The following is a 56,121-nucleotide window of genomic DNA, read 5'->3' as shown; positions in this document are numbered from 1 at the left end:
AGCCTGGGGGTGCCGTTCACCGTGCTGCACCCGCCCGAGCTGCGCGCCCACCTGCGCGACCTCGCCGCCCGCTACGCCGCGGCGGCCGCCGAGGAGGGACCCCGCTGATGGTGTGGTTCATGCCCTGGTGCGAAGATTGAAGGGTCATGCCGACCAACCTCACCGTGATTCTCAGCGATCGGCCGGGGGAGCTGGCCCGCCTGGGGGAGCTCACCGGCGAGGCCGGCGTGAACATCGAGGGCCTGGCCGCGTTCACGGGCGAGGGCAAGGGCGTGGTGCACGTGCTGGTCGCCGACCCTGACGCGGCGCGCTGCCGGCGGACGCTGGAGGGCGCGGGCATGGGGATCGCCGACGAGCGGTCCGTGCTGGTGGTCAACATCGAGGACCGGCCCGGCACGCTGGGCGAGCTGACCCGGCAGCTCGCGAGCGCGAACGTCAACATCGACCTGGCCTACACGGCCTTCGGCGGCGTGAAGGTGGTCATCGCGACCGAGGACCTGGACAGCGCGCTGGCGGCACTGGAGGGGCCGGTGACCTCGCGCCTGGACGAGGTGCCGGGGGCGCCGAGCATCTGGGACCAGCCCGCCTGACCCAGCGACATATCAAACGTCGTGTGATAAATAACAGCCACGACACACGGCTCCTGCCACGTGTTCTCTCGTCGTAGGCCCCCGTTCGCGATGATGGCTACGCACTTTTTAACACTAGACACCGTGATCTATCACATGTCAGGGTTGATGCCGCGTCCATCACGCGATCTCCCCTCCGATTGTCGGGACATCCCCCGGAGCCGTCCATGACCCCTTCCACCCCGCCTGCCGAACGTGACCGCCCCGGCCCTGGCGTGCTCGTGCGCGACACCCGGCCGCTCAGCCCGCACCCGTCGCTGATCGCGTTCCACACCGCGGGCGGGCTCGCGGGATGACGGACGACACCGGCGGCGCGCGGCGGGGACCGGCCTGGCGGCAGGAGGCGATCGCCGAGCAGATCCTCGCCCGCGGCGACATCACGGCCGTCGAGCTGGCCGAGCTGTTCCAGGTCAGCGTGATGACGATCCACCGGGACCTGAACGAGCTGGAACGCCAGGGCCTGGTCCGCAAGCTGCGCGGCGGCGTGACCGCGCAGCCGTCCAGCGTGTTCGAGAGCAACGTCGGCTTCCGCGAGCGCTCGATGCGCGTCGAGAAGGACGCCGTCGCCGCGCGGGCGGCGGAGCTGGTCGAGCCGGGCATGGCCGTCATGCTGGACGACTCCACCACCAGCCTCGCCCTCGCCCGGCGGCTGGAGCCGCTCGCGCCGCTGACCGTCGTCACCAACTTCCTCACCACGATCGAGCTGGTCGCCGGCATGCCCGGGATCCGGCTCATCGCGCTCGGCGGTGACTACGACGTGCTGCACAACTCCTTCCTCGGCGTCTCCTGCACCGAGGCCATCGCCTCCCTGCAGGCCGACCTGTGCTTCGTGTCGACCTCGGCGGTGACCGGCGGCTACGCCTACCACCAGGAGCAGCACATAGTGCCGGTCAAGCGCGCCATGCTGGCCTCGGCCACCCGCAGCGTGCTGCTGATCGACCACACCAAGCTGGCCAGGACCGCGCTGTACCGTGTGGCCGGACTCCAGACGTTCGACCACGTCATCGTGGACGCCGGCGCCGGGCCCGAGGCGCTGCAGGACCTCGGCCAGCTCACCCGCTCCCTCGATGTGGCCACCACACCCGCTCCGGAGGCGTCATGACCCCGCCGTCCCCCCTCCCGTCCCCTCCGCAGGCGCTCGCGTCGTCGCTCCCGCCGGAGCTGGCGCGGGTCCTGGCCGAGCCGCCGCGGGCCTACTCCCCCGCGGCGATCTGGTGGTGGAGCGGCGAGCCGCTGCGCCGCGACCGGCTGCGCCGGCAGCTCGAACGCTTCGCCGAGGGCGGCGTGTGGAACCTGGTCATCATCAACCTGGCGCCGTCCGGGCCGATGTTCGGCTCCGACGCCGACGACCCGCCGTTCTTCTCCGAGCCGTGGTGGGAGCTGCTGGAGCAGGTGTGCGACGACGCCGAGGAGCTGGGCGTCTCCCTGTGGTTCTACGACCAGCTCGGCTTCTCCGGCGCGGACCTCCAGGCGCGGCTGGTGGACGAGGAGCCGCGCTTCGCCGGGCGGTGGCTCGCCGCGGACGGCTCGGTGACGACCCGCGGCTTCGACTACCTGTCGCGGGAGGCGTGCGCGACGCTGATCGACCGGGTGCACGGCGAGTTCGAGCGGCGGCTCGGGCACCGGCTGGGGGGCGTGATCGCAGGCTCCTTCCAGGACGAGCTGCCGGCCATCCCGACCTGGTCGGACGGCTTCGCCGAGGAGTTCGCCCGGCGGCGCGGCTACGACGTCACGCCGTACCTGCCGCTGCTGTGGCAGGACGGCGCGGGGGACGCGGGGGACGCGGAGGGCGCCGGCGGCGTCGATCCAGGTCTCGTGCGGCGCGACTACCACCTGACCCGGGCCGAGCTGGCCGAGGAGGCGTTCTTCCGGCCGCTCGCCGCCTGGCACGAGCGGCACGGCCTGATCAGCGGCTGCGACCAGCAGGACCCGGCCCGCGCCGGTCACCCCGTGGAGGGGGTGAGCATGTACGCGGACTACGCGCGCACGCACCGCTGGTTCGGCGCGCCCGGCTCCGACCACCACGGGGACGCGCGAATCCACTCCTCGCTCGCCCACCTGTACGGGCGGCCCCGCACGTGGATCGAGGCGTTCCACTCCAGCGGGTGGGGCGGCACGCTGGAGGAGACCTTCGACTGGCTGCTGCCGTGGCTGCGCGCCGGCGCCACCCTGTACAACCCGCACGCCGTCTACTACACGACCAAGGGCGGCTGGTGGGAGTGGGCGCCGCCGGCCACGGACTGGCGGCAGCCGTACTGGCGGCACCACCGCGTCTTCGCCGACGCCGTCACGCGGCTGTGCGCGGCGCTGTCGCTGGGGCGGCACGCGTGCGAGGTGGCGGTGCTGCTGCCGACGGCCACGGCCCAGGCCGGCACCCGCCTCGACGGGGCCGGTCCCGAGGCGGAGCGGGCGCAGGAGGTGTACCGGCGGCTCGTGGGCGACATGGCGTGGTTCCGGATGGTGCCGGGCGTGCTGGACGGGCTGGGCCTGGACGCGGACGTCATCGACGACGACTCGCTCCAGCGCGCCACCGCCCGGCCCGCCTCCGCCCCCGCCCCCGGCCAGGGCCAGGGCCAGGGCCAGGGGTGGGGCGGGGCGCGGCTGGAGGTGGCCGGGGAGTCGTACGCGGCCGTCGTCCTTCCCGCCTGCGCCGTCCTGGAGCCGGACACCGAGCGGGCGCTCGTCGCGTTCGCGGAGCGGGGCGGCCTGGTCGTGGCCGTGGAGACGCTCCCCGAGGGGCCGCTGCGCGAGCTCGTCCGCTTCGCGCCGACGGTGGACGAGCTGGGGCCGCTGCTGTCGCCGCTGCGCCGGGTGGAGGCTCCCGCGCCGCCGCTGGTGCGGGAGGTGGACGGCGCGACGCTCGTCTTCCTCCAGGCGGCCTTCCCCATGGCCAGCCGCGTGGCGGTGGAACGCCCCGACGCGCGGGGCGCGGACCAGGGCTGGGACACGGCCACGATCGACTTCGACCCCGCCCGGTACGCGACGGAGACACCGGTCCGGGTGCGGGGCGTCGCGGGGACGCCGCTGCTGGTCGACCCGTTCACGGGCGGGGTGCGCGCACTGCCGTACGAGGTGGACGGGGAGCACGTGGAGGTGGTGGTGCCGTTCGACGCGGGACCCGCGGCGCTGCTGGTGTTCACCGGCGAGGACGTGACTCCCACCGCCCCCAGCGCCCCGGCCGGGACGCTGGAGGTGGACCTGGGCTCCGGCTGGGAGATGGAGCCGGTGCCCACGCTCGACGACACCTGGGGCGACCTCGGTCACGACGGGCCGGTGCTGCGGCGGTGGGAGGTGGAGCACCGCCTCGACGGTGAGGACGCGTGGTTGCCCGCGTACGCCACGTTCGGCCCGCACGGCGCCTGGCGCGTCACCCCCGCCGGCTCCCCGTCGGCCGGCTCCCCGTCGGCCGGGCCGGTGGGCGCGGACGGCTGGCGGCCCGCGGTGTTCTCGGTGTCGCGCGGGATCCGCAAGGACCCGATCCACCGGGTCACGCTCGGCCCCAAGGGGCACGTGCCGGAGGAGTTCCTGGACTTCGGCCCGGTGGACGCCGGTCAGGCCGCCTGGTTCCGGTGCGAGCTGACCGTACCTGGCCTGCGGGAGGCGTACCTGGCCGTGGGGGCGCCCGCCGCCAAGGCGGCGTGGATCGACGGCGCCCCGGTGGCCCTGGACGACCGCGGTTACCTGGCCCTGGCCCGCGACCCGCTCTCCCCCGGCACGTACGTCCTCGACCTGCGGCTGGACCCGGAGGAGGACGGCGCGCCGCTGCGCGCCCACCTCGCCGTGGTGACGGACCCGGAGGCGTACCTGCGGCCGGAGTGGATCGCCGGGCCGGAGGGGCCCGCGGAGCTGACCGCGACGTTCACCCCGCGCGGGACGGTGCTCCAGGTGGCGTCGTCGGCGGCCTGCCGGGTCCTCGTCAACGGCGTCGAGCTGGGCCGGCAGGGCGGCTTCGACCCGTACGCGGACATGCGCAAGCCCCGGGTGCGCCGCTACGACGCCGCGGGGGTGCTGCGGCCGGGCGTGAACGAGGTGACGGTCCGGGTCGGCGACGGCTCCGAGCCGGTCCTGGTGGACGGCTGCGCCACGTCGGGCCCCGGCTGGGAGGCGGTCCGGGACGGCGTCCGGGTTCCGGCGCGCGTCCGCCGGGCCCAGTACCTGGACCCGGCCGCGCTGCACCTCCCCCGCCGCCCCCACCCGCTGCCGGACACCTCCTGGCTCTCGGCGGCTCCCAGCACTTCCGTGGTGGTCCCCGCCGTGCTGGCCGAGGAGGGGACGGAGGGCCGGGTGGAGTGGCTGCGGTTCGGGGTGCCGCCGGGCGCCACCGCCCTCCGGGTGCCGCTGCGCGGCAAGGCCGTCCTCCACGTCGACGGCGACGCCGTGGCGGACGGCACAGGATGCCTGTCCGTGCCCCTCGACGGCCGGGCCGGGCCGCGCGTGGCGACGCTGCGGGTGGAGACCGAGGCCGGGTACGCCGGCGGGGCGATCCTGACCGGGCCGATCGAGTTCGACGCCGGGCCGGGGCCGATCGAGCTGGGCGACTGGGAGCGGACGGGCCTGCCGGAGTACAGCGGCGGCGTCCGTTACCTCCGGACCGTGCCCGTCGCGGGGTCGCCGGACTCGGCGGTCCTCGATCTGGGCCGGGTGCGCGGCACGGCCGAGGTCCGGGTCAACGGCCGCCCCTGCGGGGTCAGGGTCTGCTCGCCGTACCGGTTCGACGTCGGCGCGGCGCTGCGGCCCGGTGACAACACGGTGGAGGTCGAGGTGTACGGCACGCTCGCCCCGCACCTCGACGCGGTGAGCCCCACCCATTTCGTCTTCCCCGGCCAGCGCGTCACGGGTCTCTTCGGCCCGGTCCGTCTCGTGCTGCCCCGGCCCTGAGGCGGGTGAGCCGGGTCCCGGCCGGGGCGGCCGTCAGCCGGGGCCCATGCCCAGCAGGGCGGCCAGCGACCGCTCCAGCCAGCCGATGTCGAGGGGCTCGTCGTCGATGAGGCAGTGCAGGAGGGCCCCGTCGACGAACATCGCGGCGGCCCGCGCCGCCCGCGCGTCCGCGCGCCCGGCCAGGACGGCGGTCAGACCGTCGATCCACAGCCGGGCCAGCGGCCGCAGCTCGGGCCGGTGCGCGGCCGCGGCGTAAAGCTCGTTCCAGATCACCATCCGGTCGCGCTCACGCAGGTAGGCGGCCGTCAGCGCGGCGAGGGTGGCGGGCACGTCCGCGCTGCTCCGCAACTCCTCGCCCCAGACACGCAGCCACTCCTCGGTGGCCTCGGCGGCGTGCGCGAGCGCGGCGGCGACCAGGTCGCCGAGGGAGGCGAAGTAGTACGTGGTCGCCCCCAGCGGGACGCCGGCCCGCGCGGCGACGAGCCGGTGCGTCAGGCCGTTCACGCCCACCTCGGGGATCAGCTCGCAGGCGGCCTGGACCATGCGGCGCCGGCGCTCCACCGGGTCGCGCCGCGCGGTCAATGCGCGCCCGCGAGGTTGAGCGTGACGACTCCCGCCACGACGAGGGCCACGCCCGCGACCTTCGCCGCGGTGAGCGGCTCGCCCAGGAACAGCATCCCGATGACGACGATCAGCGTCGTGCCCAGCCCGGCCCAGACGGCGTAGGCGACGCCCACCTGCATGCCCCGCTCCAGGGCCCGGGCGAGCAGCAGGAACGCCGCGCCGTAACAGGCCAGGCAGGCCAGCGTCGGCCACAGCCGGGTGAACCCCTCGGTGCTCTTGAGCAGGGTCGTCCCCAGCACCTCGGCCCCGATCGCCAGGGCGAGGAACAGGTACATCATCGGCGCTCTCCCGGAGTAGTACACCAGTACATGGACAAATGTACTATTCGTCCGGGTGTCGCTCCCCCGGCGCCACGGTCCGGCCGCGTACGGTCGGCTCATGCGGAGAGAGCGGAGCGCCCCGTGAGGCGCGGCGGCATCCTGAACGGCGCCCTGGCGGGGGCCCTCGCGCGGCTCGGGCACACCGACCGGGTGCTGGTCTGCGACAGCGGCATGCCGCTGCGGCGCGGCGCCGAGATCGTGGACCTGGCCTTCCTGCCCGGCGTCCCGGCGTTCGGCACCGTGCTGGACGGCCTGCTCGCCGAGATCGTCGTGGAGGGCGCCACGGCCGCCCAGGAGGTGCGCGAGGCCAACCGCGCGTGCGACGCCCTCCTGCGCGAACGGCTCCCCACCCTGGCGTACGTGCCCCACGATTGGCTCAAGGAGCTGGGCCGGGCCTGTGAGCTGGTCGTCCGCACGGGCGAGGCCCACCCGTACGCCAACGTGATCCTGAGCTGCGGCGTCCCCTTCTGACCCGCGCCACCGGCCCGGCTACAGTGCTCCTTCCCGGGGGGCATCCGGCCCGGCGGGTCGACGAAGGCGAGTGACCGTATGACCGATCCTCCTGTCGCTCCGATGCGGTTCCGGCTCGACGTGCGATTGCCGCAGGCCGTGCCGGCTCACGACTTCCGGCATCCGGGAGAGGCCGACATACCCGCCTTGGGGCGGCTGATGTGGGAGGCGTACCGGGGGACGCCCGACGAGGAGGACGCCGGGGGCAGTGTCGGGGCGGCGACCGAGGAGATCCGTCTGACTCTCACCGGCGAGCACGGGATCTTCCTGCCCATGGCGTCCTTCGTCGCGGACGACGGGGCCCGGCCCGTGGCCGCCGCGCTGGTGACGGAGTGGCAACAGGTGCCGCTGCTGGCGTACGTCTTCACCGCGCCGTCACATGCCGGCGAGGGGCTGGGCCGGCGGCTGATCGAAGCGGCGATGCACGCGCTCGGGGAGCAGGGCTATCCGCTGTTGTCACTGGCGGTGACGGAGGCCAACGTCAGGGCCCGGCGCCTCTACGCCTCCATGGGTTTCACCCCGCACTCGTAAGACACGCCGCCCGGGTCAGGATCCTTGGCGGGCCGGCTCCCCCGAGGTCGTGCGGGCGGACGCCACGCGGACGTTGTCGAAGTCGACGGCCGCGCGGCCCGTCACGAGCTGGACGGAGCCGGCCCCGGTGATCGGGTCCGGATCGGTGACGGCGACCCGCGGCGTGGGCTCGGCGCCGACGAAGACGCGGATCTCCGCGCCGCGCAGCTCGACGCGGAGCCGCGCCGTCCCGGTGACCGCGGCGCCCGAGCCGCTCGCGATGACGCCCGTGCCGGCGCGGAAGACGTCGACCGAGCCGTCGGGCCGCAGGTAGACCATGTACCCGGACCGGGTGTAGGCGTCGCCCGGCTCGGCCGTCCGCACCTGGAGGCCGGCGAAGGCCGTGGACGTGGCCGACGTCCGGAAGGTGAGGTCGGCCTCGGCGAAGCCGTCGGCGATCCGCAGGTCGTCGACGACCGACTTCCAGCCGGTCCGCGTCGTGTCCCGCTGGCGGTACACGCCGTCGGCGACCGTCCAGGAGCCGTCCACGGCGGTCCACGCCTCGGACGTGGCCTGCGCCGAGGAGAAGCTGTCGCGGAAGACGACGCCCTCGGCGTCCGGCACGATCCGCAGGTCGAGGGCGTCGGTCTCGGTCGTCCCGCCGGTACGCACGGACTCGGCCGTCAGCGGGCACGGCCCGGGCAACGCCGTCTCCCGTACGGTCACCTTCAGCTCTCCGGGGCCCTCGGCGGTGGCGGCGCCGGTGAGGCACGGCCCCGAGACGGTGACCCTGGCGATGTCGCGTCCGGTGATCCGCACCGTCAGCTCCCGCCCGGCCACGCCGGTCGCCGCGTCGAGCGTGGCGCTGACGAGGTCCTGGCCGACGTGGGAGCGCGCCGCCTCGGCGACCAGGCGCGCGGCGTCGCGTGCGCCGAGCACGCGCTCGCGGACCAGCCGGGCGGTCGTCTTCGTGACGTGGGCGACGAAGGCGCCGTGGCTCTCCCACCGCTCGCCGGCCCGCAGGAGGTCGGCGACCGTGCAGCCGGAGCCGTCGCCGGCGTTGGCGACGCCGGTGTCGCGGTCGCCGATGAACACGTGCGACCGCTCGTCGGAGCCGGGGCAGGCGTCGTCCACGACCCGGACGTCGTAGCCGAGCCGGCCCGTGGCCTTGACGTCGAGGACCTGGAGGGCGCGCCCGCCGCCCGCCACCGGGAAGGACGACGGCCACAGGGTCGCCGAGCCGGCGCCGGTCCAGCGGATCTCCAGGCTGCGCCCGCCACGGTTGACGACCACTCCTGAGACGCCCTCCGCTCCGGCCCGGGCGCCCACCTTCACGTCGCGGGAGCCGGCGGGGCCGCCGATCCACTGCAGCGTGTCGTCCTCGCCGAGGACGAGCGGGATGCGCTCGAAGAAGTCGCCCGTGCCCTCGACCCGCACCTTGAGGGTGTCGCCGAGGGTGACGGACTTGGTCACCGGGGCGCCCGCCGCCCGGTAGCGGATCTCCAGGGCGTCGAGGTCGGCCACGGTCGCCGGGTCGACGGGCGAGCCGTCGCGGAAGAACTCGGGGACCGGCTGGTCGTAGGCGTCGACGTGGAAGCCGTCGGCCGCCGCCCAGCCGGTGCCCCAGGACAGCTCCGCCTCGGCCGGGTGGGTTCGCGGAGCGCCGACCTGCGGGGCGTTCTGGCCCTGGATGACGACGCCGAGCTTCGGGTCGTACAGGTAGCTGAGCCCGAAGCGCTGGTTGTCCCAGAAGCCGTACTGGGTGTTGACGTGCTTGCCGAAGCCCATGCCGGCGACGTAGGCGGGACGCTTGGCGAAGACGAAGCGCTGGCCGGTCGCCGAGTCCGCGCGGACCTCGGTGTACGGGGCTCCGGCGTAGGGCCGCAGCGTGCCGATGGCCGCCTCGCGCTCGGCCTCGGCCGGGTAGTACTCGTCCCGCAGCGCCACGTCGCGGATGACGGCGGGGTCCAGGTAGGCCCAGGCCGGCGCGACCAGCGGCGCGACCGAGGTCTGCCAGCCGCCCTTGACGAAGGCGGCGCGGCGCTCGGCGACCTCCTCCCGGGTGGCCGCGTAGGCGCGGGCCTGCGGGATGGTCCGGCCCCAGAGGTCGTTGGAGCCGATGGGCAACTCGGCCGCGTAGTTCCAGCCGCGGTGGCGGGAGTCGACGGCGGTGTTGACGAAGTAGCCGTCGAGCTGCTTGTCGTAGAGCAGGTTGTACTGCGCCCAGTCCAGGTAGCGGCTCTGCATCCGGTCGATCACCGGCCGGGTCGCGGGGTCGGCCCAGCCCGCGAGGTCCTCGGTCTCCACCTCCAGGCTGTAGCGGTGGGCGACCGTGCCGTCCCGGAAGAAGCCGGCCTCGCTCTGCGAGATCTTCTCGTGGTCGGCCAGGCGCTGCTCGAAGCGGGCGCGCAACGCCGGGTCGTCGAGGCGGCGCAGCAGCCGCGAGATGCCGACCAGGCCACCCGCGACCTGGTTGGCGAACTGCGAGCCGCGCGGCCCCCACACCTCCTGGTCCTCCAGGAACCAGGTGGCCGCCCGCTTCATGGCCGCGGTCAGGGACGAGACCAGCGCCGGGTCGACCGTGCCGTCGGCGTCGAGCAGCTCCAGCATGATCGCGTAGAGTTCCAGCGCGAAGCCCGTCGCGGCGCGCGAGTGGACGTCGCCGCCGCCCTGGGGGAACGACCCGTCGGCGTTCTGGGTGCCGAGCGTGAACCGCAGCGCCGCCTCCAGCCGCCGGCGCAGGGCCTCGTCGCGACGGTACGGGTTCCACGGGCGGTCGGCGGTGTAGAAGTAGGCGAGCGTGAGGACGTTCTCCATGACGCGCGCGTCGTCCGGTCCCTGACCGGCGCGCCAGCAGCCGCAGGTGATGAAGCCGTAGTTGGTGGCGCTGTCGTCGTTGACGCTGTTGGCCAGCCGGGCCAGGTTGGCGAGGTAGGGCGCGATCTGCTGCTCCAGGCCGGTGAAGTCGGCCAGGTCGATCGTGCCCGGGTCGAGGGGGGCGACCTCGGGCAGCGGGCCGCTCGGGGCCTGTGCGGCCGCCGTGGCCGTCACGCCGGTTCCCGGCGTCGTCGCCGCGGCCGCCTGGGCCGCCGGTGTGAGCGCCAGCGCGGCGGTGACGGCCACGGCGGTGACGCGCCGCGCGCCACGGGCCCCCGGGCCGTCGCCATGTCGTGTCGATCTCATGATCGTGCCTCCAGGAAGGGCCGTCTCGCCCGGTGACCGGTTCTCGTGAATCGATTCACGGCGAGGTGTGCGGGCGAGCGTAGTGGCGAGATCTCAGCGATGTCAACGCTCCCGCACGCGCGCCCGGCGGGCAGGGTGAGGCGCGGGCTACGCGAGGGGCAGGCGGGCTACGCGGGGGCGGAGCCGGCGATGGGCAGGGAGGTCGAGCGGATCACGAGCTCCGGCTCGAAACGTCCCTGCATGTCCTGCTCATCCTCGATGCCGAGCAGGATGCGGACGGCGCTGGCCCCGAGCGCCGCCGATGGGTGCCGGACGCTGGTGAGCGGCACGATCGCGAAATCGGCGAACTCTATGTCGTCGTACCCCACGAGCGACACGTCCTGCGGCACCCGGACCCCGGCCACGATCAGCCCGTGCAGGAGCCCGAGGGCGAGCAGGTCGTTGCCCGCGACGATCCCGTCGGGGAAGTCGGCCTCCGGGCGTTCGAGCAGCGTGCGCGCGACCTCCTCCCCGACCTGCGCGGTCTGCACCCGCACGCGGACGATCTCCAGCGAGGCCGGCTCCGCGGACTCGGCGATCGCCCGCCTCACCCCGGCCAGCCGCAGGTCGATGTGGGGATGGGCGCCCCCCGCGAACAGCAGCCGCCTCCTGCCCTGGGCGAGCAGGTGGCAGGCGGCGAGGTAGCCGCCCCGCTCGTTGTCGCCGGAGATCGCCGGGTAGCTGTGCGGGCCCGGCGCGACACCGACGAGGACGAACGGCGTCCCCCGCCTGCTCAGCCCGAGCAGCTCGGCGGGCACGTCCGCGACCGGCGCGGCGACGATGCCGCTCACCTGCTGGGACTCGAAGAAGTTGATGTAGGCGCGCTCGCGTTCGAGGTTCTCGTCGCTGTTGGCGACGAGGATGAAACGGCCGTGCGCGGCGGCCTCGGCCTCGGCGCCCGCCGCGATCTCCGCGTAGACGGGGTTGCCCGCGCTGGAGACCAGCAGCCCGAGCGCGAGGCTGTGGCCGACGCGCAGCCGCCGCGCCGCGTCGTTGCCGACGTAACCGAGCTCGTCGGCGGCGGCGAGCACGCGGCGCCGCAGGTCCGGCGAGACCCGGTCAGGCTGGGTGAAGGTGTAGGAGACCGTCGCCCGGGAGACGCCCGCGCGGGCCGCCACGTCACCCACGGTGGGGGCGGAGCTCACGACCTTCGATCGCCGTGGCGCCGGTGGGGAGGTCATCGGGCTCCTCACTGTCGTGCGGGGTCGGATCGCCGTCAGCCTAGCGCACCCGTGAATGGATTCACGAAGCCGGCGGCCGGACCGTTGACATGGTTCGAGGACGGCGCGTAATCTGCCCGAAACGCTCGTGAATCGATTCACGACTCGTTCACGTGAGCCGGTTCCCCCGGACCCGGCCGCCCAGGCGTCGCGAGGGGCGCCCGCCATGATCCATCCCCCGTGGCTCATCGAGCCCCGGCACCCATCTGCGAGAGGAGTCACACGTGGCCGTGCCGCATGCGACGACGTCACCGCCCGGAGCGCGGGAGCCCGGAGCACGCGAACCCGCCGCGCAGGCGCCTCCCGGAAGGGCCCGTCGCAGGGTGGGCGTGCGCGCCCCGTGGTGGTTCGTGGTCCCGGCCATCTCGGTCTACCTTTTCATCGTCGTCGTTCCCAGCGCCAACGGGGCCCTGTTCTCCTTCACCGACTGGAACGGGCTGCGCCCCGACTGGTCGTTCGTCGGCCTGGGCAACTACGCCGAGGTCTTCGCCGACCGGACCGCCCGCGACGCCCTGGTCAACACCCTCCTGCTGGCCGCCGCGGCCACCGTGGCGCAGAACGTCGCCGGGCTGCTGCTGGCGCTCGGCGTGAACAGCATGGTCAAGAGCCGTTACGTGCTGCGCGTCGTCTTCTTCGCGCCCGTGGTGCTCACGCCGCTGGTCGCGGGCTACGTGTGGAGCTTCTTGCTCTCGCCCAACGGCGCGGTCAACGACGCGCTGGAGGCCGTCGGCCTGGGCTCACTGAGGCATGACTGGCTGGGCGATCCGGACACGGCGCTGTACGCGGTCGTCGCCGAGATCGTCTGGCAGTTCGCCGGGTACTCGATGGTCATCTACCTGGCGGGCTTGCAGGCGATCCCGGCGGAGGTGCTGGAGGCCGCCACGATCGACGGGGCGGGCGCGTGGAGCAAGTTCCGCCGCGTGGTGCTGCCCCTGCTCAACGGCGCCGTCGTCATCAACGTGATGCTCTGCCTGATCGGCGGGCTCAAGCAGTTCGACCAGGTGATGGCCATGACCGGCGGCGGCCCCGGCACCGCCACCGAGACGATCTCCACGGCGATCTACAAGAGCGCCTTCTCCCTGGGCGACTTCCCGTTCTCGATCGCGCTGGCCGTCGTCATGACCGTGGTCATCGCGGTGCTGGCCGGCGTCCAGTTCCGCCTGACGCAGAGGAAGAGCTCCTGATGCACGCCCGCTACACCTGGCGGACCCTCACCCGCGAGGCGACGCTGATCCTGCTCGCGCTGCTGTTCCTCGTCCCGCTGGCCGGGCTGCTCAACGTCTCGCTGAAGCCGCAGGACAGCCAGACCAGCGCGCTGGCCTTCGCCTGGCCGCCCACCCTCGACAACTACGCGCGGGCGTGGAACGAGGCGAGCCTGGGCGCGGCGCTGGGCAACAGCTTCGTCATCACGATCGTCAGCGTGGTGCTGATCATCGCCTTCGCGGCGGCGGCCGCCTACCCGCTGGCCCGCGTGACCCGCGGCTGGTCGCGCTACACCTTCTCCTTCGTCATCGGCGGCCTGCTCGTCCCCGGCCAGCTCGCCCTGCTCCCGCTGTACGCGACCATGCGCGACATGGGCCTGCTCGGCACGCTGTGGGCGGTCATCCTGATCAACGTCGGGCAGCAGATGCCGTTCTCGGTCTTCCTCTACACGATGTTCCTGCGCGAGCTGCCGCTCGACTACGAGGAGGCGGCGCTGCTCGACGGCTGCGGCCCGGTGCGCTCGTTCGTCACCGTCGTCTTCCCGCTGCTGCGGCCGGTGACCGGCACCGTGGTGATCCTCAACGCCGTGGGCATCTGGAACGAGTTCTTCACGCCGCTGCTCTACCTGGGCGGCAGCGACAACACCACGGCCCCCGTGGCGATCTACGGCTTCGTCAGCCAGTACGTCTCCCAGTGGCCCCTCATCTTCGCCGGCCTGGTGATCAGTGTCGTCCCGATCCTGGTCGTCTACTTCGCGCTGCAGAAGCACATCATCAAGGGCTTCGCCGGCGGCCTCAAAGGCTAGCGCTCCACACCCCCGTCATCGATCCCGGAGTCTGTCATGAAGTCGTTCACCACCATCACGGCCGCCTGCTGCCTCGCCCTCGCGGCCGCCGCCTGCTCCACCTCGGGCGGCGGCTCCACCACCGCCGCCTCGCCCGGCCAGGTGCTGACGCTCGCCGCCGCCGGCCAGGGCCCGGCCAAGGCCGCGATCGCGGCGTTCGAGAAGGCCAACCCCGGCGTCACCGTGAAGGCCACCTTCACCGAGGACGACGCCTCCTACCAGCAGCAGGTCCGCACCCAGCTCGCCTCGGGGACCGCGCCCGACGTCTTCCGCATGTGGCCCGGCGGCGGCAACACCATGGCCGTGCGCGACCTCGGCAAGGACGGCATGCTGATGGACCTGTCCGGCGAGGGGTGGGCGGGCGGCATGAGCACCGACCTCAAGGCCGCCACCACCGACCCGGCCGGCAAGGTGGTCGCCGTCCCCGTCACGATCGGCGCCATCGGCGCGGTCTGGAACGACCAGGCGCTCCAGGCCAGTGGCCTGGCCAAGCCGACCACGTGGCCGGAGGTCCTGACCTTCTGCAAGGAGGCCAAGGCCAAGGGCGTCGTGCCGTTCGCGCTGGGCCTGAAGTCCGCCTGGGTGACCCAGCTCGTGCCGTACGCGCTGACCGCCTCGCTCGTCTACGGCCCGAACCCCTCCTTCACCCAGCAGCAGAAGGAGGGCAAGGCCACCTTCGCCGCCTCGGAGTGGAAGCAGGCGCTGGAGAAGTACCTGAAGATGCGCGACGAGGGCTGCTTCAACGACAGCCCCAACGGCGTCGGCTACGACGAGCAGATGCAGATGTTCGGCCAGGGCAAGGCCCTCGGCGTGGTCCACGTGCTGTCGGCCGTGCAGTCGGCGCTGGAGTACGCGCCCAAGGGGACGACGTTCTCGATGACGCCGTTCCCCGCCACCGACAGCGCCGAGGGCACGTACGTGCCGGTGTCGGTCGGCATCGTGTACGGCGTCAACGCCAAGGCCGCGAACCCGGAGCTGGCCCGCAAGTTCGTGCAGTTCCTCGCCTCCCCGGAGGGCCAGGCCGTGTACGCGACCGCCTCCGGCAGCAGCCCCGCCCTGGCGGCCCCCGGCTTCAAGGCCGACGCGCTGCAGCAGCCGGTTCTGGACGCCGTCGCGGCGAAGAAGTCCACGCTCTACCCCGACCAGGCGTGGCCGGGCCCGAAGGTCCAGCAGGAGCACCTGACCTCGATCCAGGAGCTGTTCAACGGGACGGTGGACGTGCCGGGCGTGCTCGGCCGCATGGACAAGGCGTTCACGGCCGCCCGTTGACAGAGGCGTATGTCCATCCCCCACGACGAACACGACGAAGGAAACCATGACGTTCAAGGAGGCGTGCCTGTGGATCACGCCCAAGATCTTCGACGATCTGCGCGACCCCGCCCCCGGCGTGGCGGCGTTCTTCGACCACCACGCCGGCTGGCTCGTCGACCGGCCCGTCACGATCGTGTTCTGCGCCGGCAACGGCGACCACGTCCTCAACTACGCGGGACGCGGCTCGTGGGGCGACGGCTTCGACTGGGCCCGCTACAACTGCTTCGCGCTGGGTCCCGGCGGGCCCGCCGCGATGGTCAGGAAGCACAACCGTGACTGGCTGGCCCGGGTGCGCGACGGCGGTGAGCGCTCGGCCAACCCGTACTCGGCCGGGCCGATGTTCACCCTGTCCGAGCAGCCGATGGACTACGCGACGCTGGCCGGGATCTACGCGGCCGTGCGGGCGGAGGCGGAGCGGCGGGGGCTGCGGGTCAGCCTGCTGGAGTACCTGGAGCCGGGGCCGGAGTTCTGCCGCAGCGAGTGGAAGACGGTCCTGCATCCCGAGGTGGCGGCGAGCGCCGCCGACGCCGGCGGGCACCTGGTGCCCGGCGTGATCGACGTGACCGCCCCGCTGACCGCCGACGCCCGCCGGTACGCCGCCTTCCCCGGCGGCATCCCGGCCGGGCTGCCCGCCGGGGACTTCGTCGCCGCCCAGACGGCCGCGTTCGCGGACGACTTCGGCCTGGACGGCGTCATGCTCGGCAACCAGTTCGGGCTGGTCGGGTTCTGGCACCCCGACAACGCGCCGCCGCTCACCCCGGAGCGGTCGGCCGGGATCGAGCGGTTCTTCCTGCGGCTGCGCGAGGCCATGGGCGGGCGGCTCGTGTACTGGATGGACACGTACTGGCGGGCCGAGGTGGAGCGGGCGGCGTGGGGCATGACCGACGCCGCCTACCAGAGCCTCGACGCGATCCTGGTGAGCACGTTCGCCGTGCTGGTCGAGCGCACCGAGATCGTCCCGAACCTGCTGAGCAAGGCCGCCCTGGGCGGGCCGCGCCCGCTGCTCGGCCTGGACTTCGTCGACCCGTGGTACTGGTACCGGACGTACCTGGACGACCGGCGGACGTACGTCTACCAGCGGGAGGTGCTGGCCGGGCACGCCGCGTCGGTGGCCGGGGTCTCGTTCTTCGCCAACGACACCTTCGGCCACTTCGTGCCCGAGCCGGAGCTGGGCTCCACCCTGGAGGTCGTGCGGAAGGCGGAGATCGGCTGACGCTCAGGAGGCCACGCGGCGCGGACAGTGCCCGCCTCGGTCAGGCGTGGACCGAGCCTGTCTCGGTGAGCAGCGCGTTCAGCACGCTCATGCCGCGCCAGGCCCGCGTGAGCCCGAAGAGCGCGGAGAACCGCACGACGGCGCGGACCTCCTCGGGCGTGGCCCCGGCGCCGAGGGCCCGCGTCGTGTGGGCGCGGAAGCTCTCGTCGAGCGTCTGATAGAGCACGTCCACGGTCATCGTCGCGAACGTACGGCGTCACCCGGGCCTGTACAAGGTGCTGCACGAGAGCACCCTCAACCAGCGCACGTCGATGACGTTCAAGCAGGAGCTGACCGAGCGCACCACCGCCGTGGTGCGGAGCTGCATGGACGCCGGGCTGGCCCCGCCGGACGATCCCGCGCTCGTCTCGCTGGACCTCCGGGCGGCCGTCCACGGCGCGGTGTCGATGCGCGTCAACCAGCCCGACATGCCGTGGCCGCCGCTGGAGGACCAGGTGGACCGGTTCCTCGCCAAGCTCGTCGGCATCCGGCCCGCCTCCCCCTGACGGCTCTCCCGGTGACGAGGAGCGCCGAGACGTGGGGGCGAGGAGCGATCGTCAGGACCTGGGGAGGGGAGCCGCGCCGACCCAGCGGTGGTAGGCGTCCATGTCGACGTTGCCGCCGCACACGATGGTGACCACGTGCCGGCCGGCGAAGCGGTCACGGTCTTCGAGGATCGCCGCGATGCCGAGCGCGGCCGACGGCTCGACGACGAGGCCGGCATGGTCGAGGAGCATCCGCATACCGGCCATGATCGACGTCTCCCGGACCAGGACGGCGTCGTCCGCGACCAGGAGGAGGTCGTCCAGGACGGCTGGGATGGGACGCCGGCCGGCGACGCCGTCAGCGATGGTGTCGGTCGAGTCGGTGGTGATGACGCGCCGTCGGCGCCACGAGTGTGTCATCGCCGGTGCGCCCAGGGGCTGGACGCAGATCACCTCGACTTCGGGCGCGCATGCCTTCACCACGTGACCCACACCGGTGGCCATCGCCCCGCCGCCGAGAGCGATCAGGACGGCGTCGAACGACGGCGCGGCCTCCACCAGTTCCAGGCCGATGGTCGCCGCGCCCTCGCAGGTCTCGATGTCCAGGCTGTCCTCGACCAGCCGGATGCCGTCGTACCGCGCGATGTCCGCCGCCCGTTCGCGGGCCATGTCGAAGTCGCCGTCCACCAGCTCCAGCCTGGCGCCCAGGGCGCGGATGCGGTCGAGCTTGGCCGCGGGCGCGAACCGGGAGGCCACGACGGTGACGTCGAGCCCCCGGCCGCGACCGGACCAGGCGAGGGCTTGACCGAGGTTGCCCGCGCTGGCGCACACCACGGCCCGCGGGCCATGCTCGGCGAGCAGGCTCGCGACCACCTCGGTGCCGCGGGCCTTGAAGCTGCGCACCGGGTTCGCCGTTTCGAGCTTGACGCTCACCGCGCATCCGAGGGCGGCCTCCAGCGCCTCGCAGCGGTACAGCGGAGTGTCCAGGAAGACCGGGTCGATCACCCGGCGGGCCGCCCGGATCCGGGCGGTGTCGAGGCGCGTCTGATGCACGGCACAGCAGCGTAACTCCTCCGGCGCTGTTCCGTGCGGGTGCACGCCGGCGGCCCGTGCCGGACGGCCGGTCGCTCACCAGCCGCGTGCGATCCATTCGTCGAGGTGCGGGAGCTCGGCGGCCACGGTGGTGCTGCGGCCGTGTCCGGGATGGATGCCGGTCGCGCCCGGATACGCCAGGAGCCTGCGTACGGACCGGATGATGACCGGAAAGTCCGACAGCGGAGGGCCGGTGAGTCCGGGCCCGCCGGGGAACAGGGTGTCCCCGGTCAGCAGGTGCCCGTCCACCGCCACCGTCAGTCCGCCCGGCGTGTGCCCAGGGGTGTGCAGGGCATGGACCGCCAGGGGACCGACGTGCAGGATCTGGCCGTCCAGGATCGGCACGGACACGCCATCCCACAGCCGGACATCAGTGGAGAAGGCCAACCGCGCGGGGTCGCGCGCCAGGAGATCGGCCGTCGCGGTGCCCGCGTCCCAGTGACCGGTGCGGCGGGCGGTCGCGATCTCGTGCGGCCATACGGGCCGGTCGGCGGGGTGCGCGAGAACCGGGACGCCCAGCTCCTCCACGACCTCGGGCACGGCCAGAACGTGATCGAAGTGCGCGTGGGTGAGGAGCACGGCGACCACGTCCAGGCCGGCGACGGCGTCCAGGACGGAACCTGGCTCGTCCCCGGGATCCACGATCAGCGCGCGGCGGTCGCCGTGGGCGTGCAGGATCCAGCAGTTGGTCCCGAGCACGCCGACGACGACCCGCCGCAGCACGGCCCTGGCGGTCACACCTGTACGACCCGTTCGAGCAGGTCGTCGTACACGCCGGGGTCATGGGAGTCGACGACGGGGAAGCCGGCGGCCCACGGACCCTCCCAGTGCACCCGGACACCGGGGTTGTTGACGGCGGTCCCGTCCGCGAAGCGGAACGTCGGGCTGCCGGGAACGGTGTCGGTCCGGGAGATGGCGAAGTCGCGCATGACGTCGGCCCGGTGCCGGCCGTCGTCCAGCGCGGCGGCCAGCTCGGTCACGTCGACGACCCCGGCCGGCAGCTCCCCCGCGACCTGCAGGACGACCTGCCGGTGGCTGATCGACCGGGACTGGGTCCAGAACGCCCGTCGCAACGCGAGGTCGAGCTCCTCCCCGGCCGCCAGGCTCTGCGCGTTCGCGGCGTGCACGGCTTCGGCGGCGAGCAGCACGGTGTGGGGGTAGAGGTCGTCGGCGGCGGTCCAGACCCGGAACTCCGCGTCCGGCTCGATCTGCCCCAGCCCGACGGCCTCGGTGTCGGTGCCGCGGCGGGGATGCGGACCGTTGAACAGCTCCAAGGGAAACGTCCGGTGCTCAAGCCGGACGATTCCGTCCAGACCGAGCCGCGCACGTGCCCGGCGCAGCCGCAGCAGACCGACGTAGGCGAACGGGCACAGCAGGTCCGACCAGACCTGGACGGTGCCCGCCGCGACCGGCGGCCCGGAAGGGTCTGTTGTCATCCGTGCTCCTGATGTTCGGTTCCGACGGGATTGGTGGTGAATCGGGCCGGCCGCAGCAGCACGGCGGTACGGCGCTCCGCGGCCATCACGCGGTCGTACTCGGCCAGATCAGAATGGTTCCCGCCGGCGGCGTGGTAGATGTCGCGCAGCAGCCCCGGCAGCCCGCCGGGGCCGGCTCCCGGCAGCGGATCGTCAGGGCCGGCGAGCTGGGCGGGCCCGTGGGCGGCGACCCATTCCCATCCGGACCGGAAGACGAGCGTGGCGTGCGGGTTCCGGCGCAGATTCGCCAGCTTCGCGGTGCCGCCACGGGCGACGAAAGCGAGCGTGGAGGCCCCGGTGACCGGATGCGGCAGGATCCCGGCGTTGACGACGCTGACCGACGGCTGCCCGTCCGGCCGCAGTGTCACGAGCACCGCGAGCCACCGCTCCGTCTCGCCGTACTCCCGGACGAGCCGCAGCCCCTCCTCCTCGGAAACAGCCATCAGAAGACTTTCGCGACGTCCCGGGCGCGCGCGTCGGCCGCCCGCCGCGCTTCGTCCCAGTCGCCGGTGAGGGTGGGGTGGAATCGGATCTGCTGGAGGTCGGTCAGGCCGGTCCAGCGCAGCCAGTCCTCGAAGAACGTCGACTGGAAGTCGCTGCCGAACTCCGGACCGAGGGGCGGCCCCCATACCGCGCTGGTGTAGATGACGGCCACGCGCTTGCCGCGTCCCGCCAGCTGGTGGCCGTACCCGGTCACGGGGTCGACGGTGAAGATCCAGCCGGGCTGGCTGACGACGTCGATGAACTGCTTGAGCACGTACGGCACCGACGCGTTCCACATCGGCACGCTGAAGAGCAGCCGGTCCGCGGAGTCGAACCGCTCGAACGTCGCACGCGCGGCGGCCCACGCCTCGGCCTCGGCTCCCCGCGGCTCGTCGCCGGCGAACACCGTCATCTTGGCCCTGGCCCCTACGGCGAAGCCGGGCAGCGATCCGTCCCAGAGGTCCCAGTGCTCGACCTCGTCACCGGGGTGGGCCTCCTGGTACGTCTCCGTGAACACCCGCGCGATCCGCAACGACTCCGACGCCTCGCCGCGTGGCGAGGCGGAGATGTGCAGCAGCTTGCCCATCGTGATCGACCTCCTCAAATATACCGGACTGCGGTCCGGTTATCTCGATGAGCGCCACGATACGGACTCCGGTCCGCTTTGGTCAACAGGTGGAGGCCGGGAGACCTTGGACGGCGCCGGAGAAGGTGCCGTCCGTCAACGCCTGTGTAGGATGACGGCAAAGTCGCTAAACTCTGGCTGTAAGGATCGGCACGGCGATGAGCGTTGATGAGACTCCCCGGACGCTGGCCGACAAGCTGAACCGGTTGTTCCAGACGGTCCGTCGCCAAGGTGACGCCGAGTACAGCAACGTCGCGGTCGCGGAGGCCATCAGCAAGGGCCAGGACGTACAGATCTCGCATACCTATATCTGGCAGTTGCGCACCGGCCGGCGGGTCAATCCCACGATCATGCACTTGACGGCGCTGGCCACGTTCTTCGGGGTGCCGGTCGCCTACTTCCTGGACGACGCGGAGACCGCCAAGATCGACAAGGATCTGGAGCTGCTGGCCGGCATGCGGAAGGCGGGTGTCACGCACATCGCCCTGCGCAGCGCCGAGCTGACCCAGGGCAGCCGTGCCGCCATCACCGAAATGGTCAATCAGCTATGGAAGCTGGAGAATCCCTCCGATGAAGACGCCAGGTGATCTCTTGGCCGCCGATCTTCGATGTCCGCCGCCGGCCCCGGACCCGGCCATGGCGCACGCATCTTGATCGGCCTGGCCGTCGCCGGCTGGATCGCGGCGGGCATCAAGCTGTTCCACCTGCGCGCCACACCCGACTGCCGGTCGACGCGGTGGATGTGCGCCGCGTTGCTGACGCTCTCGGTGTCGATCTGCCTGCAGGACCGGACCGTCCACGAGGTGATCGACGGCCACACGACGCTCAACACGGCGGGCACCCTGTCCAACTGCCTGACCCTGCTCGCCGCGACCTCCGGGCAATGCGCCTTCTTCTCCATGGTCTATCCGGCCGGGCAGGCCGTGCGGAGCACCCGGGTACGTCTGCGGCTGCTGACCGGCGTCCTGGCACTGATCGGCATCCTGCACGCGACGACCCCGTCGAACTACGCGGAGGCCCTGGCCAGTCAGGAGACCGCCGTGCAGGTCCCGGTGATCTCGGCCGGCTCGTACGTCTATGCCGTGTATCTGGCGATGATCGTCACCGAGATCGCGCGCGCCACGCGCTACCGCGCGAGTGCCGCGAGAGGCTTCTCCCTCCGCAACGGCCTGCGCCTGCTGCTGCTCGGCCTGACCTGCACCATCGCCTACGCGGGGCTACGGCTCGCCGCCATGTCCGCCCACCTTCTCGGATGGAAGGCGCCGTGGCTGTACGGCAACCTGATCGGGATGGTGTTCCGCCTCGCGATCCTGTTCGTCGTGACCGGCATCCTGCTGCCTGTCGCGGGCCCGCGACTCGGGCTGGACCGTCTCGCCCGGTGGTGGTCGCTCGATCGCTCCTATCGCAGGCTCTTCCCGCTCTGGAAACTGCTGCACGACGCGTTCCCGGCCATCGCCCTCGATCCGCCGAGGACCCGGCACGTCGATCTCCGGAATCCGGAGCAGGCCCTGTACCGGCGGATCGTCGAGATCTGGGACGGCCGCCTCCGACTCCTCCCCTATTTCGACCCGCGTATCGCCGAAACTCGACGGGCGCAGGCCACGGGCCTGTCCGATGACGCGCGCACGATCGCCGTCGAGGCCGCTCTGATCACCTCCGCCCTGCGCCGCAGCAGGCTCGGCGAGCGGCCGGACACGCGCGGACAGGCGATCCCCGACAACAGCCCGGCCGATCCTGACGCCGAACTCGACTGGTTGGTCCGGTTGGCGGCGGCCGTCACGGCCGAGAGCATGAGCGATCCGGAGACCTCACCGCCGGAGACCTCACCGCAGGCGCGCCCGCTCAGCCTGCGGTCGAGTGGTCTCCTTCCATCGCGGCGCCGAGCCCTGTGAGGCTCGGGTACGCACTGATGCCCTCGGCGATGGCTTCGAGCCGGAAGACGCTCACCGACGTGGGCGGGTAGCCGATGAGCTCGACGACGCGGCTCACCCGGGCGAACCCGTCCATGGCCTCGGCGGAGTCCCAGAGGTAGACCGCCCCCCAGGTCTGGCGGTCGGGATTGGAGAACCACGCCTTCAGCCGCATCCCCTCGAGCGTGGCGTAGGCGTCGACGGCGTAGTCCCGCAGGTAGTCGCGCAGGCTCTCCACAGTCGCCGTGGACCTGCTGAGATCCCAGGCGACGATCGATACGAACATGACCGGCCCTTCTAGGGGAAGGCGTGCGGGTACGGGTTGACGTCGTGCGGCTCCAGGGGCCGATCCCGGTATCCGAGCCGGTACGGCACCTCGTACAGCCTCGGCAGACCGTCGACCCGCCGGTAGTCGTGGCCGAAGGTGACCGGCAGGGTGCCGGGGATGACGACCTTCACGCAGGCCAGGCCGGACACCTCGTGCTCGGGGGTCGTCTGATCCACCACGATGACGTCGGCACCGGTGACGAGGTAGCGGTCGACCAGCTCGATCAGGTCGTCCCGCAGATCGGCGTTGCGCAGTCGCGCCGGCGCCGGAAGGTCGTCGATGTGCCGCCGCCGTGGCGTCTCGACCAGGAACCGCAGCCGGTCGTACGTCCTGTGGTCGCCGTACAACAGGCGATGATCCTCCATCTCCTTCACCAGCGACGAGTCGTCCACCATCCGGCCGGCCTCGTCCATGTGGTCGGGATAGCGCTTGACGAGGTCGGCGAGGAGGGGGCCGAGCTCGTTGAGCGCGTTCTCGATCGCGCGCTCCGGGACGGGGTGCGCGCCCGCCGAGCACGCGGCCTTCGGGCGTTTCTCGTCGTCGCCTGGATCGACGGCCATCGCCCAGACGCAGGGGATGCCCTGTTCGAGGGTGGTGTCGAAGAGCATCACCTGGTCGCCGGTCTCGGCCTCGATGGCTTCGATGATCAGCGGGATCATCGAGTCTCGGGCGGAGGTCACCTCGATGCGCGGGACCGGCATGCGCGCGTACCACGTCATCATGAAGGCGTCGCGCTCGGCCACTTCGAGGATCCCGTGGAAGACGGCCTCCTCGAGGCTGCCGCCCAGGGCGCAGCCGTTGGAGACCTCCTGGACGAACGGCGGCCGGGCGGCGTCATGGTGGCGGGCCCGGTAGTAGGCGTAGGTCTCGGGCACCAGCACAGGAGCGCTGCGGGCGAAGGAGTATCCCCAGACCCAGCGGCACACCTGCTCCTCGTCGAACGGGCGGTACGGGAAGCCGGGGAGCCGATGCCGCTCCGCCGGATAGAGACCGAGTGACCGGGGGTCGATCGCGTCGCGGCGGACCTCGGCGTAACTGGCCGACACCGTGGTGCGCTTTCCCCCGGGCTCCATACCGCCGTGCCGTTCCAGCGTCTCCAGCATGGCGGTGACCTGGCTGCCCTGGTAGTTGCGGGTACGGCCGAAGCCGTACTCGGTCGACCCCTGGCGCAGACCCATGGGCGCCGCGGCGACGACGATGCCGCCCTCGGTGCTTTTGAGGACGGATCGGATGAGACCGCTCTCGGCGTCGACGTACCTGGCCTTGAGCGGATCCACCTCGCCGATCATCGAGCGGAGGCGGTAGACGTCCGGGGCCGGTTTGGGGCGGGACCGGAGGGAGATGCCCGCCCGCGAGCGGTCGTCGGGCGGCAGCCTCCCGCAGACGTCACAGAGCGGGTCGGGCAGGAACGGGTGCGGCTCGACGGCCAGCGTCTCCAGGTCCACGTAGAGGAAGGCGGATCTCGTGCGCGGGGTTTCCCCGTTGACGAGCCGGGCGATCTCCACGGTGACCAGGGTGGCGGCGAGGTCGGCCGCCAACCCGGTGAGCCAGGCCGACGGCAGCGCGGACAGGGTGGCCCCGTGCTCCCGCCACACCGTCTCGTGCCCGTCGGGCTGGAGACGGGCCAGTCTCCGCCGGAACTCGCCGCAGTCCACGCAACCGGGAAGCCCGGGCTCCTCCAGCGGGCCGATGACGACCCGGCCCAGTTCGGCGCGTACGGGCAGCCAGGGCACGCCCGCCTCCTCGGCGGAGGCCCTGACCTCGGCGTAGCCGGAGAGGTCCCAGCGGTCATGGGCCACGACGGCCGCGACGGCACCGGAGGTCAGGAGCGGCGAGACGGAGGATCCGCTGCCGGACAGCGCCGCGACGATGCTCTCCGCGAGCAGCCCTTCACCGAGGACGGCGATCTCATGCATGGGTCAGCACCACGCGGACGGTGTACGGCATGATCGAATGAACCTCACGATCGTGGTCGAGGGGTACCGCCACCGGCGAGAGACCGCGTCCGGCCAGCGCGGACACCAGGCTCGCCGAGTCGGTGCGGAAGGAGTCGGGCAAGGCCCGGGCCACCGGACCGCGCAGCCCGGGCGGTATTCCCGGCGGGGCGGGCGGCGCGTAGGCGGGCTGGTCGTTCTGCCGCGCCTGGTAATGGAGGAGGGCCTGTTCGAGCGCGCCGGTCACGGCGTCGGCCGCCGACGAGCCGGCGGCGTACCCGACAGGCGTGTCACCCAGGTAGGTCATGGCGGCCGGAATCCCCGACGGCCCGGTGAGGTCGTAGCACGTGACCGCCTCACCCGTGGCCCGGAGCATGGACCTGTACCGTTCGCCGCGCGGTGGAAGCGACCCGGTGTCCAGGTCGAAGCGGGGCACCGGCGTCGTCCGGTGCTCCAGATCGGCGAGCGCCACCCGTCCCGCCTGCTCGGCCAGCGCGACGTCGACGGCCTCCTGCCAGCTGTATCCCGCGGCGATTCCCGTATGGATTCCCATGGGGACTCCCGTGGTGGCCCGGCCCGTGCCGGACAGCGCGGGGAAGGCGACGTCCGCGGCGACGGCTCGCGTTCCGCCGTCGGTGAGCCGGCGGCCGAGGACGAGCCCGCTGATCCTCCCGGCTCGCAGGTCCGCGAGCAGGGAGTCGGGGTCGGACTCCGGCGAGGCCAGCGGAGCGCGGCCGTCGGCCGAGAGCAGCCGGCGCGGATCCACCATGAGCGAGGCGTAGACCGCGAACGCCTTCAGGGCGGCCTGGTGGCGCGCGGACTCGAAGTCGAGACCCGTTCCGACGACCCTGGAGACGGCGCCATTGAGCAGTCCGGCCGGGTCGGGTACCTCCACCTCGCTGACGTGCAGGGGGATCTGCGCGTAGTCGCGCTCGGTCGGCTCCCCGAACACGCCCAGGAGATCGTCGGCGCACACCACCGCCCGCCGGGAGAACGCCTCCCGGCCGAGAACGTCGCCGGCCTGGCCGGCGGAACCGGGGAGCGGGGGTTCCGCCGGCCGGAGGTAGGGGTGCGGGACGAAAGCGTGTGACGTACGGCGCAGCGTGGAAAGGTCGATCCTGGTCAGCCGGGCATGGTGGTCGTCCAGCAGGCCGGTGACGGTCCGGAAGGCCAGGTGGACCAGGACACCGGCGACGGCGGCGGCCTGCGCCTGATCGACGGGGACGGGCGAGCGCTGCGCGGGCCGGGCCCTCACCCGGCGCCGGCCCGCCGTCCAGCTCGCCGCCGATCGCGTGCCGAGGTCCTCGGGGCCGAGCCAGACCTCGCCGTCCAGCACGACCGCCTGAGCCAGGGGGATCCCGCGCTCCGAGCAGAGCCTGTCGAGCAGCGGCTCATGAGCCGCGCCGCCGGAGACGTGCAGAACGAGGTCCGCGCTCTCGAGCAGGGGCAGCAGCCCCTCCTCGCTGAAGTCGGCGAGCCGGTGCCGCTCGACCCTCTGGTCGGGGGTACGCCGCCCGCGCTCGACCCATGCGACGTCCTGAGGCTCCGGGGCGGCCATCTTCACCAGGCGCGATCCCGTGCGCAGGGCGGCACGTGCCACCCACGGCACCAAGTCCCCCGACCCCAGAACGAGCATCACTTTATCCCGATACGCCCGAAATATCGTGATAGGCGAGTCTCGGAAATGCGCGATAAAAGCCACCTCATGGCGATATTGCGGATATTCCGGATATTCCAGGTCTGCCTCCTGCTCCGCGGTGCCGACGTCTCTCACGACGTCCCGCTCCAGCAGCGCGGTGAGCAGGCTCTCCACGGCGGCCCGGCGCTCGGGCGGCAGCTCCTCCGTCAGCTCGGCCAGCGTGTGCCGTCCGTCGAGGTAGGGCTTCAGCAGGTCCATCAGCGGCCCGGCGGACCGGCCTTTCAGATGACTGGCTCCCCGGTACGTGAGCAGGTACATCCCTGCGGAGTCCGGGGCATGGAACGCATCGGGGCGTAGCAGCAGGCCCACGTTCGTCTACTCCTGTTCCTCGTCGGCGGGCGGGCTCGGCCGGCTCCCGAGCATGAACTCGCCCACGCTGGCCTCGATCGCCGGATCGGCTCCCGTGGCCTCGTTGAAGGCCGGCGCGTCACCTCCGCCAAGACCGGAGGCGGCCAGTCCCATGGCGGTCGCGACCAGGTACATGCTCTGGAAGAGCACCCCGACATGCTTGAGGATGAGGGCGTACGGCATCTCCTCGTACGTCCACATCACCCGCCCGAACCTGGCCGACACCACGATCAGGACCTGGGGCCACGTGGTGGTGGCCGCCGCCCGGCCCGCGGTCGCGAGCAGCCGCCCGACCGCGGGGCCGGGCTCGCAGACCAGGCGCAGCCTGTGCTCGTGCGCGTCGTAGTGGTACATGCCCGGCGCCAGGCCCGCGACATTCCGGACGACCGGGTACAACTCCAGCTCGTCGACCCCGCCACCGGCGGGACGGGGCGTGTCGACGTACTCCACGCCCTCCCACACGTTGACCCGGCGTACCCGGGCACATCGGTAGAGCAGCTCCGCGAGCTGGTCGGCCGTGATCGGGCGGTCGTCGTCGTGCTCGCGGATCGAGCGCCGCTCCTCGATGGCGTCGGTCAGGCGGAGGTCGCGCGCGCGGATCTCCTCCAGGTCCGGTACCCGCAGGTCGACCGCGGGTCCCGGATAGGGTTCCCGGCGCGCGGGGAGCGGAGGGAACTGCCCTTGCCCCCATTTCGTCCGGCCGAATCCGGCGTCGAAGTAGCCTCCGTTCCCGTTGCGGCTGCGCGAGTGGAACCACAGGTCGTGCGGGCGCCACTGGCGCAGGCGCCACTGCGACTCCGCGTCGCTCCCGGCGGGGATCGCGATGCCGGTCCAGCTCAGATCCCGCAGCAGCCTGGCGATCAGCTCTTCGGGCAGCGGGCCCTTCAACGTGGCGGCCGAGAGCGGCCGCGCCATCTCCGTGAGCATGGCCGCGACTTCCGGGTCATGGATCAGCACCTGTGCCCACGAGGCCGGAGCCTCGGCGAGGATGTCCTCCCCCTCACGCCGGAACACCGCGAAACCGGACAGCTTCACCTCGTGGTCGAGGTCCTGCTCCACGTCTGGGGCGGGCGCCCGGACGGGCTGCACCGTGTACAACGGCCTGCCGAGACGGCTCAGCGTGGTCGTCACCCATCCCCCGCTCCGCAGGGCCGCGAGGAATCCCGGGTCGGACTCACCGATCGCCGTCAGCTCCGACGGCGGGCACGGCCCCTCGGCCAGGCGACGCAGTACGGCACGACCGCCCGCGCCCACCGGCCCGAACGATTCCACCCTCCGCCACAGATCATGACGGAACAGGTGCAGCCCGCCGTTCGCGCCCGTCGCGCTGTAGACCCCCGGCCGCAGCCGCAGATGCTCCTCGTACGCCGGAGCCTCGCCGGTCATGACGCACGTCCTTGCCGCGCCGGTGTCGCCAGGTACGTCTCCACGGTGTCGGCGAGCAGGTGACACAGGAGGAAGCGCTCGACGGGGACGAGGCCGAGCCGGGTCAGGTGCAGATAGGTGAGGTTGAGCATCAACCGGTACAGGAGGAACTCGGGCGCGTCCCGGATCTGCGCCCACACAGGATCGGCGTAGCCCGCGCGATGAAAGGGACTCGACTCGGCCAGCTTCGACTCCTCCTCGGCGCTGACGGTCGGCACGACGAACGCGCCCTGTTCGAGGAGCCGCGCCCCCCGCCGTTGGTACGGGATGAGCGCGGCCACCCAGTCCGACAGCAGCGAGGCGTCCCCGTCGTCGCCGCCGAGCACCGCCCGCAGCTGGGCGAGGAGGGTCCGGCGGTGTTCGCGGTAGTAGCCGTCCCACAACGGCCTCATCCCGCGCGCTTCCGGGAAGGTCGACAGGAACGCCTCGGCGTGGGACCTGAAGGTGAAGTATCCCTGTGAGATGTCGGTGCCCGACAGGCGGTGCGCCGTCGCCACCATCAGCTTGAACGCCAGTTGCCGCCGTCGCGCGCCGCCACCGGCCTCGGTCATCGCGAAGGCGAGGCCGGTGGTGTCGGCGTAGAAATCCGCGACGAGCTCCGCCATGTGCGGCCCGCCCAGGACCTCTTCCCGGTCGTCGTACTCGGCGACGCGGAGGGTGTTGTCGGGGAACCACGGCGTCAGGGGGCCGGTCTCCCGCTCCAGCTCGGCCAGCCGCTGATGCGAGGAGAGCTCCTGCCCGGGGTCAAGCGGCAGCGTTGACGGGCGCTCGGCCAGGCAGCCGCCGATGATCTTCTCCGCGGCCGGCCACACCACCTGGGTGAAGGTGTCGTGGTCGGTGCGGAAATTGAGCCGCAGATGGGGTCCCTGCCGCCAGTGCCGGGTGTAGAAGAGCTTGTCCACCCGCCCTGCCAGCTCACGGAACAGCGGGCGCACTCCGTGCAGGATCAACGGGTCCTTGTCGTGGTCGTAGTAGCGGACGTGAATGCTGTTCCAGTGCACGGCCTATCTCCCCTCCTCCGCGAGCACGGCCACCGCGTCCGCGCACAGCAGCCGGACGGCCCCCTCTTCCTGCACGGTCACGCCCAGCCGGTTGCAGACCAGGTGAGCGCAGATGTCGAGAACGGTGAGGACCTGCCGAACCTTGACCGCGCCCTCCCCTTCCCAGCCTCGGGGCGGTGGCTCGAACCGGCCGGCGGCGGCCTCGGCGGCCAGCGCCTCACGGAGCGTGGACACCGATCGGGCCCAATCGGCCAGGGAGCCCGGCCCGGAGACCTGCTCCAGGTGCCTGGCGAGCTCTCTCATCGCGCGAGCGAGGCCGACGACGCGATCACGGTGGTGCTCCGTCGGTTGCGCGGTCGCTCCCGCGAGGCCGGTCCCGGTCACGTCGCCGGGCCGGTCCCGGTCGACCCTGACCCACGGAGCGAGCCGGGCCGCATCCTGCTCACCGCAGAACCAGGTGAGCAGGATCATCGCGGTCCCCGCGGTGGTGCGGTCCTCCGGCCGCAGGCCGGCGCCCAGGAGGCCGAGGGCGATGCGGCTGGACTCCGTGAAGTGCCGCTCCACCGCCTCCATTGAGGCCCCGGTGCCGTAGCGGTCGTGCTCACGCCGGTACGGGATGAACGCCACGGAATTGTTCGGGGCGAGCTGCGCCGTATGGCCGGGAAGTCCCTCCCACCGGGCCAGGGCTTCGCCCACGGCGGCATAGTCTTGCCGGCTCATGGAACGGCCCGCCGGGTTCTCGGCGAGATACTTCTCGAACCTTTCCGTGATGACCCGTTCCACCTCGGCCCGGTGCGCGGGGTCGGTGGGCAGCGCACGGAAGCGCAGATGCGGCCCCCCGTCCCAGTACCGCAGGAAGAACGCGTCCTCCGCGAGCCCGCGCCCGGCGAGCTCGGCGATCAGCGGACCGGCCGCGTCCATCAGCAGCGCGTCCAGGTTCTCGTGATAGAAGACGTGGGCGCTGACCCAGTCTGATTCATGCATTGCGGCCGTCCTGGTCAGAGATCTCGATGAGAAATTCGGTGACGCTGGGGTCCTCGGGGTCCGGCCCCAGCGCGTCCTCGAAGTCGGGCAGCACCTCGTCGAAGATCACCATCGGCCCCGAACTCCGCAGCATCTTCTCGAAGGCCGTGACCAGGAACCAGTTGGCGAAGTCGACGTAGACGGGCTTGCGGGACTTGTCGAAGATCCACTGCGTCCAGTCCCCCGTCCCCCCGCCCTCGTCCGGACGTGCGAACCGGACGAAGGACCGCACCGGGATGTCGTGCTCGTGCAGCCACGACACCAGGCGCAGCAGATAGGCGGCGTCGTCCTCGCCCTTGGCGCGTTCCGGAAGCATCTCCTTCGGCACGATCCGGCGGGCACGCTGGATCACCACGCCGCCGATCTCCACCCGGGGATAGGCCACCGGCGACACGGGGAGGTCGAGATCGGTCGGATCCGCCAGCAACGGAATGCTGGGATGCACGTAGTGCGTCTCTCCCGAGACCTGGATCAGCAGGCGAGCCGCCGGTGGGAGCAGCAGGTCGGACATCATGCCCAGATGCAGGGCGGAGAGTTCGGCGCCCAGCCGCTCCGAGACCACCGTGAGCAGGCCGCTGCGTGGATCGAGGACCATCCCGAGGTCTCCCAGAGGGATGCGCTCCTCCACGGGACGGCTGCTGACCGCGAACGGATAGTCGATCTCGTACGCCACGTGCGGCACCCGTCTGTTCAACGCCGAGGCCGCCACCCCGCCCAGTTCGGCGAGCACCCGGGCACTCGGCCGGCGCTCCGTGGCCGGGCTCTCGCCCGTGGCCTCCGCCATCAGGGCCAGCACCCTGCTCCGTCCACGGCCGTAACCGGTGTGCGCCGCGTTGAGCACCAGCCCGAGCCCGCCGTGACCGGGGACGACCTGCACATAGCAGGCCAGGGAGCGCGGCGGCACCACCCACGACGGCCAGTCCTCCGTCAGCTTCCTGATCACCTCCGCCGGGACGCTCACCACGCCGTCCCTCTCCGGCTGGGCGAGCACCGCCTGCCGTGCCTCCCGCTGGATCGCGGCCAGCTCCCGCAGCCGCGGCAGCCGGCTCTCGGACAGGGCGCCGCCCGCCCCCAGGGACGGGCCCATCAGCCGGGCGACCTCACGCGCCGCATCGCTCAGCTCGGCGGATTCGGCGTCCTGCGCGAGCACCTCCTGGAGCGCCCGGTGCAGGACGAGGAGGGGAACGCGGGCACCCGGGCCGAAGCGCTCGGAGAAGTAGGCGCCGAGGGCGATACGGAACGGCAGCGTCAGGTCGAAGGCGCCCAGCCAGCGCCGCACCACGTCCAGGTCCTCGAGCGCCGGACGCCACGCCGCCGACCCGACCTCCGCCACCGGACCCGTGAAGACGGCGTTCTCGCGGAAGGTGTGCCGGCCCTGCCCGTCGAGCGCCGCTGGCTCGAAACCGAGCGGTTGCGCCAGGTCGGTGAGCGCGGCCTCCAGCTCGTACTGCCGTTTCCAGTGCCCCTCGACGTCGTCCACGGCCACGGGCAGCCGCGCCTGCCGGCGTACGCGCCGCAACGCCTGGACGACGTCCGCGAACGCGGCTTCCCCGTGGTCCTCGACCCACGCGGCCAGGTCGCCCAGCGGATCGGTCGACTGGTCGGCGACAGGGTGCTGCTCCTCCAGGAGTCCGGCCCGCACCAACGCCTGGAGGAACGCCTCGACCGGGGACTCGTCGGCGGCGCCGCCCGCCAGGCCGGAGCGGAGCTCGGCAAGCGTGGATCCCGGGCGGCCCGCCGCCAGGCTCAGGCATGCCTCGACCGCGGCGGTGGCCGGCAGGGTCACGATGGGCTCCTCGGCGGAGCGCCCGAGGAAGCTGATGGTCGCGTCCCGGCGGGTCGCGCTCGGGTTGACCCGCAGGGCCAGGTGCCGGGCCAGGCGTGGATCGCGGGTCAGCGTTTCGCCGATCCGCTGCAGCAGGAAGGTGTGGATCTCCAGCACTCCCTGGATCTCCGCGGGAGCGAACCGTACGGGTGATTCACCCCCTGCACCGTCCGCCCACGTCCCGGTGCCACTCGCCATGAAGGTGCCGTAGGGGCTCGTCTTGGCGGCCGCTCTCGCCAGGTACTTCGCCAGCCGCGCCAGTGACTGCCTGCGCGGTCGCCGCCGCGCGTCCGCCAGCCACTTGGCCAGCTCGCCGAACAGGGCCGGGCTGGCCTGGGACAAGGCCCGGCGGAAGCCCGGATGACCGGCCACCTCACGCAGGACGAGCTCCTTCTCCCGCAGCTCGGAGGCGAACACGTCGTCGAGCGCGCGTCGCCCGTCATCGAGCCGGCGCCTGGTGACGATCCAGGATTCGATCGCGTCGCCGATCTCGGCGGGGACGAGCGCGGCGACCCGCGCGTTCCATTCGGTGTCGCGGGGCAGTCGTCGCTGGTGCAGCGCCCTGCGCAAGCCGACCAGAGCCGGCTTGGCCGTACCGGCGTCCAGCGCTCCGATCAGGGGATACAGTGCCTCCGACAACGCCTCACCGTCGCGCCGTAACGTGGCCGCCAGCCGGGCCAGCCCTTCCGCCCGGCCGTACGCGCTGTCCAGGCGCAGTCGCGACAACGCCGCCACCGGCACACCCGCGACCCGCACCACGACAGACGACTCCACGTGGGCGCCGCTCGTTAAGATCACCATGTCCTCCGGAAGCGCCGGAGCCGGGCCGCCGGCGCCACGCCGGCGGCCCAGCCGGGAATCAGCTGCTGCTCGAGCTCGTCGACGACGTCGAGGTGCTGCAGACGCTCGGGCAGAGCACGGACGCGCCGTTCTCCGCCATCCCGTGGCCCGCGGTCAGCGACTCGATGGCGAGACCGCTGTCGGCGAGGTCGAAAACGTCCATCGGCAGGTTCTTGAGGTCGAAGTCGAGCTTCTGGGAAACGCTCATTTTTCTTTCCAGCCTTTCTCGGGAGAAAATCGAAGGACCTATAGCCGTGAATAACCGGTCCCTGCTCACCTCCAGGAAACGTGCGGCTATGTGCTCCGACGGAAGGCTAACCCCGGCGCGCGGAGAACACCCTTTCTCCGGCCTGTCACCGACCTGTCGGCGCTGATATTTCCCTGGGAAAGGCCCGGCCGCGCCGATGACGTCCGCTCACGCGGTGGACGCGAGAACGGCCTCGATGTGGTGGGCCCGCGGGTCCGCCAGCCCGCCCATCAGTTCGAGCGCCGTCCGCAGGATGCCGCGGGCCAGCACGTCGTGTCCGGCCTCGTTGAGCGCGTTGCCGAGATCGGCGAGGGTGATCGCCTCCCAGCGCTGGTTCCGCGTAAGGCGGAACAGGTCGACGGACTGGCGGAAGGCGCGGACGGCCGCCCTGGTGTCGCCCGTCATGACGTAGGCGCGGCCCAGGTTGCGCAGGCACATCGCGTCGGAGGTGTACTCCCTGAGCCGCAGGTTGATCCGGTGCGCCTGCTGGAACGCCTTGACCGCGCTCCGGTAGTCGCCTGCCACGGTCCGCGCGATTCCCAGGTTGTCGAGGGCCAGGGCGATGCCACGGGGATATTCGTTCCGCTCGTGCAGGTCCAGCGCACGCATCAGGAGCCGCTGGGCCTTTCCGTATTCTCCGGCCTCGCCATATGTCATGCCGAGATTGCACAGCGCCATGGCCTCGCCGTACGGGTTCTTGCTCCGCTCGAAATGGATGAGCGCTTCGCGGAAATGTCTCTCCGCCAGATCGACGTCGCCTCTGTCGGAGTAGATGCAGCCCACGGAGTTGAGGGTGTAGGCCTCGCCGACGGGCTCGCTCGCGGCCCGAGCCGCGCGTACCGCCGACTTCAGGCTGTCCAGGCCGTCCGACCACGGGATGCGCGCGTCGAAGAAGCTGGTCATGGCCATGGTCGTGCGCCATGAGTAGTGGGCCCACCCGTTCGAGGCCGCCCACGACGTCACCGCCCGGAGGGAGTCGTACTCCAGCTCCAGCCATGCCATCGCCTCGTCGGCGTCGGCGAACGCCAGAGGACGCCGGCGGGGCCGCATCGGCGCGATGAAGTCGCGGCGGCGGTACGGCACCAGATGCCGGTCGGCGCTCACGGCGGTGAAGAGGTAGTGATCGAGGAATCGCCGCACGGCTGCCTGCCGCTCGCCGCGCGGCATGTGCAGCCGTGCCTGATCGACGGCGTACAGCCGGATCAGGTCATGCAGCTGGTAACGGCAGGGGCGGCGCTGCTCGAGCAGATGTGCCGCCACGAGCTGGTCCAGGCCCCGCTTCACCTCGGCGGGCGGCAGGTCGACCAGCGCCTCGACCGTCTCCAGCGCGATGTCGCTGGCGGGGTGCAGGCCGAGCGCGTGGAACGTGGCGGCCGCCGCCGGGCTGAGCGCCGCGTAGGACCAGGACAGAACGGCACGCAGGTCGATGTTCGGATCGTTCTCGCCGGTTCCCAGGTTGTCGAGGCGGGCCTTCTCGTCCGCCAGCCCGTCGACGACCTCGGCGAGCGTGGCGGCGCGCTGCGCGCGTTCGGCGATGATGGCCAGCGCGAGGGGCAGATGGTCGCACAGCTCGGCCAGCCTGGAGGCCGCCGCGGGCTCGCGGGCGACCCGGGCGGGGCCGACCGCCGCCGCCAGCAGCTCGACGGCCTGGGATTCGGGCATCGCGCCCAGCGTGACACGGTGCGCGCCGTCACGGATCGACAGAGACCGTAACTGGTCGCGGCTGGTCACGATGACCAGGCCGCCGGCGCCCGGCAGGAGCGGGCGCACCTGGTCGGCGTTCCGGGCGTTGTCCAGCAGGATGAGCGCGTGCCGGTCGGCGAGGACGGTGCGCAGCAACGCGCAGCGCTCGTCCACGTCGACGGGGATGGCGTCGCTCTCCACGCCGAGACCGCGCAGGAGGCTCTCCGCCGCGGCGGCCGGGGTCATCGGCTCGCTCGGTCCGTAGCCGCGCAGGTCGAGGTAGAGCTGGGCGTCGGGGTAGTCATGGGCGACCCGGTGGGCCCAGTGCGCGGCCAGCGTCGTCTTGCCCGTCCCGGGAGCGCCGTCGATGGTCACGATGATCGGGGCGTTCGTGCCTCCGCCGCTCCGGCCCGGCGCCGCCACGCCTGAGGGCAGCCTGTCCAGTGCCGCCAGCTCCTCCTCCCGGCCGGTGAAGCGCGCGATGCCGTGGGGCAGCTGCCGGGGGCTCGGTGTCCGGCGCCGGGCGGCCGTGCCGGCCGGGTGGTCGCCGGTGTCGCCCTTGAGCACCGTCTGGTGCAGCTGGACCAGCTCTTCGCTCGGGTCCAGGCCGAGCTCCTCGCGCAGCACCGTGCGTACGCGCTGGTAGGCGCTCAGTGCCTCCGCACGCCTGCCGCTGCGGTGCAGAGCGGTGATCAGGCGCGTCCACAGCGGCTCCCGGCTCGGGTAACGCCTGGTCAGCTCCGACAGCTCGGCGACGAGACGCCCCGGCGGCTCACTGGCCAGCTCCAGGTCGATCCTGCGCTCGGTGGCGGCGAACCACTCCTCGGTCAGGAGGGGTATCACCTCGTTCTCCAGCCAGGGGCCGCTCGCGTTGCCGAAGGGCTGCCCGCGCCACAACCGCAGCGACTCGCGCAACAGGGCCATCTCCTCCTCCGCGGAGCCGGCGTCGTCGGCGCGACGCACGAGGCCGCGGAAGCGGTGCAGGTCCACCGCGTCGGGCTCGATCTGGAGCTGGTAGCCGTCCGGCTCGGTCTGGATGAGGTCCGCCCCGATCAGCCGCCGCAGCCTGGTGACGTAGGTGTGCACCGCTCCGCGCGGCCAGCCCGGCCCCTCGCCCGGCCAGAGCCGCTCGGCGAGCGTGGGCGTCGAGACCGACTGGCCGACCGACAGCAGCAACGACGCGAGAACCGTCCGTAGCTGGCCGACGGGCACCGCCACCGGGTTCTGGCCGACCCGGACCTCCCAGGGCCCCAGGACGCCGAAGCTGATGTCGCCGCCAGGTGATCCCGCAGCCGTTCCGGATGACGCTCCTGCCAATGCCTGACCTCCCACGGGGACGAGCCACGGACCGTGTTGCCTGCATTGCTGGATTAGTGAAGATGAATAAACCACAGTTACGCGCCACCATGCCGCGACGCCGCCGTCCCTGTCAATCTAAGCAAAGGAAGACGGCGGCGTGCTTCAACTTCGGTTGAAGCATCGCGGGCGCCCCGCCGGCGAGGCGAGCGCCTATGATGTTGGTGTAGCTGCCGATGCGCGCCCTGGGGAGGTTCGTGAGCGGCGAACGCCTGGAAGAGATCGTCGAGCGACTCGAGATCCCGCACCCGTTCGACATCGTGGAGTTCACCCGCCAGGTGGCGCGGGTCCGACGGCGCCATATCGAGCTCAGGCCCGTCGACACCTCCGCGGACGGCCCGAGCGGCATGTGGCTGGCCACCGACACGGTCGACTACATCTGCTACGAGCAGCGGACGAGCCGCTCCCATCAGGAGCACATCATCCTGCACGAACTGGGCCACATGGTGTGCGAGCACGTGTCGGCGCCGATCGCCCCCGACACCCTGCTGCGGATCCTGCTGCCGACGCTGGACCCGGCCATGGTCCGCTCGGTACTCGGCCGGACCACATACGCGGAGCCGGAGGAGCACGAGGCCGAGCGGTTCGCGATGCTGGTGCTGCGACAGGTCGGCCGTCTTCCCACGGTGCGGAGGCCGCCGCTCTCGGCGGAGGCGGCCGGGATTCACGACCGTATCGAGGCGGCACTGGCTCCGCGCCCCAGGTCATCCTGACCGTCGTGGCGGGCCGGCCGGGGCGCGCCGCGAACATCCAGACGTCATGGCGGGCGAGTTATCTTCTCTGAGATCGATATCGCTGCGGCGCTATACATCTGGAGGCGTGATGGAGTTCAACTCGCTCAGGCAGTTCCTGGTGGTGGCGCGGCTGGAACACCTCAGCGGCGCGGCCGAGGAGCTGCGCGTCGCCCAGCCCTCGCTGAGCCGTACCATCGCCCGCCTGGAGAGCGAGCTGGGCGCGCCGCTGTTCGACCGGAGCGGCCGGCTGCGGCTGAACGACACGGGGCGGCTCTTCCGCGATCACGTCGAGCGCGCGCTGGGCGAGCTCGACGCGGGGCGGCGAGCCGTCGCCGAGGCCGCCAGCGAGGGGGTGGGCAGCGTGCGGCTGGCCTCGGAGACCTTCCTCACGCTCACCGGGCCGTTGGCGGCCTACAAGCGCGCCCACCCCGACGTCGAGGTCGAGCTCCGCTGGGCGCCGGCCGAGGACATGGCCCGCCGCCTGCGCTCCCAGGACGTCGATCTGTGTGTCGCCTCGCAGCCGATCCCCGCGGAGGGCCTGGAGTCGGTGGAGCTGCTCGACGAGCCGGTGGGGCTGGCCATGCCGCTCGACCATCCGCTGGCGGGCCGCGCCTCCGTGAGGGTCGAGGAGCTCGCCGGCCAGGCCTTCGTCAGCGCCGGCAGGGGGCACTGGCAGCGGCGGCTCCTGGACCGGCTCTTCGCCGCACGAGACCTGACCCCGAAGATCGTCTGCGAGGTCGACGAGCTCAGCGCCATCGCGGCCCTGATCAGCGCGGGGCTCGGCGTCGGTCTCGTCCCCGCCTTCGCCCTGAGTAGCTCCACGCGCGTCCATGCCGTCTGGGTCCCCGTCGACAGCCCGGACTGCCGGCGCGCGGTCACCCTGTACTGGGGCGCCGGCAGCCACCTGTCCACCGCCGCCCGCCTGATGCGCGCCACGATCGCCGACTGGAACTGGATCACCGGCGAACCGCAGGAGCAGCGCCGATGACACGCTTCGTGGTCGTCGCGGTCAGGGGAGGTGGGTGCGGAAGCGGGTGCGGTAGGTGGTGGCGCTCAGACCGTAGTAGCCCTTGAAGCGCCGCGCGAAGTAGCTCTGGTCCGGCCACCCCACCGCCTGGGCGATCGAGGTGACCGGCTCGTCCGTGCGCAGCAGCAGGTCGGCCGCCGTCTCCACCCGGAGCCGCCCCAGGTACGCCATCGGCGGCAGCCCCGTGGCCGTCCTGAACAGGCGCACCAGGTACGCCGGGCTGAGTCCGACGCTTCCGGCCAGCTCGCCCAGCGTCCACTCCCGGGCCAGCTCGGCCTCCACCATCCGCACCACCCGCATGACGGTCGGATGGGTCAGCGCCGTGCCGGGGGCGACCTCGTCATGGCCGGCGCTGACCGTGCGGGACAGCAGGCCGAGGAAGAGGGACAGCCAGCCGATCACGTCGGCCCGGTGGTCCTGGATGCGCCGCTCGCGGAGCCGGTCGAGCTGCTCCAGGTAGCCGACGCCGGCGCTCAGCTCAGGATCGCGCAGATGGGCCGTCAGGAGGCCGCGGCGCTGGAGGGAGTGCGGGCCGGTCCAGAGCAGGTAGCCGAGCCGGGCGTCCTCGCGGGTCCAGGCCAGCTCGCCGCGGAGCAGCTCGGTGCCGACGCAGCAGTTGTACAGATCGAGTCCGGCGCACCGCTCGTAGCCGTGCCACACTCCGGGCCGCAGCAGCACGACGTCGCCGGCCCGCAGCTCCTGGCGTCCGGACAGGGAGTGGTGGACGGCGGTTCCGGCGACCACGACGGCGATCTCGACGAAGCTGTGCGTGTGGACCGGCTCCTCGCCCTCGTGCGTGAAGCGGCTCGCGTAGGCGGGCGAGCCGTCGTCGAAGTAGAGCAACCCGCGGGACATCTTGAGCGGCGATCCCGTCACGCAGCCACCCTAGCCGCACAGATCAGGTCAATTTTGTCCAAGTCTGATGTCTTTAGTGCTATCTGCGGGACCGCACCGCCTCGGATGATGCTTCGTGTCCGCTCCTTAACAGCCCGGACACGAGCCGGTCATACCCGCGGCCTCGGTGCGACGGACTTCCTTCCGCAGCCTCCTCGTCCCGGCCACGCGTCCGGCCGGGCCGCGCCCGCGGCCCGGCCGGCCGGCCCGTCACCCGGCGCGCCGGTCCGAGGGAAGGCCTGACACCCAGGCCGTACGACACCCACCGAAGAACTCCCCGAACAGGCAGAGGAAGGACGATCGTGCCCAGCCTGACCCCATACGGCCTGACCTGCGAACTCCTGGAGGAACCCCTCGGCCTGGACGAGCCCCGTCCCCGCCTGTCGTGGCGGCTCGCCTCGGACCGGCGGGGCGACACCCCGGCGGCCTACCGGCTGAGGGTGGCCGCGCGGCCCGAGGACCTCGACGAGCCTGGCAGGCTGCTGTGGGACACCGACCTGGTCGAGCCGCCCGAGACCCCGTACGTCCGCTACGACGGACCGCCGCTGCAGTCCGGCACCCGCTACCACTGGCGGGTCTCGCTGTGGGACGCGGCCGGCGCGCCGGCGGGCGAGGCGACGTCCTGGTTCGAGACGGGCCTGCTGCACGCCGGCGACTGGACGGCCGCCTGGATCGGCGAGGACCCCGCCCTCATCCCGATCGTCGACCCGCCGGCCGACGACGACCGCACGGAGCGGACCCGGCCGCTGCGCCCCTCCCCGCACCTGCGCCGCGCGTTCCGGCTCGACGCGGCCGCCGTGCGGGCCCGGGTGTACGTGAGCGCCCGCGGCCTGTACGAGCTGTCGCTGAACGGCCACCGGGTCGGCGACCACGAGCTCGCCCCCGGCTGGACCGACTACCGCGAGCGCGTCCCGTACCAGGTGCACGACGTGACGGACCTGCTGCGCGAGGGCGAGAACGTCCTCGGCGCGATCCTGGCGGACGGCTGGTGGAGCGGCTACGTCGGCTTCGACGCCCGCCACCAGGCGCTGCACTACGGCACGGCGCCGCAGCTGCTCGCCCAGCTCGTGGTGGACTTCGCCGACGGCTCGCGCCGCGTCGTCGCCACCGACGGCACCTGGCGGACCCGGCGGGGGCCGATCGTGTACGGCGACCTGCTCATGGGCGAGCGGTTCGACGCGCGCCTGGCGCTGACCGGCTGGGACACGCCCCGCTACGACGACCAGGGCTGGACGCCCGCCGTCGTCCTCGACCGCGACCTGTCGGCGCTGACCGCCACGACCGACCGGCCGGTGCGCGCGGTGGCGGAGCTGCCCGCCGTGTCGGTCACGCCGCGCGGCGACGGCCGCCACATCGCCGACCTCGGCCAGAACATGGTGGGCCGGGTCCGCCTGACCCTGCGCGGCCTGCCCCGCGGCACCGCGATCAGGCTGCGGCACGCCGAGATGCTCGACGACGGCGAGCTGTACCTGGACAATCTGCGCACCGCGGAGGCCACCGACCACTACGTGGCGGCCGGGGAGCCCGTCGAGGTGTTCGAGCCGCGCTTCACCTTCCACGGGTTCCGCTACGTGGAGGTCAGCGGCCTGCCCGGCCCGCTGCGCGCCGGGGACGTGACCGGCGTGGTGCTGATGAGCGACACGCCCGCGGCGGGCGAGTTCCACTGCTCGGACCCGGTGGTGACGCAGCTCCAGGCGAACATCGTGTGGGGGCAGCGGGGCAACTTCGTCTCGGTGCCGACCGACTGCCCGCAGCGCGACGAGCGGCTCGGCTGGCTGGCCGACGCCCAGGTGTTCCTGCCGACGGCCGCCCGCAACGCCGACGTGGCCGCGTTCTTCGCCCGCTGGATGCGCGACGTGGTCAGCGGGCAGGACGCCGACGGCGCGTTCCCGGACGTGGCCCCGAAGGTGTGCGTCACCCAGGAGGGCGCCCCCGCCTGGGGCGACGCGGGCGTCATCATCCCGTGGCACCTGTACAAGGCGTACGGGGACGTACGGGTGCTCGAACGCTCGTACCCCGCGATGACGGCCTGGGTGGAGCACGTCCGGCGGCACAACCCCGACCTGATCTGGCGCTCCCGCGTGGGGCAGCACTACGGCGACTGGCTGCAGATCGGCGTGGAGACGCCCAGGGAGGTGCTGGCCACCGCCTACTTCGCCCGCTCCGCCCAGCTCACCGCGCAGGCCGCCGCCGTCCTCGGCCGCAAGGACGACGCCGCCGCGTACGGCGAGCTGCACCGCTCGATCCGGGAGGTGTTCGCCGAGGCGTTCGTCGAGCCGGACGGGCGCGTGGCCGGCGGCACGCAGACCGCCTACCTGCTGGCGCTGGCCTTCGACCTGCTGCCCGGCCATCTCGTTCCGGCCGCGGCCGACCACCTGGCCGCCGACGTGGAGGCCCGCGGCCGGCACCTGACGACCGGCTTCCTCGGGGTGTCGCTGCTGTGCCCGGTGCTGACCGAGCACGGCCACGCCGACCTGGCGTACGCGCTGCTGCACCAGGACGAGTTCCCGTCCTGGTGCTACTCGATCCGGCACGGCGCCACCACCATCTGGGAGCGCTGGGACGGCTGGACCGAGGAGGGCGGCTTCCAGTCGGCGAACATGAACTCCTTCAACCACTACGCGCTCGGCTCCGTGGGCGACTGGCTGTACGGACGGGTCGCCGGCATCGACCAGGACTCCGGCTCGGTCGCCTACCGGCGGCTGCTGCTGCGGCCCACCGTCGGCGGGCGGCTGAGCTGGGCCCGGGCCCACCAGGAGACCCCGTACGGCCGCGTGGCCTGCGGCTGGCACCGCGAGGACGGTGGCGTCCGCGTCGAGGCGTCGGTGCCGCCGGGCGCGACGGCCGTCCTGCACGTCCCCACCTCCGACGCCGCGGCCGTGCGCGAGGGCGGCCTGCCGGTCGAGGCGGCCGAGGGCGTGCGGGTGGCCGGCGAGTGGCGCGGCGTGCTGGCCGTCGAGCTGGCCTCCGGCGACTACACCTTCACGGCCCCCCTCTGAGCCCCCGGTCCCTGCGACGTTCGAGGAGGTGACCCGCGCCGCTCCTGCTCCACCCACCCCCCACGGAGAGGACACCCCCTTGTCCACGTCGATCGCGAGACTCGCCGCCCTTCTCCTGCTCCTGATCACTCCGCTCGCCGCGGCCACCGCCGCGTACGCCGGCCCGGTGGACGACTCGGCCTACGGAACCCCGCTCGCCGCCGTCCCCGGCGCCGGCCTCGTCTGGCACCCCACGACCGGCCTCGCCTCGCTCAAGGCGCAGGCCGGCCTGACGCAGGTGGGGTTCGGCGACGTCATGGGCAGCGTCAACCACCCCATGCGCGCCTGTGACACCACCGAGGCGGCGGGCCTGCCGATCCTGCCCGCCGCCACGGTGAGCTGGTGCTGGGACACCGGTGACGCCGACACCGAGACCTGGATCCCGCAGAGCGTGACCACCTCCGGCGACGCCGACGACGACGGCGCCTGGGGGCCGTACCAGGTCATTCTCGGCGGCTGGAACCACTGCAACTCCGCCGAATGCGGCAGCAGCCCCCGCAACAACGACGCCAGGGTCGCGTTCATCGACTACACGAACCCGTCCGCGCCGAAGTACCGCTGGGTCTACCTGGTCGCCCCCACGGACGGCACCGCCAACGCGAACGCCACCAGCTACGCCAACAACACCTTCGGCCCCGCCAAGGCGCACATCGGCGGCATGGCGTGGTACGGCGACAAGCTCTACGTCAGCGCCACCGGCGCCAACTCGACGGGCATCCGGGTCTTCAGCATGAACGAGATCCTCCAGGTCAACGACGGGAGCTCGGCCATCGGCAGGACCGCCTCGGGTTACGCGGCCTACGGCTACCAGTACGTGCTGCCGGAGATCGGCTTCTACAGCTACGCCAGCGGCACCTGCTCGATGAGCACCGACTCGGGTGTGCCCTGCTTCGCGTCGATCTCGCTGGACCGCGGCACCACCCCGGACAGCCTGACCGCCGTGGAGTACTTCAGCGACCCGGCCCTGCACGGCCGCCTCTACCGCTACCACCTGGGTGGCGCGAACTTCCTGCTCAGCGGCGACTCCCGCGGCTACACCCCGGCCGCCCAGGCGTACCGCGCCCAGGTGGGCAACATGCAGGGCGTCCTGTCCTGGAACGGCACCTGGTACGTCTCGCACAGCCGGCGGGAGGAGCGGGGCCAGCTGTGGGCCCTGAGCACCTCCACCGGCAGGTCCCACACCTGCTCCAACCCGTACAGCTCGCCACGCGCGTGCTGGTCCCTGCATCCCGAGTCGCTGTCGTACAACTACGCCACCGGCATGGTCTGGTCGCTCACGGAGTGGACCAGGAACCAGTGCGCCACCGAGACGGCCACCCCGCAGCGCTGCGGCCGGGCCGTCTTCGCCTTCCCCCGCACCGCCCTGCCGTAACCAGCCCCAGCTCGCCCCAGCCCAGCTCGGCCCGGCCCGGCCCTGCCCGGGTGGAGAGTGCCCCCCTGCTCTCCACCCGGGCCGTGCCCGTCCGGGAGCGCGGGTCAGCGGGCGGGGGCGAGGTTGCGTTTGCGGGAGGCGAAGACGTCGTCCACCAGCCCGTACGTGCGTGCCTGCTCGGCCGTGAAGATGCGGTCGCGCTCCAGGTCACGCCGGATGTCCAGCACCGGGCGGCCGGTGTGCCGGGCGAGGATCTCCTCCTGCTGGTCGCGCATGCGCAGCAGCTCGCGGGCGTGGATCTCCAGATCGCTCGCCTGCCCGCGCCCGCCCTCGGCGGACGGCTGGTGGAGCAGCACCCGGGCGTGCGGCAGCGCCGCCCGCTTGCCGGGCGTGCCCGCCGCCAGCAGCACCGCCGCCGCCGAGGCGGCCTCGCCGATGCACACCGTCTGGATCTCCGGCCGGACGAACTGCATGGTGTCGTAGATGGCCGCCATCGAGGTGAACGACCCGCCCGGCGAGTTGATGTAGAGGTTGATGTCGCGGTCGGGGTCGAGCGACTCCAGCGTCAGCAGCTGCGCCATGACGTCGTTGGCGGAGGTGTCGTCGATCGGGGTGCCGAGGAAGATGATCCGGTCCTCGAACAGCTTGGCGTACGGGTTGGTCTCCTGCACGCCGTAGGAGGTGCGCTCGGTGAAGGAGGGCAGCACGTAGCGTCCGCTCATGTCAGTTCATCCCTTCGGCGATGTGGTCGACGAACCCGTACTCCAGAGCCTCCTTGGCGGTGAACCAGCGGTCGCGGTCGGAATCGGCCTGGATGCGCTCCAGCGGCTGGCCGGTGTGGTGGGCGATCAGCTCGGCCATGCGGCGCTTGGTGTAGAGGAGGTTCTCGGCCTGGATCTGGATGTCACTCGCCGAGCCGCCGATGCCGCCGAGCGGCTGGTGCATGACGACGCGGGCGTTGGGCAGGGCGTAGCGCTTGCCCTTGGTGCCGGCGCACAGCAGGAACTGCCCCATGGAGGCGGCGAAGCCCATCGCCACCGTCGCCACGTCGCACGGCACGAACTGCATCATGTCGTACAGGGCCATCCCGGCGTGCACGGAACCGCCCGGCGAATTGATGTAAAGAGTTATGTCGCGCTTCGGGTCCTCGGCCGCCAGCAAAAGCATCTCGCCGCACAGCCGATTGCAAATGTCGTCGTCGACCTCCTGGCCGAGAACCAGGATGCGTTCCTTCAGCAGGCGCTGGCTGAGCTGGTCAGGCCATTGCGCGCGCGGGGTCTCCGTCATGGGTCACCTTTCTCTCGGACTATTGCCAAACGCTAGACCCGGCCCCGCGCCATTCATCGCTCTTTTCGCTGGGGGCGCATTTCTCTCAGGGCGCATTACTCCGTCAGCGAATAATCGTCGACATATACTCACGGATGTGAGAAAGTACCTCCCCCGGCGCTGGGCCTGCCTGATCCTCGGCGGGGCGCTGCTGATGCCGTACATGATGGCCGGGGCCCTCGTGGCCGGGCTGGTGCGCGGCGAGGGCGCCGGCCTGCTGATGCCGGTGCAGGTGGGCGTGTTCGTCGCGGTGCTGCCGGTGGTCGCGGTCACCGGGCTGTTCCTGCCGGTGCGGGGGCTGGAGGTGAGCGCCGCGCAGGGGCTGCTCGGCGCGCGGGTGGAGACGCCGCCGCGGGAGGCTCGCCGGTCGTGGCAGGAGCGCCGCCGCACCGCCGCGTGGTTCACGCTGCACCTGGCCGTCGGGGGCGTCGTCAGCGGTTTCACGCTGGCGGTCGTGCCGTTCACGGTGTACACGCTCGCGCTGCCGGTCGTCGGCGCGCCGTCGCGGGGGGTGGCCGTGGAGATCCTGGGCCAGGAGGTACGGCCCGGCTGGCAGGTGCTCGCGTGGACGCTCGCCGGGGTCGTGGCGCTCGTGGCGCTGGTGCTGATGGCGGCGGGGGCGGGCGGGCTGCTGGCCCGGCTGGCGCCCGTGCTGCTCGGCCCCACCCCCGGCGAGCGGCTGGCGGCGGCCGAGGAGCGGGCCCGCGTGCTGGCCGAGCGCAACCGGCTGGCCCGCGAGCTGCACGACTCGGTGGGCCACGCCCTGAGCGTGGTGACCCTGCAGGCCGCCGCCGCGGGACGGGTGCTCGACCGCGACCCGGGGACGGCGCGGACGGCGCTGGAGGCCATCGAGCGGTCGGCGCGCGCCGCGCTGGAGGACCTGGACCACGCGCTCGGCGTCCTGCGCGCGGGCGACCCGCCGCGCGCCGCCCGCGCGCCCGCCCCCCGCATCAGGGAGGAGTGGGCGACGCTGAAGGACCTGGACGCGCTCGTCGCCGCCTCGGGAGCGTCCGTGGAGCGCGAGGTGGGCGACGTGTCCGCGGTCCCCGCGCCGGTCTCCAGGGAGGCGTACCGGATCGTGCAGGAGGCCCTGACCAACGCCATCAGGCACGGACACGGCCCGGTACGGCTGACGGTGGCCGTACGCGACGGCGACCTGCGCCTGGAGGTGGCCAACCGGACCGCCGCGTCGTCCGGGGGGACCGCAGCCGCGGTGGGCGGGGGCCGGGGGCTGGCGGGCATGCGCGAGCGCGTACGGCTCCTGAGCGGCGAGCTGGAGGCGGGGCCGGCCGACGCCTGCGGCGGCGCCCCGGAGGGCTGGTGGCGGGTGTCCGCGCGGCTGCCGCTACGGTCTGCTCCATGACGGTGAGAGTCGTGATCGCCGACGACGAGGACCTGGTGCGCGCGGGCCTGCGGATCATCCTCGACTCCGAGCCGGGACTGGAGGTGGTCGGCGAGGCCGCCGACGGCGCCGAGGTCCTGCCCGTGGTGCGTCGCGAGCGCCCCGACGTGGTGCTCATGGACGTGCGGATGCCGGCCGTCGACGGCATCCAGGCCACCCGCCGGCTGGTGTCGCTGGACGCCCCGCCGAAGGTGATCGTCGTCACGACGTTCGAGAACGACGACTACATCTACGACGCGCTGCGCGCCGGGGCCGACGGGTTCCTGCTGAAGCGCACCCGGCCCGACGAGCTGGTGCGGGCGGTCAAGCTCGTCGCCGCCGGGGACTCGCTGCTGTTCCCGGCGGCGATCCGGGCGCTGGCCGGCCGCCGGCCCGTGACGGCCGTGCCGGGCGTCGACCGGCTGACCGGCCGCGAGGGCGACGTGCTGCGGCTGATGGCCCGGGGGCTGTCCAACGGCGAGATCGCGGCCGAGCTGGTCGTCGGCCAGGAGACGGTCAAGACCCACGTCGGCAACGTGCTGGCCAAGCTCGGCGCCCGCGACCGCACCCAGGCCGTCATCGCCGCGTACGAGTCCGGCTTCGTGTCCCCCGCCGACCCCGGCTGAGATCCCCGCTGACGCGCGCCGGTCCGGAGGCCCGTCAGGCGCGGGAGCTCTCCAGGATGCGGGAGGCGGGCAGCAGGCTGCTCTCCGCCGCCGTCATGCCGGTCGCCGCCAGGTGCGCGTCCACCAGCCGCAGCCCCACCGCGTACCCCGCCATGTCGGGGATGCCGCGCGGCTCCGAGCCGAAGCGGCGCGCCGCGGTGTCGCCCAGCACGTACGCGGGCGTGTTCGCCATCCCCTCCAGGTCGATGTCCGCCATGATCCGCTCGTACGCCGACTCCAGCGGGGCCCCCGTCACCCTCGACGACCACGGCCCCATGGCCTCCGGCCCCGACAGCTCCCGCACGAACGCCTCGGCCAGCCCCTCGGCCACGATGTGCTCGCCGACGGTCACGGTGGCCGGGTTCCACTCCACGGTGGTGTAGCGGACGCTGTGGTGGAACTCGTGGACCGCGCAGTGCGCGATGCGCCCGATGTTCTCGTCGGTGGGCCAGGCGAGCAGGTACAGCCAGCCGGGCGCGCCGGCGATGCCGTAGTAGCCGCCGGTGGCGCTCATGAGGTAGTCGTCGTCGGGGTTGCCGAGGATGAACATGACCTGCAGCGAGTCGGGCTGCGGGGCGTCCTTGAGCCGTTCGGAGGCGCGGCGCAGCTCCCGCTCGACGTGGCCGAGCACGTCGGCGTCGATCATCCGGCGCAGGGCCGGCAGGTAGCGGGGGTCGTCGGCGTCGACGCGGAAGCCGGAGCCCCGGTGGTGGATGTCGACGATGTCGCCGGGCATCGGGACGGCGGACCGCACGGGGGCCATCAGCTCGCGCAGGCGGTCGGGACGGCGCTCCAGCGGCTGCTCCAGCAGGTCCGCCATGACGGTGAGGGTGTCGTGAACGATGAACTCCATGGCGCGGGACGCTAAAGCCTCCCGCGACAGGAGGCTCAACCTGCTCCACGGCGGCCCGGCCTTCACGGCGGCCCCGGCTTCCACGGCGGCCCGGCTTTCACGGCGACCGGGCGCGCGGGCGGCTCAGAGCTGCTGGTCCTGGCCCTGGTCGTCGCCGGGCGAGCGGTCCGGCGTGCCCCGGCCGCTCTGGCTCGGCGACGGCGACGGGGAGGGCGTGGGCTGCTGCGGCTCGGGCGTGGCGGGGGTGGGCGGCGCCGTCGGCTCGAAGTTGGTGGGCGGCAGCGGCCTGGGCATCGGCTCACTCTCCGACCGGCCGAACAGCAGCAGCATCGCGATCACCGTGAGCAGCAGCACCAGCACGGCCAGGGCCAGCGCCGCCAGCAGCACCCGCTTGCGCGTCTCGGTGAGGGGCGCGGGCCGGGGCGGCGGGCCGGGCAGCGCGGGCGCGCGGTCGGTCAGCCAGTACGGCACGAAGTCGGGGCCGTGCGCGGGCCCGATGAAGGTGCCCCCGACCATCACCGGCCCGAGGAACCACTCGGCTCCCGGCCGGCCCGGCACATACGGCACGGCCACCCATGGCGCCTTGCCGGTCTCCATGGCCAGCACCTCGGGCGTGCCCTCCAGCACGGCGGCCCGCGACCGGGCGGCCCGGCCGAGCCAGCCGCGCACGCCGCCGCGCGCCGACGCCTCGCGCATCGCCGTGACGAACCGCTCCCGCGCCGCCGCGTCGAAGGCGGCGCCCCGGGTCAGCACGGCCAGCGACACGGCGCGCCCGTCGGCGCCCTGCCCGAGGTACACGAACCCGGCCGGTGCCTGGTTCAGGCGCGCCTGAACCACGAACGGCCCGAGCCGCGGAGGATCGCCATACTGCAGCGGACTTGCCACGTTTGCCATGAAAGCACAGACGTGGCGTGATGCACGTTCGCGGGACCTTTGGTGGAATGGGCGTCATGAGCGTCGCCGAAGAGTTGCCAGGCGGAACCGATGCGGCTGTGCTGCGTCAGGCCCTCGACGAGGTCCGGCGGGTCATCGTCGGGCAGGAGCACATGGTCGAGCGGCTGGTCGTGGCCCTGCTCGCGCGCGGGCACTGCCTGCTGGAAGGGGTCCCCGGCGTCGCCAAGACCCTGGCCGCGTCCACCCTGGCCACCGTGGTGGGCGGCACGTTCGCCCGCATCCAGTTCACCCCCGACCTGGTGCCGAGCGACATCGTCGGCACCCGGGTGTTCCATCCGTCCAACGAGAAGTTCGACGTCGAGCTCGGCCCGGTGTTCGTGAACTTCCTGCTGGCCGACGAGATCAACCGGGCCCCGGCCAAGGTGCAGTCGGCGCTGCTGGAGGTCATGGCCGAGCGGCAGGTCACGCTGGCCGGCGTCACGCATCCGCTGCCCCGGCCGTTCATCGTGCTGGCCACCCAGAACCCGATCGAGTCCGAGGGCGTCTACCCGCTGCCGGAGGTGCAGCGCGACCGGTTCCTGTTCCGGGTGCGGGTGCCGCATCCCAGCGCCCACGAGGAGCTGGAGATCCTTCACCGCATGAGCGTCACCCCGCCGACGCCGTCTCGGGTGCTCGAACCCGACCGGCTGCTGGCGCTGCAGGCCACCGCCGAGTCGGTCTCGGTCCACCAGCTCGTCGCCGACTACGTGGTGCGGCTGGTCATGGCCACCCGCTCGCCCGCCGAGTACGGCCTGGCCGACCTGACCGACACCATCGAGATCGGGGTCAGCCCGCGCGCCACCCTGGGCCTGGTGGCCGCCGGCCGGGCCCTGGCCCTGCTGCGGGGCCGCGACTACCTGCTGCCCGACGACGTGCGCGACGTGGCGGTGGACGTGATGGCGCACCGGCTGATGCTGACGTTCGACGCGCTGGCCGACGGCGTCGACCCGGAGCAGGTGGTCAGGCAGATCCTGCACGCCGTACCGCCGCCCCTCGTCGTCTGGAACCAGAACCGGTGAGCGACCGGTGAACACGGAGCGAACCCGACGCAGTGAGCGGAGTGGACGCGCGAGGGACGAGCGTGGCCGCGTAGCGAATGAGGAGCGGTGAGCGACCAGTGAGCACCGAGCGAACCCGACGCAGTGAGCGGAGTGGACGCGCGAGGGACGAGCGTGGCCGCGTAGCGAATGAGGAGCGGTGAGCGAGCAGTGAACACCGCGGAGCAGGCGCTGCGGCGGCTGGAGCTGGTGGTGACCCGCCGGCTCGACGGCCTGTTGCACGGCGCTCACCTGGGGCTGCTGCCCGGCACGGGCAGCGAGGCCGGCGACAGCCGGGTCTACGTGCCCGGCGAGGACGACGTGCGGCGCATGGACTGGGCCGTGACGGCGCGCACGACCGTGCCGCACGTGCGCGACCTGATCGCCGACCGTGAGCTGGAGACGTGGGCGCTGGCCGACCTGTCGCCGAGCATGGACTTCGGCACGGCCGACACCGACAAGCGTGACCTGGTGGTGGCGGCGATCGGCGCGATCGGCTTCCTGTCCAGCCGCATGGGTGACCGGTTCGGCGCGCTCGTGCTGCACGACGAGTACATTCATCGGATGCCCGCCCGCACCGGCCGCCCCGCTCTGTACGGGCTGCTGCACTCGTTGATGGACGCCCCGCGCGGCCGGCCCGTGCCCGACGCGCCGGACCTGGCGGAGAGCATCGACGTGCTGGCGGCCACCCGCAGGCGGCGCGGCATGCGCGTGGTGGTGTCCGACTTCCTCGACGCGCGTCCCGAGCTGGACCCGGCCGCCGAGCGGCCCTGGGAGCGGCCGATCCGCCGGCTGGCGGCCCGGCACCAGGTGCTCGCGGTCGAGGTGATCGACCCCCGCGAGCTGGAGCTGCCCGACGTGGGCCGGGTGGCGTTCGCCGACCCGGAGACCGGGAACGTACGCGAAGTGCACCTTTCACCCAAAGTCCGGCATGCGTACGCCGAGGCGGCGGCCGCGCAACGCGAGGGCACCCGGGCGGCGCTGCGCCGCGCCGGCGTCGCCCACCTCGTGCTGCGCACCGACCGCGACTGGGTGTTCGACGTGGCGCAGTTCGTGCTGCGCCAGCGCCGCATGAGCCACCTCGCGCACCGGAGAACCTCATGACCTTCCTCTCCCCCGCGTGGCTGTGGCTGTTCGCGCTGCTCGTGCTGCTCGCCGGCGGCTACGTCGCCGCGCAGTTCGCCCGCCGGCGCTACACCGTGCGCTTCACGAACCTGGCGCTGCTCGACCTCGTCGCCCCGGCCGGGCCCGGCTGGCGGCGGCACGTCGCGCCGCTGCTGTTCCTGCTGATGATGGGGCTGCTGGTGATCGGCGCGGCCAAGCCGGCCGACCAGGTGCGCGTGCCGCGCGACCGCGCCACCATCATGATCGCCCTGGACGTGTCGCTGTCGATGGACGCCGGCGACGTCCAGCCCAACCGGATCAGCGCGGCCAAGACCGCGGCGCAGGCGTTCGTCAGGGAGCTGCCCGACCGGTTCAACGTGGGCGTCGTGTCGTTCGCCCGCTCGGCGAACGTCGTCATCTCCCCCACCACCGACCACCAGGCCGTGGTCACCGCCATCGGCAACCTGTCCACCCGGCCGGGCACGGCCATCGGGGAGGCGGTCTTCAACGCGCTGGACTCGGTCAAGTCGTTCGACCAGGACGCCGTCACCGACCCGCCGCCCTCCGCGATCGTGCTGCTGTCCGACGGCGACAACACCTCCGGCCGCTCGGTCACGGAGGCCATCGACGCCGCGAAGCAGGCCCGCGTCCCGGTCTCCACGATCGCGTACGGCACGCAGGAGGGCACGGTGTCGATCGACGGCAGGCCGGTCAACGTGCCGGTGAACAAGCAGACCCTGCAGTCGCTGTCCGACGGCACCAGCGGCCGGGCCTACACGGCCGAGTCCGGCAGTGAGCTGCGCGACGTCTACGAGCAGATCGGCACCTCGCTCGGGTTCAAGCTGGTGAACCAGGAGATCACGCAGTGGTTCATCGTGGCGGCGATCCTCGCCGGGGTGCTGGTGGCGGGCGCCGCCGTCCTGTTCGGGGCGCGGATCCCGTAACGTTCAGGCACGTGGCCCACTACTTCTCCGAACAGCCGGGAGCCGCCAGCAGGCCGGGCACCGTCGATCTGGTGCTGCCCGACCTGCACCTGCGGCTGGAGACCGACCGGGGCGTCTTCTCGCCCGAGCGGGTCGACCTCGGCACGCGCGTCCTGCTGGAGACCGTCCCGGCGCCCCCTCCGCGGGGTGACCTGCTCGACCTGGGATGCGGGTACGGGCCGATCGCGCTGACCATGGCCTCGCGCGCCCCGGAGGCGACGGTGTGGGCCGTCGACGTGAACCGCCGTAGTGTGGAGCTCACGGAGCGCAACGCCCGGGCCGCGGGCCTCGGCACAGTAAGATCCGTGCACGCCGACGAGATGCCGGACGAGGTGACCTTCCAGGCCATCTGGTCCAACCCGGCCATCCGCATCGGCAAGCCGGCCCTGCACGCGATGCTCACCAGGTGGCTGTCGCGCCTCGCGCCGGGCGGCGTCGCCTACCTGGTCGTCCAGAAACACCTCGGCTCCGACTCCCTGCAGCGCTGGCTCGGCGAGCAGGGCTGGCAGGCCTCCCGCGAGGCCTCCCGGGCCGCCTACCGAATCCTGAAAGTGGAAGCATGAGAAGGCAGCTCCGCCCCACCGACGTCAAACGGCTCAACCGCGCCTGGCGGCGGCAGACGGGCAATCGGCTCTCCCTGATCCTCGAGTCGGTCACCGGCCCGTTCAACGTGGGCTCGATCTTCCGGACGGCCGCCGCGTTCGGCGCCGACCAGATCTGGCTGGCCGGCAACGCGACCCCGCCGACCAACCCCAAGGCCGGCAAGACCGCGCTCGGCACCGAGCGGCTGGTCACCTGGCACGAGCCGATGCCCGCCCTCGACGCCGTCAAGGCGGCCCGCGACGACGGCTACACCGTGCTCGCGATCGAGCTGACCGCCGGGGCCGTGCCGCTGCACCAGGCCGACCTGGCCCGCGACGTGTGCCTGGTGGTCGGCAGCGAGGACCACGGCTGCTCGCCCGCCCTGCTGGACGCCGTGGACGGCGCCTGTTACATCCCGCAGGTCGGCCGCGTCGGGTCGGTCAACGTCGCGGTGGCCGCCGCCATCGCGCTGTCCGAGTCCCGCCGCCAGGAGTGGCAGAATCTGGCGGAGTCACCGGTATCACCCTGATTTTGGGGGACGATCGCTGATTCGTAACCGTCGTCCGCATCCAGATCCCTTTCCCGGAAGGCATACTTCAGGACGTGCTCAGCCGTCGTTTCCCCTTTCTCGACCATCCGGGCCCGCTCGCCTTCGCCCACCGCGGGGGCGCCGCCGAGGGCGCGGAGAACTCCGCCGCGGCCTTCGAGCGGGCGATACGACTCGGCTACACCTACCTGGAGACCGACGCGCGGGCCACGGCCGACGGCGTGCTGCTCGCCTTCCACGACCCCACGCTGGACCGGGTCACCGACCGGCGCGGGCGGCTGTCCGAGCTGCCGTACCGGGAGGTCGGCAGGGCCCGCGTCGACGGCGAGCACGAGATCCCGCTGCTGGAGGACCTGCTCGGCAGTTGGCCGGAGGCCCGCTTCAACATCGACGTGAAGGAGGCCGGCGCCATAGCGCCGCTGGCCGAGGCGCTCAGGCGCACCGCCGCCCACGACCGGGTCTGCCTGACCTCGTTCTCCGACGAGCGGCTGCTGCTGGCCAGGGCCGCGATCGGGCGGGAGGTCTGCTCGTCGCTCGGCCCGCGCGGCGTGGCCGCGCTGCGCGCCGCGGCCTCGACCTCCGGCTACGGCCGCCTGCTGGCCCGCCTGTCGCGGGCGGGGGTGCCGTGCGCGCAGGTGCCGGTGGGCTTCCGCGGGCTGCGCGTCACCACCGGCCGCCTGGTGCGCACCGCCCACGCCATCGGCATGCAGGTGCACGTGTGGACGGTCAACGACACCGCCCGCATGGACCACCTGCTCGACCTCGGGGTCGACGGCATCATGACCGACAACATCACCGGCCTGCGCGACGTGCTGGACCGCCGCGGCCAGTGGCATCCCGGCCGCATGGCGGCCTGACTCGTGGTCTAGGAGCGACTCGACACCATGCCCGTACCCGCACCCCCCGCGGTTCCCGACGACCCCACCGCCGACTCCCCGGCCGCGCGCAGGCGCGAGCAGCGCGGCTGGTACTTCTACGACTGGGCCAACTCCGCCTTCTACACCACGATCATCTCGGTGTTCCTCGGCCCGTACCTGATCCCCGTGGCCCGCACCGCGGCCTGCGCCCAGGACTTCCCCACGGTCGCGGCCGAGACGTGCGCGCGCGACTTCGACAGGCTCGCCGCCGCCCACCCCGGGCTCGGGTACGTGGACGTGCTCGGCGCCGACGTGCGGCCAGCGGCGTTCTTCGGGCTGACGCTGACCGTCGCGGTGTTCCTGCAGATCGTGTTCCTGCCGATCGTGGGGGCGCTCGCCGACCACACCGGCCGCAAGCGGGAGCTGCTCGGCGGCTTCGCCTACGCCGGCGCGCTGGCCACCATGTGCCTGTACTTCGTCGAGGGCGACCGCTACCTGCTCGGCGGCGTGCTGTTCGTCCTCGCCAACCTCGCCTACGGCTCCTCCGTCGTCGTGTACGACTCGTTCCTGCCGCAGATCTCGACGCCGGACGAGCGCGACGGGGTGTCCTCGCGCGGCTGGGCCATCGGCTACCTGGGCGGCGGCCTGCTGCTGGCCCTCAACCTGGTGCTCTACCTGCAGCATGAGAGCCTGGGCCTCAGCGAGGGCATGTCGGTGCGGATCAGCATGATGTCGGCCGGGCTGTGGTGGGCGACGTTCACCGTCGTGCCGCTGCTGCGGCTGCGCAACCGGCCGGTCCCGGTCCACGAGGGCACGGCGCTGCGCTCGGTCGCGGGCAGCTTCCGCCAGCTCGGCCGCACCCTGGCCGAGCTGCGCCGCTACCCGCTGACCCTGCTGTTCCTGGTGGCCTACCTCGTCTACAACGACGGCATCCAGACGGTCATCGGCAACAGCGCGGCCTTCGCCGCCGAGGCGCTGAAGCTGGACAAGACCGTGCAGATCAGCGCCATCCTCATGGTGCAGTTCGTGGCGTTCTTCGGCGCGCTGCTCATGGGCCTGCTGGCGCGCCGCTTCGGCACCAAGCGGACCGTGCTGGGCAGTCTGGTGATCTGGACGGTGATCGTGGTCGCCGCCATGTACGTCCAGGAGGGGCAGGCGCTGCAGTTCTACCTCATGGCGCTGGCCATCGCGATCGTGCTGGGCGGCACCCAGGCGCTGTCGCGGTCGCTGTTCTCCCAGGTGATCCCCAGGGGGCGGGAGGCGGAGTACTTCAGCCTGCTGCAGATCAGCGACAAGGGCTCGGCGTTCATCGGCGCGCTGACGGTGACGATCGCGCTCCAGCTCACCAACAGCTACCGGATCGCGATCGTCTCCATGATCGTCTTCTTCGTGGTGGGCTTCGTCCTGCTGGCCCTGGTCAACCTGCCCAAGGCCATCCGCGCCGCGGGCAACGAGGTGCCGCACCGGATCTGACGCCCCGCGGCGCCGGGAACGTCCCGGCACCACGTCCCCGATCCGGGTCCGCCCAGGCTGGAGACCAGGGAACCGTAAAGAGAGCACCGCTCTTGACGAACGGCGCTCCCTTGAGAGAGCATTGCTCTCATTGAAGAGCAATGGTTTCATCTGGGAGTGGTCATGAGTCCTCGCCTCACCTCGGCGGCCCTGGCGGCCGCCGGCGTCCTGTTTCTCGTCTACCCGGCCGTGCGGCCCTCCGGTGACGACGCGGCGGCCATGGCCGCCCCCGCCTGGGTGACCGGGCACCTGGCCGCCATGATCGGCTTCATCCTGCTGGGGCTGGGCGTGCTCGGGCTGAGCGAGCTGCTGGGCGGCCGGCTCGCGTCACGAGCCGCCGCGGTGACCTGGGTGGGGGCTGGCCTGACGCTCCCCTACTACGGCGCCGAGGACTTCGGGCTGCACGTGATCGCCCGCAGGTCCCTGCGCGACGGCGCGCCCGCCCTCATGGAGCTCGCCGGCGAGTTCCGCTTCCACCCGGTGGCGGTCACCATGTTCGCCGCCGGGCTGGCGCTGCTCGGCGTCGGGACCGTGATGGCGGCCGTCGCGGTGCGCCGCTCCGGGGTCCTGGCCGCGTGGAGCGCCGCGCCGCTGGCACTCGGGTTCGCGCTGTTCATCCCGCAGTTCTTCGGCCCGTACCCGCTGCGGATCGCGCACGGCGCGCTCATCGCGGCGGGCGGCCTGTGGCTGGCGGCCGAGACGTGGCGGTCAGACCGGCGAGCAGCCGCAGCGCCGACTCCGACGGCGAGCCGGGCTCGGGGTTGAACACCGCGACCCGCTGCCCCTCGTCCTCCGTCAGGGCCATGAACTCCGCCGCGAGCTCCATGGTCCCGACCAGGGGATGCCGGTACGCGCGGGCGGCGGTGCCGCAGTCGCCGACGGTGTGGGCGGCCCACAGCCGCGCGAACTCGGGACTGCGCAGGGTCAGCTCGCCGACCAGCCCGGTGAGTCCCGGGTCGCCCGGCCACCGGCCC

At 72.5% G+C, this 56,121-nt stretch carries 53 protein-coding genes (2 of these 53 only partly in view); 28 read left to right on the top strand and 25 right to left on the bottom strand.

Annotated features, from left to right (window positions below):
* From ACIBG4_RS19370 to ACIBG4_RS19350, 5 genes are all read left to right on the top strand, one after another.
* On the top strand, positions 1-108 hold the final stretch of the coding sequence (locus ACIBG4_RS19370; RefSeq protein ID WP_397202916.1) for a helix-turn-helix transcriptional regulator. The gene continues 873 nt to the left of window position 1, outside the view; only the last 108 of its 981 coding nucleotides appear in the window; its start codon lies beyond the left edge, outside the window; the stop codon is at positions 106-108.
* 38 nt (positions 109-146) lie between these two features.
* Positions 147-590 (top strand): hypothetical protein, encoded by a 444-nt coding sequence (locus tag ACIBG4_RS19365; RefSeq protein ID WP_310709146.1) that lies wholly within the window; start codon positions 147-149, stop codon positions 588-590.
* A 206-nt stretch (positions 591-796) separates the two neighbouring features.
* The gene (locus ACIBG4_RS19360; protein ID WP_397202915.1) at positions 797-925 is read left to right on the top strand and encodes a hypothetical protein; all 129 of its coding nucleotides are present in this window, start codon (positions 797-799) and stop codon (positions 923-925) included.
* The gene (locus tag ACIBG4_RS19355; RefSeq protein ID WP_397202914.1) at positions 922-1,731 is read left to right on the top strand and encodes a DeoR/GlpR family DNA-binding transcription regulator; all 810 of its coding nucleotides are present in this window, start codon (positions 922-924) and stop codon (positions 1,729-1,731) included. The genes ACIBG4_RS19360 and ACIBG4_RS19355 overlap by 4 nt, the downstream gene beginning before the upstream one ends.
* The gene (locus tag ACIBG4_RS19350) at positions 1,728-5,507 is read left to right on the top strand and encodes a glycosyl hydrolase (RefSeq protein WP_397202913.1); all 3,780 of its coding nucleotides are present in this window, start codon (positions 1,728-1,730) and stop codon (positions 5,505-5,507) included. The genes ACIBG4_RS19355 and ACIBG4_RS19350 overlap by 4 nt, the downstream gene beginning before the upstream one ends.
* Positions 5,508-5,540: 33 nt before the next feature.
* Here the strand turns inward: ACIBG4_RS19350 and ACIBG4_RS19345 are convergent, their stop codons facing one another.
* Together ACIBG4_RS19345 and ACIBG4_RS19340 are read right to left on the bottom strand one after the other, a co-directional pair.
* On the bottom strand, positions 5,541-6,089 hold the full coding sequence (locus ACIBG4_RS19345; protein ID WP_397202912.1) for a TetR/AcrR family transcriptional regulator: 549 nt from the start codon (positions 6,087-6,089) through the stop codon (positions 5,541-5,543).
* On the bottom strand, positions 6,086-6,409 hold the full coding sequence (locus tag ACIBG4_RS19340) for an SMR family transporter (protein ID WP_310709142.1): 324 nt from the start codon (positions 6,407-6,409) through the stop codon (positions 6,086-6,088). Before ACIBG4_RS19340 ends, ACIBG4_RS19345 begins: the two co-directional genes overlap by 4 nt.
* Positions 6,410-6,532: 123 nt before the next feature.
* Between ACIBG4_RS19340 and rbsD the strand changes: the two genes are divergently transcribed.
* Positions 6,533-6,922 (top strand): D-ribose pyranase, encoded by a 390-nt coding sequence (rbsD, locus tag ACIBG4_RS19335; protein ID WP_397202911.1) that lies wholly within the window; start codon positions 6,533-6,535, stop codon positions 6,920-6,922.
* Between the two features lie 78 nt (positions 6,923-7,000).
* The gene (locus ACIBG4_RS19330; RefSeq protein WP_397202910.1) at positions 7,001-7,492 is read left to right on the top strand and encodes a GNAT family N-acetyltransferase; all 492 of its coding nucleotides are present in this window, start codon (positions 7,001-7,003) and stop codon (positions 7,490-7,492) included.
* Between the two features lie 15 nt (positions 7,493-7,507).
* Here the strand turns inward: ACIBG4_RS19330 and ACIBG4_RS19325 are convergent, their stop codons facing one another.
* Both ACIBG4_RS19325 and ACIBG4_RS19320 read right to left on the bottom strand, forming a co-directional pair.
* A complete protein-coding gene (locus ACIBG4_RS19325) occupies positions 7,508-10,654 on the bottom strand; it encodes a hypothetical protein (protein ID WP_397202909.1) in 3,147 nt (1,048 codons plus the stop codon).
* Between the two features lie 167 nt (positions 10,655-10,821).
* Entirely contained in the window at positions 10,822-11,838 is a 1,017-nt protein-coding gene (locus ACIBG4_RS19320) for a LacI family DNA-binding transcriptional regulator (RefSeq protein WP_397202908.1), read from the bottom strand.
* Positions 11,839-12,137: 299 nt separating this feature from the next.
* On the opposite strand from ACIBG4_RS19320, the gene ACIBG4_RS19315 reads away from it, so the two are divergent.
* Genes ACIBG4_RS19315 through ACIBG4_RS19300 form a run of 4 tightly spaced genes read left to right on the top strand, consistent with a single transcriptional unit; the run spans position 12,138 to position 16,484 of the window.
* A complete protein-coding gene (locus ACIBG4_RS19315) occupies positions 12,138-13,097 on the top strand; it encodes a carbohydrate ABC transporter permease (RefSeq protein WP_397202907.1) in 960 nt (319 codons plus the stop codon).
* A complete protein-coding gene (locus ACIBG4_RS19310; protein ID WP_355447985.1) occupies positions 13,097-13,921 on the top strand; it encodes a carbohydrate ABC transporter permease in 825 nt (274 codons plus the stop codon). The genes ACIBG4_RS19315 and ACIBG4_RS19310 overlap by 1 nt, the downstream gene beginning before the upstream one ends.
* Before the next feature lie 36 nt (positions 13,922-13,957).
* A complete protein-coding gene (locus tag ACIBG4_RS19305; protein ID WP_397202906.1) occupies positions 13,958-15,229 on the top strand; it encodes an ABC transporter substrate-binding protein in 1,272 nt (423 codons plus the stop codon).
* A gap of 46 nt (positions 15,230-15,275) precedes the next feature.
* Complete coding sequence (locus ACIBG4_RS19300) at positions 15,276-16,484, top strand: hypothetical protein (protein WP_397202905.1); 1,209 nt, start codon at positions 15,276-15,278, stop codon at positions 16,482-16,484.
* A gap of 40 nt (positions 16,485-16,524) precedes the next feature.
* Here ACIBG4_RS19300 and ACIBG4_RS19295 read toward each other — a convergent pair whose 3' ends face one another.
* Positions 16,525-16,722, bottom strand: coding sequence for a carboxymuconolactone decarboxylase family protein (locus ACIBG4_RS19295; protein ID WP_397202903.1), 198 nt, complete (start codon positions 16,720-16,722; stop codon positions 16,525-16,527).
* A 37-nt stretch (positions 16,723-16,759) separates the two neighbouring features.
* Here ACIBG4_RS19295 and ACIBG4_RS19290 point away from each other — a divergent pair, with 37 nt between their 5' ends.
* Positions 16,760-17,029, top strand: a complete 270-nt coding sequence (locus ACIBG4_RS19290) for a TetR-like C-terminal domain-containing protein (RefSeq protein WP_397202902.1) — start codon at positions 16,760-16,762, stop codon at positions 17,027-17,029.
* A gap of 51 nt (positions 17,030-17,080) precedes the next feature.
* Here the strand turns inward: ACIBG4_RS19290 and ACIBG4_RS19285 are convergent, their stop codons facing one another.
* The 5 genes from ACIBG4_RS19285 to ACIBG4_RS19265 all read right to left on the bottom strand — a co-directional run bounded on the left by ACIBG4_RS19285 (position 17,081) and on the right by ACIBG4_RS19265 (position 20,644).
* Positions 17,081-18,061, bottom strand: a complete 981-nt coding sequence (locus tag ACIBG4_RS19285) for a threonine/serine dehydratase (protein WP_397202901.1) — start codon at positions 18,059-18,061, stop codon at positions 17,081-17,083.
* A gap of 75 nt (positions 18,062-18,136) precedes the next feature.
* Positions 18,137-18,838 (bottom strand): MBL fold metallo-hydrolase, encoded by a 702-nt coding sequence (locus tag ACIBG4_RS19280; RefSeq protein ID WP_397202900.1) that lies wholly within the window; start codon positions 18,836-18,838, stop codon positions 18,137-18,139.
* On the bottom strand, positions 18,835-19,536 hold the full coding sequence (locus ACIBG4_RS19275) for a DsbA family protein (protein ID WP_397202899.1): 702 nt from the start codon (positions 19,534-19,536) through the stop codon (positions 18,835-18,837). The genes ACIBG4_RS19280 and ACIBG4_RS19275 overlap by 4 nt, the downstream gene beginning before the upstream one ends.
* Positions 19,533-20,018 carry a pyridoxamine 5'-phosphate oxidase family protein gene (locus ACIBG4_RS19270; RefSeq protein WP_397202898.1) on the bottom strand — a complete coding sequence of 162 codons (486 nt, stop codon included), beginning with the start codon at positions 20,016-20,018 and terminating at the stop codon, positions 19,533-19,535. The genes ACIBG4_RS19275 and ACIBG4_RS19270 overlap by 4 nt, the downstream gene beginning before the upstream one ends.
* Entirely contained in the window at positions 20,018-20,644 is a 627-nt protein-coding gene (locus ACIBG4_RS19265; RefSeq protein WP_397202897.1) for an FMN-dependent NADH-azoreductase, read from the bottom strand. The genes ACIBG4_RS19270 and ACIBG4_RS19265 overlap by 1 nt, the downstream gene beginning before the upstream one ends.
* Before the next feature lie 197 nt (positions 20,645-20,841).
* Between ACIBG4_RS19265 and ACIBG4_RS19260 the strand changes: the two genes are divergently transcribed.
* Together ACIBG4_RS19260 and ACIBG4_RS19255 are read left to right on the top strand one after the other, a co-directional pair.
* Positions 20,842-21,270, top strand: coding sequence for a helix-turn-helix domain-containing protein (locus ACIBG4_RS19260; protein ID WP_397202896.1), 429 nt, complete (start codon positions 20,842-20,844; stop codon positions 21,268-21,270).
* 63 nt (positions 21,271-21,333) lie between these two features.
* The gene (locus ACIBG4_RS19255; protein WP_397202895.1) at positions 21,334-22,575 is read left to right on the top strand and encodes an MAB_1171c family putative transporter; all 1,242 of its coding nucleotides are present in this window, start codon (positions 21,334-21,336) and stop codon (positions 22,573-22,575) included.
* Here the strand turns inward: ACIBG4_RS19255 and ACIBG4_RS19250 are convergent.
* From ACIBG4_RS19250 to ACIBG4_RS19210, 9 genes are all read right to left on the bottom strand, one after another.
* Positions 22,526-22,879 carry a hypothetical protein gene (locus ACIBG4_RS19250; protein ID WP_355448016.1) on the bottom strand — a complete coding sequence of 118 codons (354 nt, stop codon included), beginning with the start codon at positions 22,877-22,879 and terminating at the stop codon, positions 22,526-22,528. The genes ACIBG4_RS19255 and ACIBG4_RS19250 overlap by 50 nt on opposite strands.
* Before the next feature lie 11 nt (positions 22,880-22,890).
* Positions 22,891-24,837 carry a TOMM precursor leader peptide-binding protein gene (locus ACIBG4_RS19245; protein ID WP_397202894.1) on the bottom strand — a complete coding sequence of 649 codons (1,947 nt, stop codon included), beginning with the start codon at positions 24,835-24,837 and terminating at the stop codon, positions 22,891-22,893.
* On the bottom strand, positions 24,830-26,863 hold the full coding sequence (locus ACIBG4_RS19240; RefSeq protein WP_397202893.1) for a YcaO-like family protein: 2,034 nt from the start codon (positions 26,861-26,863) through the stop codon (positions 24,830-24,832). Before ACIBG4_RS19240 ends, ACIBG4_RS19245 begins: the two co-directional genes overlap by 8 nt.
* Positions 26,864-26,869: 6 nt before the next feature.
* Positions 26,870-28,288 (bottom strand): SagB family peptide dehydrogenase, encoded by a 1,419-nt coding sequence (locus ACIBG4_RS19235; protein ID WP_397202892.1) that lies wholly within the window; start codon positions 28,286-28,288, stop codon positions 26,870-26,872.
* Positions 28,285-29,328 carry a thiopeptide maturation pyridine synthase gene (locus ACIBG4_RS19230; RefSeq protein WP_397202891.1) on the bottom strand — a complete coding sequence of 348 codons (1,044 nt, stop codon included), beginning with the start codon at positions 29,326-29,328 and terminating at the stop codon, positions 28,285-28,287. The genes ACIBG4_RS19235 and ACIBG4_RS19230 overlap by 4 nt, the downstream gene beginning before the upstream one ends.
* 3 nt (positions 29,329-29,331) lie before the next feature.
* The gene (locus tag ACIBG4_RS19225; RefSeq protein WP_397202890.1) at positions 29,332-30,312 is read right to left on the bottom strand and encodes a lantibiotic dehydratase C-terminal domain-containing protein; all 981 of its coding nucleotides are present in this window, start codon (positions 30,310-30,312) and stop codon (positions 29,332-29,334) included.
* The gene (locus ACIBG4_RS19220) at positions 30,305-32,977 is read right to left on the bottom strand and encodes a lantibiotic dehydratase (protein ID WP_397202889.1); all 2,673 of its coding nucleotides are present in this window, start codon (positions 32,975-32,977) and stop codon (positions 30,305-30,307) included. Before ACIBG4_RS19220 ends, ACIBG4_RS19225 begins: the two co-directional genes overlap by 8 nt.
* Before the next feature lie 58 nt (positions 32,978-33,035).
* Positions 33,036-33,224 (bottom strand): thiomuracin/GE37468 family thiazolyl RiPP peptide, encoded by a 189-nt coding sequence (locus ACIBG4_RS19215; RefSeq protein WP_355448036.1) that lies wholly within the window; start codon positions 33,222-33,224, stop codon positions 33,036-33,038.
* 207 nt (positions 33,225-33,431) lie between these two features.
* Positions 33,432-36,263: a BTAD domain-containing putative transcriptional regulator gene (locus tag ACIBG4_RS19210; RefSeq protein WP_397202888.1), complete on the bottom strand. Its 2,832-nt coding sequence runs from the start codon at positions 36,261-36,263 to the stop codon at positions 33,432-33,434.
* Positions 36,264-36,499: 236 nt separating this feature from the next.
* On the opposite strand from ACIBG4_RS19210, the gene ACIBG4_RS19205 reads away from it, so the two are divergent.
* Complete coding sequence (locus tag ACIBG4_RS19205) at positions 36,500-37,015, top strand: hypothetical protein (protein WP_397202887.1); 516 nt, start codon at positions 36,500-36,502, stop codon at positions 37,013-37,015.
* A gap of 109 nt (positions 37,016-37,124) precedes the next feature.
* Positions 37,125-38,024, top strand: a complete 900-nt coding sequence (locus tag ACIBG4_RS19200; RefSeq protein WP_397202886.1) for a LysR family transcriptional regulator — start codon at positions 37,125-37,127, stop codon at positions 38,022-38,024.
* Between the two features lie 21 nt (positions 38,025-38,045).
* Here ACIBG4_RS19200 and ACIBG4_RS19195 read toward each other — a convergent pair whose 3' ends face one another.
* Entirely contained in the window at positions 38,046-38,939 is an 894-nt protein-coding gene (locus ACIBG4_RS19195; protein WP_397202885.1) for an AraC family transcriptional regulator, read from the bottom strand.
* A gap of 320 nt (positions 38,940-39,259) precedes the next feature.
* On the opposite strand from ACIBG4_RS19195, the gene ACIBG4_RS19190 reads away from it, so the two are divergent.
* Entirely contained in the window at positions 39,260-41,956 is a 2,697-nt protein-coding gene (locus ACIBG4_RS19190) for a family 78 glycoside hydrolase catalytic domain (protein ID WP_397202884.1), read from the top strand.
* Positions 41,957-42,035: 79 nt separating this feature from the next.
* A complete protein-coding gene (locus ACIBG4_RS19185) occupies positions 42,036-43,367 on the top strand; it encodes a hypothetical protein (RefSeq protein ID WP_397202883.1) in 1,332 nt (443 codons plus the stop codon).
* A 104-nt stretch (positions 43,368-43,471) separates the two neighbouring features.
* Here ACIBG4_RS19185 and ACIBG4_RS19180 read toward each other — a convergent pair whose 3' ends face one another.
* Together ACIBG4_RS19180 and ACIBG4_RS19175 are read right to left on the bottom strand one after the other, a co-directional pair.
* Positions 43,472-44,089 (bottom strand): ATP-dependent Clp protease proteolytic subunit, encoded by a 618-nt coding sequence (locus tag ACIBG4_RS19180; protein WP_310709120.1) that lies wholly within the window; start codon positions 44,087-44,089, stop codon positions 43,472-43,474.
* 1 nt (position 44,090) lies between these two features.
* Positions 44,091-44,654 carry an ATP-dependent Clp protease proteolytic subunit gene (locus tag ACIBG4_RS19175; protein WP_310709119.1) on the bottom strand — a complete coding sequence of 188 codons (564 nt, stop codon included), beginning with the start codon at positions 44,652-44,654 and terminating at the stop codon, positions 44,091-44,093.
* A gap of 136 nt (positions 44,655-44,790) precedes the next feature.
* On the opposite strand from ACIBG4_RS19175, the gene ACIBG4_RS19170 reads away from it, so the two are divergent.
* Positions 44,791-46,056, top strand: a complete 1,266-nt coding sequence (locus ACIBG4_RS19170) for a histidine kinase (RefSeq protein ID WP_397202882.1) — start codon at positions 44,791-44,793, stop codon at positions 46,054-46,056.
* Positions 46,053-46,700 (top strand): response regulator, encoded by a 648-nt coding sequence (locus ACIBG4_RS19165; protein WP_397202881.1) that lies wholly within the window; start codon positions 46,053-46,055, stop codon positions 46,698-46,700. The genes ACIBG4_RS19170 and ACIBG4_RS19165 overlap by 4 nt, the downstream gene beginning before the upstream one ends.
* A gap of 34 nt (positions 46,701-46,734) precedes the next feature.
* Here ACIBG4_RS19165 and ACIBG4_RS19160 read toward each other — a convergent pair whose 3' ends face one another.
* Positions 46,735-47,592 carry a DUF2268 domain-containing protein gene (locus ACIBG4_RS19160; RefSeq protein ID WP_397202880.1) on the bottom strand — a complete coding sequence of 286 codons (858 nt, stop codon included), beginning with the start codon at positions 47,590-47,592 and terminating at the stop codon, positions 46,735-46,737.
* Between the two features lie 123 nt (positions 47,593-47,715).
* The gene (locus tag ACIBG4_RS19155; RefSeq protein ID WP_397202879.1) at positions 47,716-48,486 is read right to left on the bottom strand and encodes a hypothetical protein; all 771 of its coding nucleotides are present in this window, start codon (positions 48,484-48,486) and stop codon (positions 47,716-47,718) included.
* A gap of 56 nt (positions 48,487-48,542) precedes the next feature.
* On the opposite strand from ACIBG4_RS19155, the gene ACIBG4_RS19150 reads away from it, so the two are divergent.
* From ACIBG4_RS19150 to ACIBG4_RS19115, 8 genes are all read left to right on the top strand, one after another.
* Positions 48,543-49,544, top strand: a complete 1,002-nt coding sequence (locus ACIBG4_RS19150) for an AAA family ATPase (RefSeq protein WP_310709114.1) — start codon at positions 48,543-48,545, stop codon at positions 49,542-49,544.
* Positions 49,545-49,712: 168 nt separating this feature from the next.
* Entirely contained in the window at positions 49,713-50,666 is a 954-nt protein-coding gene (locus tag ACIBG4_RS19145) for a DUF58 domain-containing protein (protein WP_397202878.1), read from the top strand.
* Positions 50,663-51,610: a VWA domain-containing protein gene (locus tag ACIBG4_RS19140; protein WP_397202877.1), complete on the top strand. Its 948-nt coding sequence runs from the start codon at positions 50,663-50,665 to the stop codon at positions 51,608-51,610. Before ACIBG4_RS19145 ends, ACIBG4_RS19140 begins: the two co-directional genes overlap by 4 nt.
* Positions 51,611-51,621: 11 nt before the next feature.
* Complete coding sequence (locus ACIBG4_RS19135; RefSeq protein ID WP_310709111.1) at positions 51,622-52,212, top strand: methyltransferase; 591 nt, start codon at positions 51,622-51,624, stop codon at positions 52,210-52,212.
* Entirely contained in the window at positions 52,209-52,760 is a 552-nt protein-coding gene (locus ACIBG4_RS19130) for a TrmH family RNA methyltransferase (RefSeq protein ID WP_310709110.1), read from the top strand. The genes ACIBG4_RS19135 and ACIBG4_RS19130 overlap by 4 nt, the downstream gene beginning before the upstream one ends.
* A 74-nt stretch (positions 52,761-52,834) precedes the next feature.
* Positions 52,835-53,635 (top strand): glycerophosphodiester phosphodiesterase family protein, encoded by an 801-nt coding sequence (locus tag ACIBG4_RS19125; protein ID WP_397202876.1) that lies wholly within the window; start codon positions 52,835-52,837, stop codon positions 53,633-53,635.
* Between the two features lie 27 nt (positions 53,636-53,662).
* Positions 53,663-55,108, top strand: coding sequence for an MFS transporter (locus tag ACIBG4_RS19120; protein ID WP_397202875.1), 1,446 nt, complete (start codon positions 53,663-53,665; stop codon positions 55,106-55,108).
* A 162-nt stretch (positions 55,109-55,270) separates the two neighbouring features.
* Entirely contained in the window at positions 55,271-55,912 is a 642-nt protein-coding gene (locus ACIBG4_RS19115) for a hypothetical protein (RefSeq protein WP_397202874.1), read from the top strand.
* Here the strand turns inward: ACIBG4_RS19115 and ACIBG4_RS19110 are convergent.
* Positions 55,812-56,121, bottom strand: the 3' portion of a protein-coding gene (locus ACIBG4_RS19110; protein ID WP_397202873.1) for a helix-turn-helix transcriptional regulator. 608 nt of this gene lie beyond the right edge of the window; the window shows 310 of its 918 coding nt (coding positions 609-918); its start codon lies beyond the right edge, outside the window; it ends in the stop codon at positions 55,812-55,814. The genes ACIBG4_RS19115 and ACIBG4_RS19110 overlap by 101 nt on opposite strands.

The organism is Nonomuraea sp. NPDC050383 (assembly GCF_044459125.1).
Taxonomy (GTDB): Bacteria; Actinomycetota; Actinomycetes; order Streptosporangiales; family Streptosporangiaceae; genus Nonomuraea.
This window is presented reverse-complemented; position numbering and strand designations above follow the sequence as displayed.

Excerpts from the sequence above, each read along its gene's own strand:
- ACIBG4_RS19365 (WP_310709146.1), top strand. The coding sequence starts at position 147 with ATGCCGACCAACCTCACCGTGATTCTCAGCGATCGGCCGGGGGAGCTG.
- ACIBG4_RS19360 (WP_397202915.1), top strand. The coding sequence starts at position 797 with ATGACCCCTTCCACCCCGCCTGCCGAACGTGACCGCCCCGGCCCTGGC.
- ACIBG4_RS19355 (WP_397202914.1), top strand. The coding sequence starts at position 922 with ATGACGGACGACACCGGCGGCGCGCGGCGGGGACCGGCCTGGCGGCAG.
- ACIBG4_RS19350 (WP_397202913.1), top strand. The coding sequence starts at position 1,728 with ATGACCCCGCCGTCCCCCCTCCCGTCCCCTCCGCAGGCGCTCGCGTCG.
- ACIBG4_RS19340 (WP_310709142.1), bottom strand. The coding sequence starts at position 6,409 with ATGATGTACCTGTTCCTCGCCCTGGCGATCGGGGCCGAGGTGCTGGGG.
- ACIBG4_RS19330 (WP_397202910.1), top strand. The coding sequence starts at position 7,001 with ATGACCGATCCTCCTGTCGCTCCGATGCGGTTCCGGCTCGACGTGCGA.
- ACIBG4_RS19325 (WP_397202909.1), bottom strand. The coding sequence starts at position 10,654 with ATGAGATCGACACGACATGGCGACGGCCCGGGGGCCCGTGGCGCGCGG.
- ACIBG4_RS19310 (WP_355447985.1), top strand. The coding sequence starts at position 13,097 with ATGCACGCCCGCTACACCTGGCGGACCCTCACCCGCGAGGCGACGCTG.
- ACIBG4_RS19305 (WP_397202906.1), top strand. The coding sequence starts at position 13,958 with ATGAAGTCGTTCACCACCATCACGGCCGCCTGCTGCCTCGCCCTCGCG.
- ACIBG4_RS19300 (WP_397202905.1), top strand. The coding sequence starts at position 15,276 with ATGACGTTCAAGGAGGCGTGCCTGTGGATCACGCCCAAGATCTTCGAC.
- ACIBG4_RS19295 (WP_397202903.1), bottom strand. The coding sequence starts at position 16,722 with ATGACCGTGGACGTGCTCTATCAGACGCTCGACGAGAGCTTCCGCGCC.
- ACIBG4_RS19275 (WP_397202899.1), bottom strand. The coding sequence starts at position 19,536 with ATGACAACAGACCCTTCCGGGCCGCCGGTCGCGGCGGGCACCGTCCAG.
- ACIBG4_RS19270 (WP_397202898.1), bottom strand. The coding sequence starts at position 20,018 with ATGGCTGTTTCCGAGGAGGAGGGGCTGCGGCTCGTCCGGGAGTACGGC.
- ACIBG4_RS19265 (WP_397202897.1), bottom strand. The coding sequence starts at position 20,644 with ATGGGCAAGCTGCTGCACATCTCCGCCTCGCCACGCGGCGAGGCGTCG.
- ACIBG4_RS19260 (WP_397202896.1), top strand. The coding sequence starts at position 20,842 with ATGAGCGTTGATGAGACTCCCCGGACGCTGGCCGACAAGCTGAACCGG.
- ACIBG4_RS19250 (WP_355448016.1), bottom strand. The coding sequence starts at position 22,879 with ATGTTCGTATCGATCGTCGCCTGGGATCTCAGCAGGTCCACGGCGACT.
- ACIBG4_RS19245 (WP_397202894.1), bottom strand. The coding sequence starts at position 24,837 with ATGCATGAGATCGCCGTCCTCGGTGAAGGGCTGCTCGCGGAGAGCATC.
- ACIBG4_RS19235 (WP_397202892.1), bottom strand. The coding sequence starts at position 28,288 with ATGACCGGCGAGGCTCCGGCGTACGAGGAGCATCTGCGGCTGCGGCCG.
- ACIBG4_RS19225 (WP_397202890.1), bottom strand. The coding sequence starts at position 30,312 with ATGCATGAATCAGACTGGGTCAGCGCCCACGTCTTCTATCACGAGAAC.
- ACIBG4_RS19220 (WP_397202889.1), bottom strand. The coding sequence starts at position 32,977 with ATGGTGATCTTAACGAGCGGCGCCCACGTGGAGTCGTCTGTCGTGGTG.
- ACIBG4_RS19215 (WP_355448036.1), bottom strand. The coding sequence starts at position 33,224 with ATGAGCGTTTCCCAGAAGCTCGACTTCGACCTCAAGAACCTGCCGATG.
- ACIBG4_RS19200 (WP_397202886.1), top strand. The coding sequence starts at position 37,125 with ATGGAGTTCAACTCGCTCAGGCAGTTCCTGGTGGTGGCGCGGCTGGAA.
- ACIBG4_RS19180 (WP_310709120.1), bottom strand. The coding sequence starts at position 44,089 with ATGAGCGGACGCTACGTGCTGCCCTCCTTCACCGAGCGCACCTCCTAC.
- ACIBG4_RS19175 (WP_310709119.1), bottom strand. The coding sequence starts at position 44,654 with ATGACGGAGACCCCGCGCGCGCAATGGCCTGACCAGCTCAGCCAGCGC.
- ACIBG4_RS19165 (WP_397202881.1), top strand. The coding sequence starts at position 46,053 with ATGACGGTGAGAGTCGTGATCGCCGACGACGAGGACCTGGTGCGCGCG.
- ACIBG4_RS19160 (WP_397202880.1), bottom strand. The coding sequence starts at position 47,592 with ATGGAGTTCATCGTTCACGACACCCTCACCGTCATGGCGGACCTGCTG.
- ACIBG4_RS19155 (WP_397202879.1), bottom strand. The coding sequence starts at position 48,486 with ATGGCAAACGTGGCAAGTCCGCTGCAGTATGGCGATCCTCCGCGGCTC.
- ACIBG4_RS19150 (WP_310709114.1), top strand. The coding sequence starts at position 48,543 with ATGAGCGTCGCCGAAGAGTTGCCAGGCGGAACCGATGCGGCTGTGCTG.
- ACIBG4_RS19145 (WP_397202878.1), top strand. The coding sequence starts at position 49,713 with ATGAGGAGCGGTGAGCGAGCAGTGAACACCGCGGAGCAGGCGCTGCGG.
- ACIBG4_RS19140 (WP_397202877.1), top strand. The coding sequence starts at position 50,663 with ATGACCTTCCTCTCCCCCGCGTGGCTGTGGCTGTTCGCGCTGCTCGTG.
- ACIBG4_RS19130 (WP_310709110.1), top strand. The coding sequence starts at position 52,209 with ATGAGAAGGCAGCTCCGCCCCACCGACGTCAAACGGCTCAACCGCGCC.
- ACIBG4_RS19120 (WP_397202875.1), top strand. The coding sequence starts at position 53,663 with ATGCCCGTACCCGCACCCCCCGCGGTTCCCGACGACCCCACCGCCGAC.
- ACIBG4_RS19115 (WP_397202874.1), top strand. The coding sequence starts at position 55,271 with ATGAGTCCTCGCCTCACCTCGGCGGCCCTGGCGGCCGCCGGCGTCCTG.